The organism is Psychrobacter faecalis (assembly GCF_016107575.1).
Lineage (GTDB): Bacteria > Pseudomonadota > Gammaproteobacteria > Pseudomonadales > Moraxellaceae > Psychrobacter > Psychrobacter faecalis.
This window is the reverse complement of sequence record NZ_JABAST010000003.1, coordinates 57672-115342: the sequence shown is the minus strand read 5'-3', so window position 1 is coordinate 115342 and position 57671 is coordinate 57672. Positions and strand designations below refer to the sequence as shown.

General features: G+C 43.5%; 52 protein-coding genes, 4 tRNA genes and 1 pseudogene (2 of these 57 cut by a window edge). 28 read left to right on the top strand and 29 right to left on the bottom strand.

Annotation, left to right across the window (positions count from 1 at the left end; all coding sequences use genetic code 11):
- A protein-coding gene (locus JFC07_RS02100; protein WP_191690180.1) for an aminotransferase class V-fold PLP-dependent enzyme crosses the window boundary here: on the bottom strand, positions 1 to 236 show its 5' portion. The gene continues 907 nt to the left of window position 1, outside the view; 236 of the gene's 1143 nt are visible here — the first part of the coding sequence; the start codon lies at positions 234 to 236; its stop codon lies off the left edge, out of view.
- Between the two features lie 606 nt (positions 237 to 842).
- Positions 843 to 2225 (bottom strand): glutamyl-tRNA reductase, encoded by a 1383-nt coding sequence (gene hemA, locus JFC07_RS02095; RefSeq protein ID WP_198327987.1) that lies wholly within the window; start codon positions 2223 to 2225, stop codon positions 843 to 845.
- Between the two features lie 593 nt (positions 2226 to 2818).
- On the opposite strand from hemA, the gene JFC07_RS02090 reads away from it, so the two are divergent.
- The 10 genes from JFC07_RS02090 (at position 2819) to panD (ending at position 11144) form a co-directional block, all read left to right on the top strand.
- The gene (locus JFC07_RS02090) at positions 2819 to 4741 is read left to right on the top strand and encodes a tetratricopeptide repeat protein (RefSeq protein ID WP_198327986.1); all 1923 of its coding nucleotides are present in this window, start codon (positions 2819 to 2821) and stop codon (positions 4739 to 4741) included.
- A 227-nt stretch (positions 4742 to 4968) separates the two neighbouring features.
- Positions 4969 to 5604 (top strand): lipoprotein insertase outer membrane protein LolB, encoded by a 636-nt coding sequence (gene lolB / locus JFC07_RS02085; RefSeq protein WP_198327985.1) that lies wholly within the window; start codon positions 4969 to 4971, stop codon positions 5602 to 5604.
- Between the two features lie 61 nt (positions 5605 to 5665).
- On the top strand, positions 5666 to 6631 hold the full coding sequence (ispE, locus tag JFC07_RS02080) for a 4-(cytidine 5'-diphospho)-2-C-methyl-D-erythritol kinase (RefSeq protein WP_198327984.1): 966 nt from the start codon (positions 5666 to 5668) through the stop codon (positions 6629 to 6631).
- A 40-nt stretch (positions 6632 to 6671) separates the two neighbouring features.
- A complete protein-coding gene (locus tag JFC07_RS02075) occupies positions 6672 to 7199 on the top strand; it encodes a hypothetical protein (RefSeq protein WP_198327983.1) in 528 nt (175 codons plus the stop codon).
- A 187-nt stretch (positions 7200 to 7386) separates the two neighbouring features.
- Positions 7387 to 7462, top strand: a tRNA-Gln gene (locus JFC07_RS02070).
- 242 nt (positions 7463 to 7704) lie between these two features.
- Positions 7705 to 7780, top strand: a tRNA-Gln gene (locus tag JFC07_RS02065).
- Positions 7781 to 7890: 110 nt separating this feature from the next.
- Positions 7891 to 8838 carry a ribose-phosphate pyrophosphokinase gene (locus JFC07_RS02060; protein ID WP_068404706.1) on the top strand — a complete coding sequence of 316 codons (948 nt, stop codon included), beginning with the start codon at positions 7891 to 7893 and terminating at the stop codon, positions 8836 to 8838.
- Between the two features lie 299 nt (positions 8839 to 9137).
- Positions 9138 to 9821, top strand: a complete 684-nt coding sequence (locus tag JFC07_RS02055) for a 50S ribosomal protein L25/general stress protein Ctc (RefSeq protein WP_068404709.1) — start codon at positions 9138 to 9140, stop codon at positions 9819 to 9821.
- A 207-nt stretch (positions 9822 to 10028) separates the two neighbouring features.
- Positions 10029 to 10610: an aminoacyl-tRNA hydrolase gene (pth, locus tag JFC07_RS02050; RefSeq protein ID WP_144296768.1), complete on the top strand. Its 582-nt coding sequence runs from the start codon at positions 10029 to 10031 to the stop codon at positions 10608 to 10610.
- A 153-nt stretch (positions 10611 to 10763) separates the two neighbouring features.
- On the top strand, positions 10764 to 11144 hold the full coding sequence (gene panD, locus JFC07_RS02045) for an aspartate 1-decarboxylase (protein WP_045443274.1): 381 nt from the start codon (positions 10764 to 10766) through the stop codon (positions 11142 to 11144).
- Between the two features lie 73 nt (positions 11145 to 11217).
- Here panD and JFC07_RS02040 read toward each other — a convergent pair whose 3' ends face one another.
- The 3 genes from JFC07_RS02040 to JFC07_RS02030 all read right to left on the bottom strand — a co-directional run bounded on the left by JFC07_RS02040 (position 11218) and on the right by JFC07_RS02030 (position 12470).
- Positions 11218 to 11871, bottom strand: a complete 654-nt coding sequence (locus tag JFC07_RS02040; RefSeq protein WP_198327999.1) for an RDD family protein — start codon at positions 11869 to 11871, stop codon at positions 11218 to 11220.
- A gap of 248 nt (positions 11872 to 12119) precedes the next feature.
- Positions 12120 to 12196 (bottom strand) — tRNA-Arg (locus tag JFC07_RS02035).
- 184 nt (positions 12197 to 12380) lie between these two features.
- Positions 12381 to 12470, bottom strand: a tRNA-Ser gene (locus JFC07_RS02030).
- 402 nt (positions 12471 to 12872) lie between these two features.
- On the opposite strand from JFC07_RS02030, the gene JFC07_RS02025 reads away from it, so the two are divergent.
- A complete protein-coding gene (locus JFC07_RS02025; RefSeq protein WP_198327982.1) occupies positions 12873 to 13667 on the top strand; it encodes a hydroxymethylpyrimidine/phosphomethylpyrimidine kinase in 795 nt (264 codons plus the stop codon).
- 111 nt (positions 13668 to 13778) lie between these two features.
- Here JFC07_RS02025 and JFC07_RS02020 read toward each other — a convergent pair whose 3' ends face one another.
- The 5 genes from JFC07_RS02020 to ppx all read right to left on the bottom strand — a co-directional run bounded on the left by JFC07_RS02020 (position 13779) and on the right by ppx (position 19927).
- Positions 13779 to 14348: a YggT family protein gene (locus tag JFC07_RS02020; RefSeq protein WP_144296770.1), complete on the bottom strand. Its 570-nt coding sequence runs from the start codon at positions 14346 to 14348 to the stop codon at positions 13779 to 13781.
- A gap of 150 nt (positions 14349 to 14498) precedes the next feature.
- A complete protein-coding gene (gene proC, locus JFC07_RS02015) occupies positions 14499 to 15332 on the bottom strand; it encodes a pyrroline-5-carboxylate reductase (protein ID WP_198327981.1) in 834 nt (277 codons plus the stop codon).
- A gap of 168 nt (positions 15333 to 15500) precedes the next feature.
- A complete protein-coding gene (gene tilS, locus JFC07_RS02010) occupies positions 15501 to 17111 on the bottom strand; it encodes a tRNA lysidine(34) synthetase TilS (RefSeq protein WP_198327980.1) in 1611 nt (536 codons plus the stop codon).
- 176 nt (positions 17112 to 17287) lie between these two features.
- Positions 17288 to 18091, bottom strand: coding sequence for an acetyl-CoA carboxylase carboxyltransferase subunit alpha (locus tag JFC07_RS02005; RefSeq protein WP_068405795.1), 804 nt, complete (start codon positions 18089 to 18091; stop codon positions 17288 to 17290).
- A 294-nt stretch (positions 18092 to 18385) separates the two neighbouring features.
- Positions 18386 to 19927 (bottom strand): exopolyphosphatase, encoded by a 1542-nt coding sequence (ppx, locus tag JFC07_RS02000; RefSeq protein WP_198327979.1) that lies wholly within the window; start codon positions 19925 to 19927, stop codon positions 18386 to 18388.
- A 426-nt stretch (positions 19928 to 20353) separates the two neighbouring features.
- Here ppx and JFC07_RS01995 point away from each other — a divergent pair, with 426 nt between their 5' ends.
- The gene (locus tag JFC07_RS01995; RefSeq protein ID WP_191690206.1) at positions 20354 to 20779 is read left to right on the top strand and encodes an Mpo1-like protein; all 426 of its coding nucleotides are present in this window, start codon (positions 20354 to 20356) and stop codon (positions 20777 to 20779) included.
- Positions 20780 to 20878: 99 nt separating this feature from the next.
- On the opposite strand, the gene JFC07_RS01990 is transcribed toward JFC07_RS01995, so the two are convergent.
- The 3 genes from JFC07_RS01990 to JFC07_RS01980 all read right to left on the bottom strand — a co-directional run bounded on the left by JFC07_RS01990 (position 20879) and on the right by JFC07_RS01980 (position 24607).
- On the bottom strand, positions 20879 to 22609 hold the full coding sequence (locus tag JFC07_RS01990) for an AMP-binding protein (protein ID WP_068405801.1): 1731 nt from the start codon (positions 22607 to 22609) through the stop codon (positions 20879 to 20881).
- 266 nt (positions 22610 to 22875) lie between these two features.
- Positions 22876 to 24177, bottom strand: coding sequence for a glutamate-1-semialdehyde 2,1-aminomutase (gene hemL, locus JFC07_RS01985; RefSeq protein ID WP_191690208.1), 1302 nt, complete (start codon positions 24175 to 24177; stop codon positions 22876 to 22878).
- A gap of 76 nt (positions 24178 to 24253) precedes the next feature.
- Positions 24254 to 24607, bottom strand: a complete 354-nt coding sequence (locus JFC07_RS01980; protein ID WP_068405853.1) for a zinc ribbon domain-containing protein YjdM — start codon at positions 24605 to 24607, stop codon at positions 24254 to 24256.
- A gap of 346 nt (positions 24608 to 24953) precedes the next feature.
- Between JFC07_RS01980 and ygfZ the strand changes: the two genes are divergently transcribed.
- Both ygfZ and JFC07_RS01970 read left to right on the top strand, forming a co-directional pair.
- Positions 24954 to 25706, top strand: coding sequence for a CAF17-like 4Fe-4S cluster assembly/insertion protein YgfZ (ygfZ, locus tag JFC07_RS01975; RefSeq protein WP_087814739.1), 753 nt, complete (start codon positions 24954 to 24956; stop codon positions 25704 to 25706).
- 80 nt (positions 25707 to 25786) lie between these two features.
- Entirely contained in the window at positions 25787 to 27112 is a 1326-nt protein-coding gene (locus tag JFC07_RS01970) for a D-amino acid dehydrogenase (protein ID WP_191690210.1), read from the top strand.
- A gap of 70 nt (positions 27113 to 27182) precedes the next feature.
- Here the strand turns inward: JFC07_RS01970 and JFC07_RS01965 are convergent, their stop codons facing one another.
- Positions 27183 to 29393, bottom strand: a complete 2211-nt coding sequence (locus JFC07_RS01965; RefSeq protein ID WP_198327978.1) for a molybdopterin oxidoreductase family protein — start codon at positions 29391 to 29393, stop codon at positions 27183 to 27185.
- Positions 29394 to 29509: 116 nt separating this feature from the next.
- Positions 29510 to 30199: a TetR/AcrR family transcriptional regulator gene (locus JFC07_RS01960; protein ID WP_191690214.1), complete on the bottom strand. Its 690-nt coding sequence runs from the start codon at positions 30197 to 30199 to the stop codon at positions 29510 to 29512.
- Positions 30200 to 30692: 493 nt separating this feature from the next.
- Between JFC07_RS01960 and JFC07_RS01955 the strand changes: the two genes are divergently transcribed.
- From JFC07_RS01955 to JFC07_RS01935, 5 genes are all read left to right on the top strand, one after another.
- The gene (locus JFC07_RS01955) at positions 30693 to 30896 is read left to right on the top strand and encodes a CsbD family protein (protein WP_191690216.1); all 204 of its coding nucleotides are present in this window, start codon (positions 30693 to 30695) and stop codon (positions 30894 to 30896) included.
- Positions 30897 to 31022: 126 nt separating this feature from the next.
- The gene (locus JFC07_RS01950) at positions 31023 to 32237 is read left to right on the top strand and encodes an IS256 family transposase (protein WP_198327977.1); all 1215 of its coding nucleotides are present in this window, start codon (positions 31023 to 31025) and stop codon (positions 32235 to 32237) included.
- 818 nt (positions 32238 to 33055) lie between these two features.
- The gene (locus JFC07_RS01945; protein ID WP_191692288.1) at positions 33056 to 33694 is read left to right on the top strand and encodes a PepSY domain-containing protein; all 639 of its coding nucleotides are present in this window, start codon (positions 33056 to 33058) and stop codon (positions 33692 to 33694) included.
- A gap of 145 nt (positions 33695 to 33839) precedes the next feature.
- Positions 33840 to 34178 carry a hypothetical protein gene (locus JFC07_RS01940; protein ID WP_191692287.1) on the top strand — a complete coding sequence of 113 codons (339 nt, stop codon included), beginning with the start codon at positions 33840 to 33842 and terminating at the stop codon, positions 34176 to 34178.
- 313 nt (positions 34179 to 34491) lie between these two features.
- The gene (locus JFC07_RS01935) at positions 34492 to 34863 is read left to right on the top strand and encodes a hypothetical protein (protein ID WP_198327976.1); all 372 of its coding nucleotides are present in this window, start codon (positions 34492 to 34494) and stop codon (positions 34861 to 34863) included.
- A 26-nt stretch (positions 34864 to 34889) separates the two neighbouring features.
- Here JFC07_RS01935 and JFC07_RS01930 read toward each other — a convergent pair whose 3' ends face one another.
- Entirely contained in the window at positions 34890 to 35201 is a 312-nt protein-coding gene (locus JFC07_RS01930; RefSeq protein WP_198327975.1) for a YqfO family protein, read from the bottom strand.
- 50 nt (positions 35202 to 35251) lie between these two features.
- A complete protein-coding gene (locus tag JFC07_RS01925) occupies positions 35252 to 35899 on the bottom strand; it encodes a DNA-3-methyladenine glycosylase (RefSeq protein WP_198327974.1) in 648 nt (215 codons plus the stop codon).
- A 221-nt stretch (positions 35900 to 36120) separates the two neighbouring features.
- Between JFC07_RS01925 and JFC07_RS13145 the strand changes: the two genes are divergently transcribed.
- Complete coding sequence (locus JFC07_RS13145; RefSeq protein ID WP_227678257.1) at positions 36121 to 36720, top strand: hypothetical protein; 600 nt, start codon at positions 36121 to 36123, stop codon at positions 36718 to 36720.
- 97 nt (positions 36721 to 36817) lie between these two features.
- On the opposite strand, the gene purC is transcribed toward JFC07_RS13145, so the two are convergent.
- From purC to JFC07_RS01900, 4 genes are all read right to left on the bottom strand, one after another.
- Positions 36818 to 37531, bottom strand: a complete 714-nt coding sequence (purC, locus tag JFC07_RS01915) for a phosphoribosylaminoimidazolesuccinocarboxamide synthase (protein WP_198327973.1) — start codon at positions 37529 to 37531, stop codon at positions 36818 to 36820.
- 134 nt (positions 37532 to 37665) lie between these two features.
- Entirely contained in the window at positions 37666 to 37986 is a 321-nt protein-coding gene (locus tag JFC07_RS01910) for a hypothetical protein (protein WP_223808496.1), read from the bottom strand.
- Positions 37987 to 38131: 145 nt separating this feature from the next.
- Positions 38132 to 39037 (bottom strand): 4-hydroxy-tetrahydrodipicolinate synthase, encoded by a 906-nt coding sequence (gene dapA, locus JFC07_RS01905; protein WP_198327972.1) that lies wholly within the window; start codon positions 39035 to 39037, stop codon positions 38132 to 38134.
- Between the two features lie 511 nt (positions 39038 to 39548).
- Positions 39549 to 41003: a Do family serine endopeptidase gene (locus tag JFC07_RS01900; RefSeq protein WP_198327971.1), complete on the bottom strand. Its 1455-nt coding sequence runs from the start codon at positions 41001 to 41003 to the stop codon at positions 39549 to 39551.
- 795 nt (positions 41004 to 41798) lie between these two features.
- On the opposite strand from JFC07_RS01900, the gene JFC07_RS01895 reads away from it, so the two are divergent.
- On the top strand, positions 41799 to 44090 hold the full coding sequence (locus JFC07_RS01895; RefSeq protein ID WP_198327970.1) for a cation:proton antiporter: 2292 nt from the start codon (positions 41799 to 41801) through the stop codon (positions 44088 to 44090).
- 103 nt (positions 44091 to 44193) lie between these two features.
- Here JFC07_RS01895 and tmk read toward each other — a convergent pair whose 3' ends face one another.
- Together tmk and mltG are read right to left on the bottom strand one after the other, a co-directional pair.
- Positions 44194 to 44910: a dTMP kinase gene (gene tmk / locus JFC07_RS01890; protein WP_198327969.1), complete on the bottom strand. Its 717-nt coding sequence runs from the start codon at positions 44908 to 44910 to the stop codon at positions 44194 to 44196.
- Between the two features lie 118 nt (positions 44911 to 45028).
- Positions 45029 to 46315 carry an endolytic transglycosylase MltG gene (gene mltG, locus JFC07_RS01885; protein ID WP_198327968.1) on the bottom strand — a complete coding sequence of 429 codons (1287 nt, stop codon included), beginning with the start codon at positions 46313 to 46315 and terminating at the stop codon, positions 45029 to 45031.
- 169 nt (positions 46316 to 46484) lie between these two features.
- Here mltG and JFC07_RS13250 point away from each other — a divergent pair.
- Together JFC07_RS13250 and JFC07_RS13245 are read left to right on the top strand one after the other, a co-directional pair.
- Positions 46485 to 46963: pseudogene (locus tag JFC07_RS13250) on the top strand (DpnI domain-containing protein); the annotation flags it as partial.
- A complete protein-coding gene (locus tag JFC07_RS13245) occupies positions 46943 to 47248 on the top strand; it encodes a hypothetical protein (protein ID WP_265090556.1) in 306 nt (101 codons plus the stop codon). The pseudogene JFC07_RS13250 and the gene JFC07_RS13245, both read left to right, overlap by 21 nt.
- On the opposite strand, the gene JFC07_RS01875 is transcribed toward JFC07_RS13245, so the two are convergent.
- Positions 47240 to 47806 carry a hypothetical protein gene (locus JFC07_RS01875; protein ID WP_198327967.1) on the bottom strand — a complete coding sequence of 189 codons (567 nt, stop codon included), beginning with the start codon at positions 47804 to 47806 and terminating at the stop codon, positions 47240 to 47242. The genes JFC07_RS13245 and JFC07_RS01875 overlap by 9 nt on opposite strands.
- A 184-nt stretch (positions 47807 to 47990) precedes the next feature.
- Here JFC07_RS01875 and JFC07_RS01870 point away from each other — a divergent pair, with 184 nt between their 5' ends.
- Positions 47991 to 48176, top strand: coding sequence for a DpnD/PcfM family protein (locus JFC07_RS01870; protein WP_227678258.1), 186 nt, complete (start codon positions 47991 to 47993; stop codon positions 48174 to 48176).
- 6 nt (positions 48177 to 48182) lie between these two features.
- On the opposite strand, the gene JFC07_RS01865 is transcribed toward JFC07_RS01870, so the two are convergent.
- Both JFC07_RS01865 and JFC07_RS01860 read right to left on the bottom strand, forming a co-directional pair.
- Positions 48183 to 49136 carry an aminotransferase class IV gene (locus tag JFC07_RS01865; RefSeq protein ID WP_198327965.1) on the bottom strand — a complete coding sequence of 318 codons (954 nt, stop codon included), beginning with the start codon at positions 49134 to 49136 and terminating at the stop codon, positions 48183 to 48185.
- Positions 49137 to 49151: 15 nt separating this feature from the next.
- Complete coding sequence (locus tag JFC07_RS01860) at positions 49152 to 49841, bottom strand: hypothetical protein (RefSeq protein ID WP_306495383.1); 690 nt, start codon at positions 49839 to 49841, stop codon at positions 49152 to 49154.
- A gap of 512 nt (positions 49842 to 50353) precedes the next feature.
- Between JFC07_RS01860 and aroE the strand changes: the two genes are divergently transcribed.
- On the top strand, positions 50354 to 51205 hold the full coding sequence (gene aroE, locus JFC07_RS01855) for a shikimate dehydrogenase (protein WP_191692275.1): 852 nt from the start codon (positions 50354 to 50356) through the stop codon (positions 51203 to 51205).
- 81 nt (positions 51206 to 51286) lie between these two features.
- Here aroE and JFC07_RS01850 read toward each other — a convergent pair whose 3' ends face one another.
- A complete protein-coding gene (locus tag JFC07_RS01850) occupies positions 51287 to 52438 on the bottom strand; it encodes an FUSC family protein (RefSeq protein ID WP_198327964.1) in 1152 nt (383 codons plus the stop codon).
- A gap of 469 nt (positions 52439 to 52907) precedes the next feature.
- Between JFC07_RS01850 and JFC07_RS01845 the strand changes: the two genes are divergently transcribed.
- Positions 52908 to 54737, top strand: coding sequence for an acyl-CoA dehydrogenase C-terminal domain-containing protein (locus tag JFC07_RS01845; protein ID WP_198327963.1), 1830 nt, complete (start codon positions 52908 to 52910; stop codon positions 54735 to 54737).
- A 163-nt stretch (positions 54738 to 54900) separates the two neighbouring features.
- On the top strand, positions 54901 to 55380 hold the full coding sequence (locus JFC07_RS01840; RefSeq protein WP_227678259.1) for a hypothetical protein: 480 nt from the start codon (positions 54901 to 54903) through the stop codon (positions 55378 to 55380).
- Between the two features lie 50 nt (positions 55381 to 55430).
- Here the strand turns inward: JFC07_RS01840 and JFC07_RS01835 are convergent, their stop codons facing one another.
- Positions 55431 to 55802 (bottom strand): 5-carboxymethyl-2-hydroxymuconate Delta-isomerase, encoded by a 372-nt coding sequence (locus tag JFC07_RS01835; protein WP_198327962.1) that lies wholly within the window; start codon positions 55800 to 55802, stop codon positions 55431 to 55433.
- 111 nt (positions 55803 to 55913) lie between these two features.
- On the bottom strand, positions 55914 to 56402 hold the full coding sequence (gene ybaK, locus JFC07_RS01830) for a Cys-tRNA(Pro) deacylase (protein ID WP_198327961.1): 489 nt from the start codon (positions 56400 to 56402) through the stop codon (positions 55914 to 55916).
- A gap of 293 nt (positions 56403 to 56695) precedes the next feature.
- Between ybaK and plsB the strand changes: the two genes are divergently transcribed.
- Positions 56696 to 57671, top strand: partial view of a glycerol-3-phosphate 1-O-acyltransferase PlsB gene (plsB, locus tag JFC07_RS01825; protein ID WP_198327960.1) — the start only. It continues 1811 nt past the right edge of the window; the window shows 976 of its 2787 coding nt (coding positions 1-976); the start codon lies at positions 56696 to 56698; its stop codon lies beyond the right edge, outside the window.

Genomic DNA, 57671 nt, shown 5'->3' with positions numbered 1-57671 from the left:
ATAATCAGGCAGTCTTCATCATTGGCCAATTGACGCGCCACGGCTTCCATCCCATAAGTGCCAGAGCCCGGTACAATCGCCACCGCATCAGCGTTATAGACTGACTTTAAGTTGCTAGATAAGTCATTCATTACTTGCTGAAAGACTTTTGACATGTGGTTTAAGGCGCGGTCAGTATAGACCACCGAGTATTCTAATAAGCCGTTTGGATCAATATCTTGACGTAATGCAGTCATAGGACGCTCCTAGTTTATAGTTAGGCAATATAGGTATTTGCAAATTCTAGTAATAACGAGCCGAATACTACGATAGATAGTATTTATCGGGCCCTCATATCGAGTAATCATCGAGAGTATGACGCAGGGTTGACGATATAGCGCTTTATCCTAGCGCTATTGCCGTTGACGAGTATGTCGTGTGCGCTTTATTTTTATTTTAAACAGTTCTACTATTCTAAACAGTACTACAGACGATAGGCGCGCCATTATCAGACCGTGAATGACAGCCTATTGAATTATCTATACTGAGAATTAATGAAATGAGAAGATATTAAGAGGCAATTGATAAAATTAAGCTTTGAAAAAAAGCCAAAATCAATTAGTTAAAGGTTCATTATAAATAACCGCTGCCACATAACCAAAAATTATCGCCACTTAATATACTCATAACAACTTGATATTAGCACCGATAATGCAGGTTGACAACGCTCGGTTTGCATAAGTCGAAAGCTTAGCCAATTTATGACCTTTAAAGATAAACCGTTTCAAAAGGAAGAGTTTTAAAAGAAACGGTTTTAAGAGAAATAATAGGAAAAATAATTAGTGCATTAAAAGGAGTAATGCTTACTGACGACGACCACGATGCGCGTCTTGTAATCCCGAGACCACAAAATCTAGCAATTCATTGTCACCTTCGCGTGCCGCTTTACGCATCAGCTTCGATGGCGCATGGGTCAGCGTCTGGGTTAAACGCCGCGATAGCTCAGTGATAATAGCTTCAGGGGTGGCGTTATCTTGTTGCAGCTTAGCAATAGATTCATGCAGCAGTTTATCAACTTGGTCATGAGTGCGCGCGCGATATTGTTGAATCTCTTTACCGACTTGGCGCACTTGAAAGCGCCGATCCATCTCAACCACCAACTGACTAACGAGCAGCTCAGCATCGACCGCTGCTTGCCGGCGCTGCTCAATATTACCGGCAATCACGTGTTGCAAGTCATCAACAGAATACAGATACACATCGTCGATACGGCTAATGGTCGAGTCGATATCGCGCGGCACCGCCAAGTCAATCATCAGCATCGGCTGATAGCGCCGACTTTTAAGCGCGCGTAAGGTCATGGCCTTATCAATCAATATATCCATACTGCCGCTACAACTACTGACGATATCGGCTTCTGCCAATACTTGCGGCAACTCTTGCAGCGATTTCACTTCTACCGTACGCTCGGGTCGACGCAATTCGGCGGCCAACGCTTCGGCGCGCTCAGGATTGCGGTTACAAATAATGACCCGCCCGACCCCAAGCCCAGCGATATGCGTTGCCACCAAGCGATTCATCTCGCCTGCCGCAACAACCAATAACGTGCGATTGGGCAAATCGTCAAATATCTGCGTCACCAATTTGGCTGCAGCATAGCTCAGCGATACCGCTTGAGCGCCGACTTTGGTTTCGTTACGCACGCGTTTGGCAGCAGCAAATACTTGGTCAACAATCCAGCCGAGCTGATTGCTGAGCGCCTTTTGGTCTTGCGCCAAATGCACAGAACGTTTGATTTGACCAAGTATCTGCGGCTCACCCAATATCATCGAGTCAAGACCAGCGGCGACTCGCAGCCAATGAGTCAGCGCATGGGTATCACGATGCACATAAAGATAAGGGTCAATCTCTTCCAAAGGTAACTGCTTAAAATCCGCCAGCCACGCTTTAATTTTTAAGATATGGGCGCTGATTGCCGCGGCAGAAGGCTGCGCACTGAGGACATTATTACTCGAGACAGCAGTTTGCTGCGCTGCTAAAGCCGCGCCTGATTCTGACGATGCTGAGACTTGTGGGACGAGTGCATAAATCTCAGTACGGTTGCACGTCGAGACAATCACGCTACCATCGGTGAAGCGCTCTAGCTGCTGAAGGGCAATATTCACATCGTCACCGACAAGCGCCAAGCGCTCTCGCAGAGCGACTGGTGCGGTTTTGTGATTGACCCCAATGACCACTAATCTCATTATTGATAGACCATAAATATAACGTTTACCTGCCAGCCAAGCGCTTTTAGAATGTGAAAAAACCTATTCAATCAGCAGTGCTAAAAAACAGTTTTTCACAGACAGCACTTGCTAAACTGGCTGTGAAAAAACGTCTTTAATAAATCATTATCAATATAAACGTCTAAAAAGCGCCTATTATATCATTATTGCTGGCTTTATTTAACAAGCAGCGTTGGGCGATGGTATTTGTCTGTATCTGGGCATGGCGACGATAAATCAACTGCTGTGATGGTTTTTAAAATAAGTGCCAGTTATATTTATCTAATTTGTCAGCGCTGGTTTACTAGAGGACTTACTAGCAGATGTTTAAGCTATCAGAGTTTATTGAACGCTACTTAAAGTCATTTATCGTCATTAATTAATCGCCTAAATATTGTTAGTATTTGAGTAACATAGGCGCTATTGTTTATCGCTTTCATCTGCTCTTATAATGGTAATGACGAATACTTATTTAAAATAATGACAATAAAATCCTCCTGTTAGAATGCAAGTGGGCTAATGGGGAAATATTGCTCGCTAGATTTTTTGGGTCATCCTTTAGACTGCAACCTATGTATAATGATCAATCTCGCCTCCGCGCCTTATTGCAAGCCACCATAGAGCGCCTATGCCAGCGTTATAAGCTAACCTTGTCGTTGGCCATTTGTCTATGCCTAGGATTACCCGCCCACGCCAAGTATGTCAGCCCGGCGTTGACCGCTCCCATATTAAACACTGATTTGGCCAATTCGCCTACAACTTCACCAGCCAAGAAAAGCGATATCATTGGTCATACTGCTCATGAAATACCTTCTCAACCACCGTCTACTGAGCAGTCTCAGCTAGCAGAAACCGATACTTCTGTAAGCAATCTAGTAGCATTTAGCCCAGCACAATCTGAGCTTGGTGAGCCAAGTTTATACGCGCTGTTGGATGCCGAGTTTGCCGCAGATCGCGATAATAATAAGCGCGCGCTAACTATTTATAAGCAGCAATCTTTTAAGCAAGATGCGACCGCGGTATTTGAGCGCGCCCTAAGCTTGTCTTTACGTAATGAAAGCATTGAGGATTCATTGCGCTTTGCCAAAACTTGGCAAGACCAAAACCCCGACCACGTGCCCGCTTGGTTTTATGTGGCGCATTTGGCCCTGCGCGCGCACGACTATGAATTGGCGGGCGCCACTCTAAATCGCATTTTAAACTACGACCCACGCGCCGATCTGAGCGAAATACTGATTGGCATTTATCCCAATACCGATGAAGACAAACGCGAGTTGCTTGCCGCTTTGCAACCTATCGATAGCGAGCAGAACGCTTCGCTTTCGGTATTAAAGGCTGGTTTACTGTATCAATTTGATGAGCCTGAGGTTGCTATTGTCCATATCGATCGCGCCCTTGCGCGTCAGCCAGATTATGTGCCTTTTATCACTTTAAAAGCCGACATATTGCGCAAGACCAAGCCATCAGCAGCCGTGCTTGATTATATTAACCAAGCGCGCCTACGTAATCCTGATAGCAAGAGCTTATACTTATATGAGATTCGTTATTTACTCGATTTGCGGCAAAGCGAGCAGGCTTGGCAGCTATTACTCGATGCACACGGGCGCTTTGCTGATGATGACGAAATCACTTTGCTCGCCGCGCTGGTGAGCTTGGACGTTGAAGAATACGCCAGCGCCGATCAGCTGCTGAATATCTTGGCTAAAAATCCGGCTTATCTTGACCAAGCCTATTACTACCTTGGCATCAGTGCCGAGCGCCAACAGCGCTTTGAGCAAGCAAAATACTATCTCAATGGCGTGATGCAAGAGGACTTGGTGTTAGAAGCGCGGCGAAAAGTGGTGTCGTTTGAGCTGCTAAATGACGACGTCGATGCAGCCATTGCTACTTTAGAGAAGCTGCGTAAAGACTTTAGCATCTTCGCGCCTGACAGCTTTGTCATGCAAGCGGATATCTTATGGCAGCAAAATGAATCCGAGGAAGCGCTACGGTTATTAACGCGCGCCAGCCGCAAATATCCTAATAATGAGATGCTGCTATTTGCCCGCGCCCAGCTGCTTGACGACAAAGACGATTATATCGTCAAACGTACCTTATTGAACCATTTGCAAACGCTCGATCCAACCAACCTTGCTTATCAGCTTAGCTATGCGCAGTTATTGCTCGCCAATGAACGCAGCTCCAAGCAAGGTTTGGCGCTAGCAACAGCTATCATTCAAATCCGTTATGATGACCCGCGCTATGACAATGAGCTGCATTTGCAAGCGTTAAACGTACTCGCCGCCAATGCTTTAGCGAACGAAGATTATCAACAAGTCATCGATTATCTACAAACCCCGTACGACGTTTTTCCAACCCTGCGTTCTGGCACGCTACTGCTGCGCGCTTATCAAGGGCTAGGCGATAATGAAAAAGTTGAGGCGTTGCTTGCTGAGTTACAAGAGCGTTTTTCATTTGGGCAGCGCAACGTCAATGACCGTATACAGCTTTATTAAGCAGCTTTTTGCTCAAAGCTTATTGAATACTCATCATAAAATACGATTAAAAATAAAAACGTTTGCGATAAAAACTACAAGCCAGTTATAAGAAATGAACAGCCATGCATCAGCGCGTAACAAATCATGCTTAAGCTAAGCGTTTATTGTTTTATTTAATCTTTTAAAAAATCTATTACTTTTAAAACTTGTTACTTTTAAAACTTGTCTATTTTTGAGGATATATCATGTCAGTATTAAAAAAAAATCAGCCGAATAAACTGGCGCTATTTAGCGCTTTAACCGCCGCGCTCGTTATCACATCTGGTTGCCAATCATTAAAAACCGCTAATGCTACCAACCAGCCTATCGGCACGGTACAAGGTCAGAAACCTGAACAACCTAAAAAGCTTGAGAACTTTAATATCACGGGCAAAATCGGCGTTACCACACCTAGTAAGGACAATTCAGGAAACCAAGGCGGCAGTGCGTTTTATGCATGGGGACAACAAAATGACCGTTTTGCTATCGAATTGATTGGTGCGCTTGGCATTGGCAAAACCAATATCGAGTATAATGGTCAGTCGGCGACTTTAGTCAGTGAAAAAACCGGTACTTTAACCGCTGATGACCCTGAAACCTTGCTCAAAAAAGCCACAGGCTGGCAAGCGCCGATTTCACAAATGCCGTATTGGATATCGGGTCGCCCAGCGCCTTCAGACAGCGCGCCACAGCTTGATGACCAAAGCCGTTTGATTAGTTCGGTCAATGGTGAATGGCAAGCGAACTTTAGTTATAAAGGCAACGACAAATTGCCAAATAAAATCAGTGCCGTACAGTCACAAGGCAATAAAGTAGTGATGACTATCGATCATCAAAAATAATAGCCTTATGTAGACAGTAGAAAACACTATCTTTACTTACAACTCATAAAGACATTTATTTATGACTGAACGCACCACCGCAACATCAGTTATCACGCGCTTGTCACCGGCCAAGATTAATTTATTTTTGCATATCACTGGTAAGCGCGCTGATGGCTATCATAATCTGCAAACCGTCTTTCGCCTGCTTGACTGGGGCGATTATCTGCATTTTACGTTTGTAGACGATGCAGTATTTTCTATTATAGATAAAACCTTCGACGCTACTAAGCTTTGTCATCAGCTGCTAACGCTTGCTGGTGCCGACACCATAACCAGTAGTATCGATGACAATCTGATTTTTAAAGCCGCCCAAGCGTTACTAGCATTTGCTCTTCAAGCTGACAGACTACCTAAGCAGCTGCAATCAGTGCAAATCACCTTGGATAAGCATTTACCAATGGGTGCAGGCTTAGGCGGTGGCTCATCCAATGCCGCAACGACCTTATTAGTCTTAAATGAGATTTGGCAGCTTAACATTACTAAAAATGAGCTGATAAAAATCGCTGCTACTATCGGCGCCGATGTGCCGATATTTATCTTTGGGCAAGATGCCATTGCTATGGGTATTGGCGAGGAGCTGACCGCCATTGATTTGCCCGAGCAAGAGTACTTAGTCTTAACCCCAAACGCCCATGTGAACACGGCTAAGCTGTTCGCCCATCCAAAGCTACAACGAGATATCGACGCCCTATCCATTGACATTATCAAAAGCCAGACCAATGACTATGTGCAACGTTTAAATACACCTTATCAAAATGTGTTTAGTCATGTCGTCACCAGTATCGCCCCTGCCGTCGATGCAGCGTTACGGTATTTGCAAGGGTTAGAATCACAGGCACTTGGCACAGCTCGGATGACCGGCTCTGGTAGCGCGGTATTTTTACCATTGGATGCGAGTATTATTGATGATAAAACGCTGTTGGCAAAGTGGGTTAACAATGCGCCTTGTGCGGCGTACGTAGTGGGGAATCTACAAGTTAAATAGAATTAATAATATGATTTTCTTCGCTTAAAGGTTATTTATCATGAAAGGCAATTCTTTTACGTTATCAATAAGTATTTTGGCCCTTTCAATAGCCATGACAGCCTGCACCAACAATTCTGATACTCAAAACGTCACGTTATCTGCGCCAAAAGTATCTATCGATAATATGGCCAGTGATAGCAGTATTAACGATTTTAAGAATAAGCCCTATGCCCAGTTTTTTACTTATTCATATAAACATGGTGCGGAAATAGAACCAGCTATGGGCGGCATTTTGGTTATGAAAGACGGCTGTTTGCTTATCCAAAACAATGATAGGCTTAACGTTCCTGTGTTTCCTCATGGCATAACCACTTGGAATGAGGAGACCCAGACTCTGACCGCCAATGGCGTTGATATACCTTTGAACACTGAGCTATTTACTAACGGACCCTTAAGCGGCGGGAAATACGACCCTAGTTACGATTATAATTTCGAGCAACAAGCCAACCCTAAATGCTTGGAAAATAGATATATCGTATTTTTGGGTTCACAGTTTATGGACACCACAAATTTGCCAAAACATTAGCCTATACAAGCTCAAACTGAGGCCAAACCCTACTTATAGCGTATAAATAAAATGAGTATAAAGACCATATATAAATTTCCATTAACTCAACATCGGTTTTATTTTCGACCTATTTATAATAAAAGCCATAAAAAGGCGCAAATGACTTGCAAAATCTAAATATTTATTTATAATAGGTCGCCTCAATAGGGGTATAGCCAAGTTGGTAAGGCATCAGGTTTTGATCCTGACATCCGTTGGTTCGAGTCCAGCTACCCCTGCCATTTTTAAGTGTAAAGCGTTCGATATGTCGTCATTATAAGCCGTTTTTAAATAAACGCTTATTTTATTGACATTGACAACGTTATCCCAGTTTCGGTATAGTTCGCAATGAACACCGTTAGGGAAAAGTTATATTGTAGACAGTTTATCTGTTTATAATATAACGAACAGGTCGTGACGCTATTTTAAGCGTAATTTAGTATAAATTATGCCTAGATATCGACGTACACAGCCTAGACATTACAGGGGTATAGCCAAGTTGGTAAGGCATCAGGTTTTGATCCTGACATCCGTTGGTTCGAGTCCAGCTACCCCTGCCATTTTTTACTGTAATAGTAGTCATCAATAGTTTTCCATACTCTTTTCTAAATTTGAGCAGTTTGATACTGCTTAGCGGTCGCTGCTTGAGTTAATCAATAGGACTTCTGTCATGCCTTATTTGGCGATTTTTACGGGTAATGCCCACCCAGAATTAGCAAAAACCGTAGCCGATCATCTCCATATACCTCTTGGTAAAGCTGACATCACGCGTTTTTCTGATGGCGAAATTGCCGTGGAAATCAAAGAACACGTACGTGGCAAAGACGTGTTTATCATGCAGCCTACTTGTGCACCGACTAACGACAATTTGATGGAAATCATGATGATGGCCGATGCCTTGCGTCGTTCTAGTGCTGGCCGGATCACTGCTGTCATGCCATACTTCGGTTATGCCCGTCAAGACCGCCGTCCGCGTTCAGCACGTGTACCTATCTCGGCCAAAGTCGTCGCTGACATGCTAAACATCGTTAGTATTGACCGCGTTATGACCGTTGATTTGCACTCAGATCAGATTCAGGGCTTCTTTGATATCCCAGTTGATAACATCTATGGTACGCCTGTCTTATTGAACGATCTTAAAAAACAAGATTATGACAATATCATGGTGGTTTCACCTGACGTCGGCGGTGTGGTACGTGCGCGCGCGATGGCGAAGCAGTTGGGCGATACCGACATGGCGATTATTGATAAACGCCGTGCCCGTGCCAATGAATCACAAGTGATGCACATCATCGGTGATGTCCGTGACCGTGATTGCGTCATCGTTGATGATATGGTTGATACCGCAGGTACGTTATGCAAAGCCGCTGAAGCCTTAAAGCAAAATGGCGCTCGCCGCGTACTCGCTTATATTACCCACCCTGTCCTATCGGGTAATGCGCTAAAGAACATCAGCGAATCGGAATTGGATGAGATTGTGGTAACTGATACCATTCCATTGTCTGACGCGGCTAAAGCCTGTAGCAAAATCCGCCAAGTAAGTATCGCTCCAATGCTGGCTGAAAGCTTACGTCGTATTAATAACGAAGAATCTATCAGCGCTATGTTTGATGCCTAATTAATGCTTAAGATTTTCTTTCGCTAAAAAATATATTACTAAAAACGCTAAGTTTAATGACTTGGCGTTTTTTTATGTAAGACTGGCGTGCGCTATTTTAGCTAGGTCTTTATTATTGTTAAAGAATCACGTATAATGCGCGCCTGTATTCATCATTCGTTAACCCCTATTATTTTTGGGTATTTTATACTTAGCGACATGATTGATACTTTCTAAAGTATTGATTATCCGGTGATAGACTGGTCGCAAGTCTGTTATTGCTGGTAGATACTTCACATACTCTCTATAGGATTATATCCATGGCTATTGATCATTTTGCAATCAACGCAGTTGACCGCTCTGCTGAACAACAAGGTAAAGGTGCGAGCCGCCGCCTACGTAAGCAGAACCTAGTTCCTGCTATCATTTATGGTGGTGGTGAAGAACCAACTGCTATCTCTATCAAAATCAACGAGCTCGTAAAATCGCTTGAATATGAAGCGTTTTTCTCACAAATTTTGACCATCACTACCGATAAAGGTGATGAGCAACAAGTCGTTATCAAAGACTTGCAGCGCCATCCTGCTAAAGGTTTCCCAATGCATGCAGATTTTCAGCGCATTGTGAAAGGTCAAAAAATCAACATGCACGTACCGCTACATTTTGCTGGTCGTGAAGAAGCGCCAGGTACGAAAGCGGGTGGTATCTTATCTACGCTAGTATCTGATGTTGAAATCGTTTGCCTACCATCACAATTACCTGAGTACTTAGAAATCGACGTATCAGGCATGGAAATCGGTGATCTATTCCGTTTATCAGACATCAAATTGCCTGAAGGCGTAATTATCTTTGATCTTGACATGGAAGATGCGCACGACCGTACCGTTGTGAACATGCAGCCACCAACAGTTGAAGAAGTTGACGAAGACGCTGACGAAGTTGATGCAGCTGACGTACCTGCTACTGAGCAAGGTGCTGAGCCTGAAGACAAAGACGCTGAATAATAATCTTTATAACGCTTATATAGCAGCCTTATGGTTGCTCGGTTATAAAAGATTGGTTTAGTCAAAAAATAGCAGGTGATGAATATCTCCTGCTGTTTTTGTAACTGAGGTTTGAAAAGAAGGTTTAAAAAGTAGGATAAGCACGATCAGTTCATCTTACTTTTCAAACCTTATCTCTTATTTATTAAATTTAAGCAGGGTGTTTTTATGGCCATAAAGCTTATTGTCGGTCTTGGTAATCCTGGTCAGCAGTATATGTTTACGCGTCATAATGCCGGGTTTTGGTTCGTCCATCATTTGGCGCAGCAGTTTAATATTGCCCTCGCCCCTGACAAAAAATTCCACGGGGTGACGGGACGCGGGCAAATTCATGGTCACGATGTGCGCCTGCTCATGCCTCTGACTTTTATGAATAAATCTGGTCAATCGGTGGTGCCGATGGTCAATTTTTATGGTATTAACAATAATGAGCTGCTGATTGCCCATGATGAGCTCGATATACCCGCTGGCAGTATCAAGCTCAAAACCAACGGCGGACACGGTGGTCATAATGGTCTGCGTGATATCACCCCGCACATTGGCAACGACTTTCATCGCCTGCGTATCGGTATCGGTCATCCGGGTCACAAGTCTAAAGTCAGCGGTCACGTATTATCGAAAGCGGCGCCTGATGAGCAAATGGCTATCGATAGCGCGTTAAGTGCTGCTTTTGACGCCTTACCGTTATTATTAGATGGTGATATTGAAAAAGCGCGCTCGCAGATTAATGGCTTTAAATTACCAGAATAATCTGCCGTTGATGGCAAACATTTAAGTCATTTAAATCGCCAAAGCGTAAATTTAGCCGTGACTTTTAGGCAAATAACTTTTATTCTACTTACCCTGTCCCCATTAAGTTTTTGATTTGGTTCATTTATATCAGTTACCCTAAGGAAGCAACCTATGCTACTTAATATGCTCAAGTGCAAATTACATCGCGCCCGTGTTACCCATGCTGAACTGCACTACGAAGGCTCATGCGGTATCGATGGTGACCTACTAGACCTCGCTGGTCTGCGTGAAAACGAATCTATCGATATCTACAATGTCACCAATGGCAAGCGTTTTCGCACCTATGCGATTCGCGCTGAAGCGGGCTCTGGCATTATCTCGTTAAACGGTGCCGCCGCGCATATGGCAGACCTGGGCGATATCGTCATCATTTGTGCTTATGCCCATTTTGATGAAGTAGAAGCCGCTACCTATCAGCCAAAACTGGTGTATTGCAACGAAGACAATACCGTGAAAGACACTGCCAATATCATTCCGGTACAAGTGGCTTAATTATCCATGACTGCTATTTAAGTGATCAATAAAAAAGTTGAATCTGATTAAGATTCAGCTTTTTTTATGCTATTTATTTATCCTGCTTACGGTTTCTAATCACCCGCCATAGCCCTTCATTTTCTGTTTTCGGCATTTTTAAAGTGATGGTATTTGATAGCATGTCTTGTATTGCCAAACCGCGACGATTAAACAGACAAAAGGCATAGTTGAAAACAAAGCCCAAAAAAGCACTGGTCAATAAGATAGCGCGTGAACCACCGATGACACTACCGATGAGTCCAAATATCAGCGGCATCAGGCTCGCCGCCAAGATACGTTTGAACGACTGCCCCCACGTAAGCAGGTCACCATCATTATTGACCGTTTTTAAGCGCCACGTTTGCATACCTAGTGTTTGCCCACCGCGGCGCCAAAATAGCCCGTAGAAGCCCACCAGCGTCAGGATAAACGAAGGGGTCATAATAAAGTTTTGATACCATGTCGGTAGCGATCTGGCTTGCTGTGACTGCGTGCCCGTCTCCATCGTCAATAGCGTACCAATTACTGTCAGCACCGTACCAACCAAAAACAGTAGTGCCAAAATCAACATACCATCATAAAGGATGGCCGCCATACGCGTGCCTGGCTTGGCAATCACTGCCTCTTCGGCAACGGAGTCTTGATGCGCTGAGTTGTTGCGTGGCGATTTTGCTTTAGTAGCAGCTTTTGGTGACGATTTTGACATGATACCAGCCCATAACAAGCGAAAAATAGAGCGCTCATTGTACCGTAATTCAGGCACTTAGCGTACCTTATGATAAGACAAGACTTTTGCTATAAAGACAGGAGATTTGAATTTAGGAAAAAATAACAAGGTAAGATTGTACTGCTATAAAAACGACAGACATAAAAAAATCGCCAAATTGTCATAAGACAGGCGATTAATTTAGTTTTAGCTTAATAGTTAAATAAACAAGTAAGCTAGTATGCAAATGGTGCGCTTGGAGAGATTCGAACTCCCGACCCCTTAGTTCGTAGCCAAGTGCTCTATCCAACTGAGCTACAAGCGCGTACTTTGCACATTATCTACTGAATTATTCAAAAACAATTGCAGTAAATTAGGTTGGTTATTATATAGATAATCTCGCTTGTGTCAACTTATTTTTTAATTAAATTCAAATTATTTTTGAATGCTAAACTAAAAAATTATTAACGCTATTTTTGCGTCATTACTCTTTATAACAACTGAATAAATGGCGGTGAAGGAGGGATTCGAACCCTCGATACGCTTACACGTATGGTTCCTTAGCAGGGAACTGGTTTCAGCCACTCACCCACTTCACCGAACGATTTAAGACACTTATCAAAATATTTTTATAAAAACCATTTCTCTAAACATAGTATCGATGCTAATGATACGTCTTATGCCGTGGGCGAGTATTATAACAAAGCCGAAACGAATTGCAAGCCTTGTCTACAGATTTAATGCCGCTTTTGTCATAATTGTTAATTTAAATGGTTTTATCATTCTCTAGTCATAAGGAATATCTCATTTAGCGGTGAGTTTCCGAGTTTTTAGGTTTTATTACTTATAGTCAAAATATCCCAAAATCGCTACGGCATTGCTGATATATTGATATTACTTTCCACTGATTATATTTACCAAAATCTGCTGGCTATGGCTTTTTGGGCAATGGATGGCTATAGTATTTATCATTCATTATAGGATAAATAAAAGGAAGGGTTATGCGACCGGTAGTACTGTGTTTTTCAGGATTGGATCCGTCAGGTGGTGCTGGATTACAAGCGGATATCGAGGCAGTCGGTCAAGCAGGTGCCCATGCCGCTATCGCTTGTACGGCGATCACCATTCAAAACTCGCAGCAAGTATTTGGTTTTGAGGCTTGTGCGGCCGACTTGGTAGCAGCGCAGGCGACCACCGTGCTCGATGATTTGCCTGTGCGCGTGATTAAGTCAGGTATGCTTGGTACCACTGACAATATCGCCATGCTGACGCGTTTATTTGCCGAACAGGTTATCGCATGTGACACGCCATTTGTCCTCGACCCGGTATTGGTTGCCAATAGCGGTGGCAGCTTGGGCGATGAACAAACCTTGGTAACGGCGTTTAGAAAACTACTGCCCTATGCGACCTTAATCACCCCAAATACGCATGAGCTACGCGCCTTAAGCGGCGAGCAAGATTTGCATATTGGTGCGCAAAAACTATGCGCCCAAGGCACTCAAGCGGTATTGGTCAAAACTTCACACGACTTTACCAGCGGTGATATCAAGCAGTATCTCTATATTAAAGGCGAGATGGTGCATAAAAGCGTTTTACCGCGCCTAAAGGGTGAATTTCACGGTTCTGGTTGCTCATTAGCGAGCTTTATCGCTGGACGTTTGGCGATGGGTGACGCGCTTGTTGAGGCGGTAAAAGCGGCAGATAGTTGGATTACCCAAACGCTGCGTGCCGCTGATGCGCCGCACCCTAATAATGCCAACGCTCAATTGATACCCAATCGCTTTGTAGAATTTTAGAACAATCTATAGATGGTAAATAAAGAAAGGCGCTCTATAAAATATAGAGCGCCTTTTGTATCTTTTATAGAATCGCTAGTTTTTTAAATCTAAGAATTTTATTAAGCCAGCCTAACCCAACATCGGCATAAAGCTAGATGCTAAGCCACCGATAAAGATTTCCAGCAGATAAAAGGCAAAGAAAGCAATCATTGGCGATAAATCAATCATGCCCAAATTTGGCGTAATACGACGAAACGGCGCTAAAATTGGCTCAGCCAACATAATAATAATACCAATAATCGGATGCTGAGACTGGGTAAACACCACAATCCAGCTGACAATGATAGAACCGATGACCAGATAGCGGCACATGCGTAAAAAGTCTAATATCAAGCTGATAGTACCAGTAAAAAATAGCGGCACAGGCGCGATACCTTTATGGGTCAATGCCGCCTTGCCAGAGATATCAATCAGGCGAATTAAAAACATCAAGACAATGGCAGCAATACTGATACGACCTTGGCCGACGGTGGGGAAAATACGCCCAAATACATCAACGATATGGGTGGCTCTATAAGCAGGCGCAATCATAGGGTTGCTGGCATCCATCCCTGCAAACTGCAGCATAAAACGGATAAATACCAACATCATGGCGAAGGTGGTGATCAAATCAAAAATTTGCAATAACAGGTTGTTCATGAAGTGCTACTCAAGGTGACATTATTAACGGATTTTAGGATGACGAATGTCATTATCAGGCATTTTTATGACTTTAAGTTCTTATAATTATTAATAAGGCATCTCATCAACCGCGACATGCCCTATCAATAGCGTACTAGCTATTCAGTACTATTTACTCATCTCTTCGCTTAGCGCTTGGCTACGATCGGCGCAAGCTTGCATGGCTTCAACGATTTGACGGCTGATGTCATTGGCCTGCATGGACTCGATAGCTGCTTGGGTGGTACCATTTGGTGAAGTGACTTTACGGCGTAGCTCGCTTGGTGCATCTTCACTACCCAGCGCCATTTTCGCCGCGCCAAGCATGGTTTGCATCGCTAGCGCTGAAGCTTGCTCTTTATCCAATCCTAACGCGACTCCGCCATCGACCATCGCTTCGATAAAGTAAAACATATAAGCGGGCGCTGAGCCTGATACGGCGGTGACCGCATGCATGTGCTCTTCATTATCGACCCACATGACCAGACCTGACGCTTCCATTACCGCAGTTGCCAATTGCTTTTGTTCGGCAGAAATATTATCCGTACCGTACAGACCAGTCGCACCCATTTGAATCATGGCTGGCGTATTTGGCATCGCACGAACAATATTGCTATAGCCGCCTAGCATATTTGATAACAGCGCAGTCGATAATCCTGCTGCCACTGAAATCACCAGCTGCGTGTCTAAAACGTCAGCAAAACCACTGACCACCACTTTCATGACTTGCGGCTTGACTGCCAATACCACGATGTCAGCACCGATAACCGCCGCTTTTGCATCGGCCGTTGGATCGACCGTATTCAATCCTTTAGCAGCCAATTGCTCGCGCGCATCACTGCTCGGATCAGCAACGGTAATCAGACTCGGTTTAACGCCGCAGCTGATAAGTCCACTAATCAAAGCCTGCGCCATATTACCGCCACCGATAAAGCTGATTTTTTTATTATCTAATACTGACATACGTGTCTCCTATTCAAAAAATGCAAAGGCACTCAAACTAACATAATGATAGGTAAAATGACACTCAGTTTACCATACTGCTACTGGCGTCGTTTGATAAATTGAAAGACTCAGTAATGGCGTTGCTGTTTAAGTAATTATCACTATAGAACGCACCATATTTATTATTTAACAGGTTTTATGCAGAGTTAAATGGCTGTTGATAAATGCGACAAGCTGTTTTACATCTACACTAATATTCGCCTGCGCAGCATTCAACGCCCAACTTGCAAAAGGCGATATTAATAAAATAGGCAATTCTATTAGGTACTCACTTTCTAAAAGCCCATTTTCACTACTTTCTTTATTTATCAAAGTCACACTCACCACGATCAAATTCTCACGCAGCCATGATGGAATACCTAAAGTTTGATAGAGCTTTTTGCCCGCTTGTGAACGTGATGCTAATGCAGTTTGCACACGCTGATTGCGCTCTAATGGCGCAAAGGTAATCTTAAGCTTATCTGTATCGCTTTCTACGTTATAGCTTTCTAATAGCTGAATTACTTCATTTGGCAAAACTTTTAATTGCCAAGCAAATTTATCCTCATTACGTAAATTAATTGCAACAGGTTGTCTGCCAGTTGCCTGAACATCAGCCTTAATAAGATTAGACTCAGTAAAATTAAATAAGGTTTGAGTCTGCTTGGCAAGCGGCAACTCTAACCACTTGAGCCAATCACTACTTAAACGATAAAGCTGTTGACGATAACGGCGAACAGTATACGACTGCTTGCGACCTTGCCAAAATAGCGCCGTTTGATGGTCATTATCATCACGTTGGCTTAGGCTTAACACATCATCAACGAGCTGTTTGGCTGTCGGTAATGGCTCATCTTGACCAAGCCAATGATGCAATAATTGTCGCTGACGATAAATCGGTAGTTTTTGCAATTTATCTATATTTAGCACGCGCTGGGCAGGCGGCAGCTGTAATGAGGCAACCTCTGTGTGCTGCAAATCCTCGCTTGCTTGGGCATTGATTATTAATTGCGCGTCACTTAATAACTGCGCGCTACGGGCAATATTATCAATAACGTTGGAGTTATAGCTCGCCAATATCGGCATGATGTCTCGACGTAGGCCGCTACGCACATTATCACCAGCATCGTTGGTTGGATCGTCGATATATGGCAGCTTTAAACGCTGAGTATAGGCGCTGATAGTGGCGCGTTTGATAGTCAGCCACGGTCGCCATAATACTATGCGATGTGTGCCCTGCGTTTGAATGCGCCACGGCTGCATACCAGACAAACCATTCACCCCAGCGCCTTGAATCAGACGCATTAAAACCGTTTCCGCTTGGTCATCGGCATGATGAGCTAATAATAAAACGTCATCTTGATTAAGTTGCCTTCGCATCGCATCATAACGAGCTTGCCGTGCGGCTTGTTCATCTCGACCATTGACCTGCGCCTGTAAAATTCGACAGGGTATATTTTGCGCCTTCGCCCAATTAGCAACGTGCTGCGCCCAAGCGCCACTAGCCGCTTGCAGATGATGATTGACATGCAGTAATTGCGGCAAAAATGGCAGTTTACCGTGGCGATAAAGCTGCACACATAGCGCTGCTAATGCCAACGAATCACGCCCCCCGCTACACGCCAGCCAAATTCGCCGACCATGTAGTTGCTCGCCATATTCAGCCAAACTGCTTAACAATGCCTCTGCTAGAACAGTATCAACAGGCAGTTCTGCAATTGTTTCAATGGCGTGTGGAAGAATGGCGCTACTGGTCATAATCGTTCTTATTTACTGAGTGGTTTTATTTACGTATCAATCAATTAAAACATAAACAAGTCGGCACAAAAAAAACGCGCCATAAAATGACACGTTTTTATTTTAACATTAAGCGCAAAGCGATGTCGTTAAAAGCTAAGTCTAAGTAACTTAGCAATATACTTTCATATAAATGCTTAGCAAGGCAACATCACTTCTGAGTTAAAGGACTTCAATTTCTCATAACGCAGCTCGCAGCGCTCATCCGCATCCATATCTTTAAGCTCATCTAATTGCTCAACAATTAATGCTTTTAGCGCCGTCATGACTGGCTGCGGCTGAAGATGAGCACCCTCGCCTTCATCGATAACTGCGTCAATTAGGCCCATTTGATAAAGGTTAATGGCATTCAGTTTTAATGCTTCACTGGCATCTTGGGCTTTTTCCGCAGTTTTCCACAGAATAGACGCACAGCCTTCAGGAGAAATGACTGAATAAATACTGTTTTGCAGCATATTTACTTTGTCGCCAACGCCAATTGCCAATGCGCCACCTGAGCCGCCTTCACCAATAATAGTGACGATAACAGGTACTTTAAGGCTAGAGAACACGGCGATACTTTCAGCAATGGCTTGCGCTTGGCCGCGCTCTTCAGCACCGATTCCGGGGTAGGCACCTTGGGTATCGACAAAGGTCATCACCGGAATATTAAAGCGCTCAGCCATTTTGACCAAACGAATGACTTTGCGATAACCCTCGGGGTTTGCCATGCCAAAATTATGTGCGATACGCTCACGCGTGCTACGACCACGATGCTGACCAATTACCATTACAGGCTGACCATCTAGGCGCGCAAGACCACCAAGAATAGCCTTGTCATCTGCATAAGCACGGTCGCCATGCAACTCATCAAATTCGGTAAACAGCTGATTGACATAGTCCATAAATAATGGACGTTTGGCATGCCGTGCAAGCTGAACGCTATCCCAGACGGTACTCATAGACGCTTCCCTTTCATAATTCTATATAATGTGGTGATGGTTAATAATGGCTGTGTTAGTTAATACTGTTATTATCGACTCTCAAATAATGAAAGTACAGTTGTAAACTCAATAGAAGCTATAGTAGCACATCTTAAATCGCATGGCATTACTGACAACGCCGCTTTTGTTACGTTAATCCGTAGCACCATTATTATAATAGTAACGGCTTCGCATTAAGAATCAGTATTAAGAATCAGTATTAAGAATCAGTATTAAGAGTCGGCATTAAGAAACAGTATGAGCAATCAGCCCTTATGCCTCAACCATACTTCCATCAACAACACTCAGCTTTACGCCCCATTTAGCAAACTGCTCAATCTCCGTATGCAAGTCTGACAATAAGAAAGTATAGTGCTCACTACTTTCACCAACGGTAATTTGCCAGCGGTTATTGTCAATCACTTTTAGCGCCAGTTTTGGTAATTCATGCTCGCTACGGCTATGATGCGCGAGCACCGCTAAACGTAGCAGCAAACACAGATAAACCAGCGAATCGCCACCGATTATACAAGCCTGCTCTAACATATCCGCTTTGAGCTTACGGCGATGATTGAGCATCAGCTGCGCCATGCGTTTTTGATCGACCTGCGAAAACCCTGGAATATCAGAGTATTCAACCAAATAAGCACTGTGTTTATGATAGCCGCTATGCGCAATTGCTAAACCGATTTCATGTAATGACGCTGCTCGTCTAAGTAAATCACCATCTTCTGTACTAAGTCCGAGCTTTTCTTTGACTTGCTCAAATAAACTGCGGCTGGTTTTGACCACTTGTTTGGCTTGTTTTTTATCGCCAGAGTAGCGTTTAATCAGCGCAAGCACACTGCGGTCACGCACATCTTCGCTAGCAAAACGTCCAAGCATATCGTACATAACGCCTTCACGCAGCGCGCCATCTGAATACACCATGGTCTCAATGCCGAGCACTTTCATCACCGCTCGCAATACCGCAACGCCCGCTGGGAAAACCGCTTTACGGTGTTCTTTGACGCCTTCTAATTCAATGTCATCGACGTTGCCAATTTTAAGCAATAATTTTTCTAACTTTTTAACACCTTTATAGGTGATGCGTTCTTGTTCATCTGCCCAGCCTTTTGACACAAGGACGTTGCGCACCGCTTTAATCGTCCCACTTGAGCCAACCACACTACTCCAGCCGGTTTTTTGGTAACGACCATTAATCGCCAGCACTTCTTTGCGCGCCGCTGAGATGGCATTATTAAAAGCTTCTTTGGTAATTAAGCCGTCCGCAAAATACTTTTGGGTAAAAGCAACACAGCCCATTTGTAAGCTTTCGGTCAATAACGGATCGAACTCTTGACCGATGATAAACTCTGTCGAACCGCCGCCGATATCAATAACCAAACGCTTATCGCTACTGGCATTGGTATGCGAAACGCCCAAATAAATCAAACGTGCCTCTTCACGTCCAGCGATAATCTCAATCGGTTTGGGCAAAATTTTATTGGCCCGAGTAATAAAGTCATTGGCGTTTTTTGCTTGGCGTAGGGCGTTGGTTGCTACCACGCGAATACGCTCGGGCGGCACCGAATCCAAACGCGCCACAAAGCGGCTTAAGCATTCAAGACCGCGCTTTTCAGCCGCCGCGCCCAAGATATTATTCTCATCGAGTCCGGCAGCGAGCTGCACCTTTTCAGACATAGACACCACTTTTCGCACTTCACCGTGGTCGAGACGCGCAATCGCCAGATGAAAACTGTTGGAGCCGATATCAATAGCGGCCATCATTTCATCTTCAGCAAGTGGTGGATTTTTTAGGTAGTCTTTGGGCATAAGTGAGATTGTTACCGTATTAGATAAAGTGGTATTTAAAAGCTTTCAAGCTTTTAAAATAAAAAATATGAGCAAGTTTTGCCATTAAAGCATTTATGCCAAACGCTGGCAAGTCAGCGGCTACCATCGCTAAACACAGCTTGCAAAAACATCCAAATATCTAAGAAAACTCAATTAAATACTGGCTAAACAATGATTAAATCAGAACCTTAAAGTCAGTCTCTAACGCTTGTCTTAATACCATCGGTTTGCTACATTGAAAATGCGTTAGAATCTCATAATTAGCCGGTATATTGTAATAGATAACAGGCACTTACTTATATTATAAACATTGGTTATATAAGCTCATTACATAAAGCAGCGACCAATTTTGCGATTGAATACTCATCTTTATTTAAAACAACTAATTTGCAAGGAAGCAAAACCATGAATCAAACTACTACCCAAACCTTACAAAACAAAGCTGCCCAAACTGAAAGTGCCGATACTCATATTAATAAACAAAGTAATGGCGAGCTTATCAAGGTAGCAGACCTCGCCAAACATAAATTTTATGACTTTTATCTAAATGAGCATCAAAATATGGCTTGCCGCCGTTTGCATTTCGCGGGTAGTAGCTTTGGCTTATTAGGCTTAGCAAAGTCTGTCAAAAATCGCTCAGCCAAACCGCTGCTTAAAGGCATCGCTGCGGGATATGCTTGCGCGTGGGTCGGGCATTTTTTCTTTGAGAAAAACAAACCTGCTACTTTTAAATACCCATTACAAAGTTTTGCTGGTGATATTCGTATGTTCACCGACGTGCTCCGCGGTAATTTGAGCTTAAAAGACCGTAAGTTCGATAAAGCGCGTTAAATTTATTGATAATAAACAGAAAAAACAAAAACTGGGCCAGTTTAAGACGCTAGCCCAGTTTTTTATGTTGTTATCAAAAATCTATTATTTAGCAGCTATTTAGCGTAAAGACTTACGAAGTATTTTACCTACAGCGGTTTTTGGTAACTCATCGATAAAATCGTAAGCTTGCGGACGCTTATAACCGGTCAAACGCTCTTTGGCAAACGCCGCCAATTCCTCAGCCGTTAAGCTGGAATCTCTTTTAACCACAAACGCTTTTGGCACTTCGCCACTGTGCGCATCTTCAATGCCAACGACAGCCACCTCGAGCACTTTAGGATGTTCCGTCAGCGCCGCTTCCACTTCATTTGGATATACATTGAAACCCGAAACCAAAATCATATCCTTTTTACGATCAATCAATGTCAAAAAGCCATTTTCATCTAACATGCCGATGTCACCGGACTTAAAGTACCCATCATCGGTAAAGGTCTCTGTATTATCCAAACCCCAATAACCCTGCATCACTTGTGGCCCTTTAATCCCCACTTCGCCGGGCACGCCAACAGCGCAGGCGGCTCCTTGCTCATCAATGATTTTGATATCCATCATGGCTAAAGGTAATCCGACGCTACCATTAAAGCTATCTATCCCTGGTGGATTAAAAGAGATAACCGGCGACGTTTCTGACATGCCATAACCTTCATTAATAATCATGCCTGTAGCGCGCTGCCATCGGTCAGATACCGCTTTGATAATCGCGGTGCCGCCACCGATAGATAATGCCAAGCGACTAAAATCAAGCTCGGTAAACTTTGGATGATGGAGCATGCCGTTAAATAACGTATTGACCGAAGGAATCACATGCGGCTGATGCTGTTCAATGCTATTTACTAAGCCATCGATATCGCGCGGATTGGTGATCAATATATCTTCCCAGCCGCCATAAATACCCAGTAAACCACAAACCGTGAAGGAGAAAATATGATAGAGCGGTAAAGGGTTAAGTATCTTGATTTGCTCGCTGCGACCTGCTTCGACAACGCTGCCAAACATTGCATAACACTGGCAAATATTAGCCATCAAATTATAATGAGTAAGCATCGCGCCTTTTGGCTTACCCGTTGTGCCGCCCGTATACTGGAGTAACGCCAAGTCTTCGCGCGTGATGGTCGGTGGCTGAAACTGATCTGCATGGTACGCTTGCATAATATGAGCAAAGCTCACATAACGTTCTTGATGAGATTTTGCAACTGTAAGCTCATTTTCACCGTCATTTTCGGTTGAACAATGAATACTGTTAAGGATAGCAATATCATTATCGATAAGCTCAGCACTCGGATTGATAGAACAATGTACGACTAAAGACAGTTGCGCTTTAACCTCATCATCCAATTTATCGAAAGCTGCCGACATACCATCGAGAATCACCAATCCACACGCTTGAGAGTCTGTCAGCTGATGGGCCAACTCATACTGGGTATACATCGGATTGACATTTACCAATACTACCCCTGCGCGCAGACAACCAAGCAGCACCACCGCATATTGCAATATATTTGGCAATTGCACCGCAACACGGTCGCCCTTTTGAATGTTTTGTGCTTGTAAAAAAGCAGCAAAGCGGCGACTTGCAACATCTAACTGAGCAAAATTTAAGGTGGCAGCGCCCATGCTAAAAGCAATAGCGCTACTGTGCTGATCAATTTTTGGTTGTAATAAATCAAGCAGGTTGTCCTTACCGTTTAACACATCCAAATTATTTTCCAAGCCATATTGCTCGTAAGCTCGCTGCCATAATGGCGGAACACGGCTACTTGGCGCATTATTTTCAAAGCTATTATCCATCAAATTGCATCCTTGCTAAAACGTGATTGGTGCTCTCAGAATAGCACAACTTAGTCGTTGTATTATAGGTTCTAGAACAAGGATACTTTTAGGTTATAGATTATTTTCAAGCCTAAAAAACTTCCACCATTTATTAAAAATTCGTTTTATTAATGCGCAGGCACAAAAAAACCAGCACGATAATCCTGCTGGTTTTTATGTTGCAGATATAAATTCTAAAGAACATTAAACTTTAAATTTTAGACAAGTAATTTTAACCAAATGATTTACGCTTTTGCCATTTCAGCAAAAATCTCATCAGCGGCGTTAATAGACGCTTCAATGTCTGCATCACTATGCTTGATCGACATAAAGCCCGCTTCATAGGCAGATGGCGCAAGATAAATACCGCGCTCTAACATGCCATGAAAAAAGGTATTAAACACATCCATATCGCACTCGGTGACGTCATCGAAGTTTTGTGGTACGTTTGTCGCCTTGTCTTTAACAAAGAACATCCCAAACATGCCGCCCAGTTTATTGGTGCGCAGATTGATACCATGCTTGTCCGCCGCCGCTTGGATACCATCAATAAGCTGGTCTACTTTCGCAGATAATTCGGCGTAAAAACCATCAACGGTTAAGTCTTCAAACATCGCGATACCAGCGCGCATAGCCAGCGGGTTACCTGATAACGTACCCGCTTGATAAACGCCGCCAAGTGGCGCGATACAAGACATCACTTCTTTTTTACCACCGAAAGCACCAACGGGTAAGCCAGCACCGATAATTTTACCAAAGCAGGTCAAATCAGGGTCAATGCCAAAATGCGCTTGCGCGCCGCCAAGTCCGACGCGAAAACCGGTCATGACTTCATCAAAAATCAACACCGCACCATTGGCGGTACATTCTGCACGCAAAGTATCATGGAATTCTTGGGTCGGAATGACCATATTCATGTTGCCGGCGATTGGTTCTACAATCACGCAAGCAATCTCACTACCCCATTTTGCAAAGCACTCTTTAATCGCTTGCGGGTCATTATAAGGAATGGTAATCGTATGTTTGGCAAAGTCCGCTGGCACGCCTTTTGAGGTCGGCTCGCCAATATCTAGCATCCCTGAGCCCGCTTTTACCAATAAGCTGTCTGAATGACCATGGTAGCAGCCTTCAAATTTGACGATTTTATCACGCTCAGTAAAGCCGCGCGCCAAACGAATCGCGCTCATGGTCGCTTCTGTACCTGAGCTTGTCATGCGAATCATCTCGACACTTGGGACGATGTCGCAAATCTTATCAGCCACGGTGGTTTCAAATGGCGTTGGCGTACCAAAGCTCAAACCATCATCAGCTGCTTTTTTAACCGCATCAATGACTTTTGGATGCGCATGACCCAAAATCATCGGCCCCCAAGAGCCGACATAATCGATATAAGCATTGTCTTCAGTGTCATAGATTTTGCTGCCGCTAGCACGGTGCATAAAGATAGGCGTACCACCAACGCCAGCAAAGGCGCGAACCGGTGAGTTTACGCCGCCAGGAATATGTTTGCGGGCTTGTGCAAAGAGTTGTTCATTTTTAGTGCTCATAATTAGTCTCTACTTATTCTTTTGATGTTATTTTATTAACAATAGCTTAATTAACAATCACTTAATTAACAAAAACTTAAGCTTTTTTAACCACTGACGATTTGAGCTTCATCGGTCCAAAACCATCGAGTTTACAGTCGATATCATGACCATCAGAGGCATCTGGCAACAGACGAATCCCTTTTGCTTTGGTGCCGACTTTGATAATGGTTGATGATCCTTTGACCTTTAAGTCTTTAATCACGGTGACGGTATCGCCATCTTGCAGCTCGTTACCGACCGCATCACGAATGACCGCATCTTGCGCTTCAGCCTGCGCCGCATCGGTTTCAGCCGCGGTCCACTCATGAGCACACATCGGACATACCAGTAACGCACCATCTTCGTACGTATATTCAGCATCGCATTTTGGGCAATTGGGTAAGCTCATAATTTCCTCGTCAGCCGTGATAAATTGGGTGTATTCTAACGCTAACATTGTACCGTAACTCGCCAGCTTTCACCAATCGCTCCGCTTGTAAACACAGAACTGTGACTAATTGATACATTCGCTTATCCCTTAACGCGGACGTTTTTTATCACGTGGTTTTTTGTGGTACTCTGCTGTAACCAAATTTGATTTGATAACCATTTGTCTTTAGGTACTAAAAAGATGGTAAAAACTTAAATAACGACTTTTTCGCATTATTTTAACAGTAAGTTTTATAACGACTTTAATCACTCAGTATTAACCCTAATATCTGAGGCTATAGCGACTCATAAATAGGACAATAATAATGACTCAATCAACATTGCCACAATTTGTTCAACTAACCATTCAAGGTGAAGATGCCGCAAAGTTCTTACAAGGGCAGCTAACCTCTGATGTCACTAAGCTTGGGCTTAGCTATCAAGCAACGGCGCTTAGCAATTTAAAAGGTCGTATCGATTTTGGCCTTTGGATTAAAAAACAAGACGAAAAGCATTTTGATGTAGTCATCAGTGCCGATTGCGCTGAGGCTTTGCAAGCGCATCTTAAAAAGTTTGGCGCCTTTTCAAAGTTTGATACCAGTACACCAACGCCCATTTATCCTTGCGTACTCGATGGAGTGCCAACCTTTAGTCATAAAGACGAGCATAATACTATCGATGACACTCAAGCGTGGATGCAGGCGAGTCTTGCAGCGGGTAATTATTGGATAGTCGCGGACACACGAGGCGAGTTTCAGCCGCAAGAGCTGCGCCTACATCAGCGCGGCGGTATGGACTACGATAAAGGCTGCTACCTCGGTCAAGAAGTTATTGCCCGTATTTACTTTAAAGCCGCGCCAAAAGCGTTTTTACATTATGTCAGCGGCACAGGCGAGGTGCCAGCCGCAGGTGATAAACTAGAGAAAATTCAGGTGGTCAATGCCATTGCTGATGATGATATAAATGCTAATGGCTTTAAGGCATTGGTTGTTGCCCGCCCAGAGCATTTAGCCGATAGTGAGCTTACGATATTAGATTTACCACCAGCACTACAAGCAGATGTCGCCCGTCAAAAATAACGGGAAAGGTTTGATAGTCTATTTCGCAGTCCAACTCGTATTATAAAAAGTACTTTTACTAAAATGCAGCAGAGCAATTTATGACCCATATTGCGGTACTCGGAGCAGGTGTGGTGGGCGTGACCAGCGCTTGGTATCTTCGGCAAGCAGGCTACGATGTGACCGTCATTGAGCGCGAAACTGCTGCTGGCATGCAAACCTCATTTGCCAATGGTGGGCAGATATCCGTCTCGCACGCAACCCCGTGGGCGAATCCGAGCACGCCGATGAAAGCGCTTAAATGGTTGTTTCGTGAAGATGCACCGCTGCTCTACCGCTTGCGAGCTGATAAAGCGCAGTTGAAATGGGCAATGCAGTTCTTACAAGAATGCCGCGCAGAACGAGCCGATGCCAATTTGGTACAGATGGTGCGTTTGGGCTTGTACTCACGCGAAGCATTGCAGCAGCTGCGTGCTGATATTGGTATTGATTACGAGCAGCAAACGCGCGGTATCATGCATTTTTATACCAACCAAGTTGAGTTTGATGCTGCCATCGCGCCAACCGAGCGTATGCAAGAGCTCGGCTGTGAGCGTTATGTGATAGATATTAATAATGCTATTAGCCTTGAGCCTGCGCTTTACCCTATCGCGCATAAGCTCAAAGGCGCCACTTACACCAGCCGTGACGAATCGGGTAATGCGCATGTATTTACCCAGCGTTTGGCGCAGCGCTGCATCGATGCTGGCGTGAAATTTTTATACGATACCGACATTTTGACGTTAAATACTGACGCCCATTCTGCTCGCCCGCACGTGCATAGTATGACCATTCGCCCCAAGGGCAAAAACGCACAGACTTTTAGCGCTGACGATTATGTACTGGCACTTGGCAGCTATAGCGTATTGCTCATGAAACCGCTCAATATCCATCTGCCGATTTTCCCTGCCAAAGGGTATTCAGCTACTTATCAAGTCAATCCGCGTGCGCCACATTTAGCACCTTTCGTCAGCCTTATTGATGATGAGTTTAAATTAGTCACCTCGCGCCTTGGTGACAAATTACGCGTCGCAGGTACGGCGGAATTTAACGGCTATAATATGGATTTAAATAGCACGCGCTGTGCAGCCATTACCCGTCGCGTACAGCAGTTATTTCCCAAAGGTATCATTGCCAATTCTATGCAATATTGGACAGGACTGCGCCCAATGACGCCATCAAATGTACCATTAATAGGACGCGCGCATCATGGTCAAGTCCGTCATGGTAGTGTCAATACAAACGCCAGCTTTGATAATTTATGGCTAAATACCGGTCATGGCACGCTTGGCTGGACGCATGCTTGTGGTTCGGCAAAGGCGATCAGTTTATTGATACAAGGCGAGACACCGCAAGTAGACTTTGATTTTATAGGTTTAGGAACTTAAAATTAAAAACGTAAAGAAGGCACTTTTTTAAGTGCCTTTTTAAATTAAAGACTTTTATTTTAGAGCTATTTTATGCAGCGCTTCCTGATTTAATATCACCATTAACCTCAGTATCAACAGTTTCCAAATCAACCACCTCTAGCGCGATTGCTTCTAATTGTACAGGTACGCCATTGACTGCTGCATTACCACTTAGCTGATCGATTAAGGTATCGTCCGTCAAGTCATTAACACTGACACCAGCATGCGCTTGCGCAATCTTTTGCTGCACGCCTTTACGACCATGACCCCAACCATGAGGAATACTGACTACGCCAGGCATTAGCTCATCGGTGACTTCTGCTACGATCGTCACACTACCAACGCGCGAGGTCACTTTTACTTCCTGTCCATCCTTAATACCATATTCTTTCGCTGTTTCAGGATGCAGCATCAGCGTACAGCGTGGCTTGCCTTTGACCAAGCGATAGCTATTATGCAGCCATGAATTGTTACTGCGTACATGACGACGACCGATAAGTAAAATCTGTTTGTCATCATAATCCTGCATCATCGTTTGTACGCGCGCGAAATCGGCTTTATAAAAATCGATATTAAGATGAATTTGCTTATCTTTATGCTTTATTGCTTGCGGTAGCATTCTTTTGAGCGTGCCTAAATCCAGTCCATGCGGTTTTTTCTTGAGTTTATTTAGATTCATGCCAGCATAAGGTCCACGTCTCAAGCCTTGATCAAGCAAAAATTTTGGTCCTAAAGTCTTAACCAATCGACGCTCAATTTTGGTCGTAAGCGGCGCTTTTTTATCGAGGCGTTTTGCCAGCTCTAAGTAGATTTGCCAATCATGTTTGGCACTTTTTTTCTTAGCAAACAACGCTGGAGAGTATTTAGCGACGTTATGTACGGCAAAATTATTAAAGGTAACGTCATAATGGTCACGCTCTAGCGGCGAGACGGGTGGCAAGATAATATTGGCATGCCGGCTGGTTTCTGTGACAAAGTAATCAATTGCGACCATAAAGTCCAAATTGGCAAAGGCTTTATCTAATTTTTCACCATTTGGCGTACTGAGGACAGGGTTGCCTGCAACGGTCATAAAGCCTTTTAATTGACCCTCGCCTGTTACCAGCATCTCGTCACCCATCGCTACGACAGGATAATCACCATTGAAATCAGGCAAATTACTCACGCGGCTATGACGTTTGCCTAAATAACCTGGGCCGGAGTTATTGACCACATCAAGCGCAGGATTGGGGAACATGAGGCCGCCTACTTCATCCAAACGTCCGGTGACGATATTAATCACCATAATCAAATACTGGCTTAATAAGCCAAATTCCTGCACCGATACGCCCATGCGCCCATAGCAGACGGCGCTTTCGGCTTCGCAAAACTCTTTGACCAGTCTTTTAATCTCATTTGCGGCAATGCCAGTAATATCAGCAACTAACTCTGCGCTATAGTCTTTAGCGAAATCTGCCAAGCGCGCAATCTCTGGCGCAAGCGCCGCCGCTCTATTATTAGTCCGTGCTTTGTCCGCGTAACCTTGGTCATAGATTTCATTGAGCATAGCAAGCAAAAATAAAACATCGGTTGCTGGACGTATAAAATGATGCTCGCTTGCAATGTCAGCAGTTTCGGTACGGCGTGGATCAATCACTACTACTTTGCCATTGCGGGCTTTGATGTCTTTGAGCTTTTGGCGCATATTTGGCGCGGTCATAATACTGCCGTTAGATGCCAGCGGATTGCCACCAATGATGAGCATATATTGGGTGCGATTGACGTCAGGCACGGGGATACGCAGCATATGCCCAAACAGGTGCATGCTGACGATATGGTGCGGTAATTGATCGACCGAGGTTGCAGAAAAACGACTGCGGGTCTTGATACTGCTTAATAGATGCTTAATGGTCAGCATGCCGCCCATATTATGGACGTTGGGATTGCCTAAATAAACACCAAAAGCATTTTGGCCATGTTTCTTTTGTACTGACTGTATGCCAGCAGCTACTTTACCAAGCGCCTCATCCCAGCTGATTGTTTTCCAACCGTTAGCCGTCCTCTCGATGGGATGACGCAAGCGATCTGGGTCTTCATGCAAATCTTGCAAAGCAGTTGCTTTTGGGCAAATATAACCTTTAGAAAATGGGTCATTTTTATCGCCTTTAATCGATAATACTTTTGCTCCATCGTGCTTTACTTCAATACCGCACATCGCTTCGCACAGATTGCAGGTTCTAAAATGTGTTTGCTCATTCGTCTTGGTTTGTTTACTGCTCATGGTCACGCTCCCTGTGATCGTTACTATCGCTTTCGCTAACTAAATTCCGTTTTATGATATGAATAGATTCGTTAGTTTTAAAAATTTTGCGAGCTCAGCATTCATTAATTTGCTCACTAGCTACTTATTACTTGCTCATTATTGATAAAAAATCCACCAAAAAGCCCATCAAAGTTTTTGCACAACATCGCAATTGCTTGCTGCTGTGAATAACGTCCTTGATGACAGCCTAATATCAACTCATGAACCTGCGCGCTCGCACTATCAACGCAGAGATAAACTTCAAACGTCTCAAAAGAACACTCGGCTGACTGTAATCCTTGGATGAATATCTTTGTCCATTCCTCGCGTATGTCGGTAAACAAACTTCCCAAACCTTTATCTTCTACTCGCAAATCAAAGCGCAGACTGTCTTCGAGTAACCGTTGGAATAACCTAATATTTTGAAAGGCAGCTGTAAAAATTAGCGTCAAGCAATGCTGACAGCGCTGATTGAACGCCGCTCTAGACAGCGTTGGATAATCACCAAGCATATCTGCCCACGCCTTACGCATCAGTGATAAATAATTGTCTTTTAATTGCCTACTCAACTCACTTTGTAGCGTTTCTACGCTGTCAAAGTGATTATAAAAACTTGGCTGGGCGATTCCCGCCCCTTTAGCGATTTTGTTCATACTCATGCCGCAAGCGCCTTCCAAGCTATAAAGCTGCAGCGCACTTTTTAATAAGGCACGACGGGTTTTGGCTTTTGCCAGCTCACGCTTCGTATCTAATCTTGTCGCGTTTACGGTATTAAGTGGACTCACTGTTATTCTGTCCTAATTGTCTAAGGCTTATGATTTCAGCTATAAGCTTATAGTTAATTAAATAACAAGTCTACAATTAGATGCATAAAAGATTTTCCATTAATAGTTTTAGAATTAGGATTGATAAAGACATAAAAAAGGATAATGCACTATATAGGTAGACATTTAGCTACTGGTTTTCTTTACGTATCGCTCTGACAAAGTACTCTATATATTACACAACTATGCCCTCCATAACATAGCAAGAGCAATGACCATAATTAAGCAACACTACAAACATTGCTCATACAGACACGGCGGTCTAACATTTATATATTGGTATCACGAGTTGGCCACGGGCTAGCTGTAAAGTACTTAAAACAGTACGAGATAAATAAGAACAATCATAAATCATAAATAATAACTTGCTCCTAAAGCACTTTACGGTTTATAGCATTAGAATTTTTAAACTATTTACCGTAAAGATTTGATAACTAAAATAAGGATTATAATAATGAACGAACATACGCTAAAAGGTGATTGGAAACAAATGAAGGGTACGGTCAAGCAGAAATGGGCTGATCTTACTGATGATGATCTATTACACATCGAAGGTAGCCGTGATAAGCTCGTTGGTAAAGTCCAAGAGCGTTATGGTCACAGTAAAGATGATGCTGAGCGTGAAGTAGACGCATGGCGTACTGAAAACAAATACTAACTTTAAAGTAGATTTCTTAAATAAAAGCCGCATTGACTTTCAATGCGGCTTTTGTGTTTTCCTTATTAGCGAGCCTTTCCCAAACTTTGTGTAACTGCTTATAATCCAATAACAGGAGAATAAGCAATGACTAACCAATCTGACATTAAAAAACTGGCTGAGCAAATGGCTGGTAGCATGAAAAGCTTCGATGACATCAAAGACTTTCAGAAGCAGCTCATGCAGTCGTTTATCGATACTGCCTTAGAGGCTGAGATGGAAGACCATCTCGGCTACCCCAAGCATGAGAAAGCAGACAAGCCTAATAAGCGTAACGGGCACACTAAAAAGAGAGTCCGCAGTGACATAGGCGAGCTTGAGATCTCCACCCCCAGAGACCGCGACAGTAGCTTTGAGCCTGTACTTGTCAGTAAGCATCAAACCCGTATTAGTGGCCTTGATGATAAAATCATATTCCTTTACGCCAAGGGTCAAACCACCACTGAGATCGTAGAGAGCATTAAAGAGCTCTACAATGTCGACATCTCAAGCTCTCTTATCTCAAGAATCACCGATAACATATTAGAGGACATCACCGCTTGGCAGAACCGGCCGCTGAGCAGTGTTTATCCTATCGTCTACTTAGACTGCATTGTCGTCAAAGTTCGTCAGGACAAGCAGATCATCAACAAAGCTATCTATCTGGCCTTAGGCGTTGCTCTTGATGGTAAAAAAGAGCTGCTTGGCATGTGGCTATCAGAGAACGAGGGCGCTAAATTCTGGCTTGGTGTTCTCACTGAGCTACAAAACCGCGGGGTTCAAGATATTCTTATTGCCTGTGTAGACGGCCTAAAAGGCTTCCCTGATGCCATTAATACGGTCTACCCTAACGCTCAGGTTCAGCTGTGTATCGTGCATATGGTGCGCTATTCGATGAAGTTCGTACCTTGGACGGACAAGAAGGCCGTAGCAGCTGATTTAAAGGCCATCTACGGTGCTGATACGCTTGAGATGGCAGAGGCCAACCTTGAGCACTTTGATGAAGTATGGGGCAAAGAGTACCCGCATGTCATCAAGTCTTGGCGCAATAACTGGGAGGGCTTAACGGTGTTCTTTGGTTATCCTAAAGACATCAGAAGAGTGATCTATACCACCAATGCGATAGAGTCGCTAAACAGTGTGATTCGGACAGCGGTGAATAAGCGTAAGGTCTTCCCGTCTGATCAGGCAGCATTCAAAGTGGTGTACCTAGCAACTCAGCAGGCCTCTAAAAAGTGGTCGATGCCGATCCGTAACTGGACGTCTGCCCTTAATCGCTTTATGATTATGTTTGATGATCGCATTAGTAAGCATTTAATCTAAATGGCAGTTACACAGAATCTGGGATGGGCTCTTATTAGCTAAGGACAATTTAGTATAGGCATAAGCGCCAGATACAATAAAACCGCATAGCAATTAATTGTTATGCGGTTTTATTGTTAACCATCCATGTTACCTATCACGACTCTAATCATGCATCCTTGCAAGACATTAAGCATATTGTGACAGTCGGGCATCCTGCCCATTACTTCTTGCTATTACTGGCATTCACTGCCTGCAACACGGGTCATGTGTCCATACTTCAATTATCATTATCATCCTGATGCTAATAATTGAATTATTATCCTTAATACGGTTAACTCAATCCTTGAGTCACATTCCCTTATGCCGTGTGTGTATAGTGTCAAAATATTGACCTAGTGTTAAGTCGCGTAAGCGTCATTGCCTGTAAGCATATGCTTACAAGCGCTTATCTATAACTACAGATTAAATATAAAATATTGATTCGTAAGGCTTTATTTTCAATAATAAAAATTTAGTAAATAATATATATATAAGTGTTAGCGATGTTCGTGGTCATAAGCAACACCTTAGTCACTCAAAGTAGCGAATGCTTACGCAATTATTTGCAAAATTTACAACTTATTAACACCCACGACATGTGTTGATAAGTTTTAAGTATTACTATAGTTATGTAAGAAAATATTTCAAAAACAACGTTATTAACGAATAATAATTTATAAAATTCAAATAAATTTTTGTAATATCTCATATTTCAGCGTTGTTGTTTATTTTCTAGAAACAAAATTCCTAGCAAAAAACTATTTTTTTAGCCAGTTTATACCTTAAGAGGTTCCATCATGCGAATTCTAAAACCTTTATCATTTAAGACAGCCATATCTGCTGGTCTTGCCGTTACGTTAATAGGAGCTACAGCGAGTTGTGCAGTAGCAAGCCCAAATTATGGTCATACTCCAATTTATCAAGATGGCAAATATGGCAATAATAATTTTGGGCGTGTCAGTCAACAGCTTCGCCAAAATTTACGTAGTAAAGGCTACCAAGTAATGGATATCAAACCTGATACTCATCGTGGTAATCAATCCATTACTGCGTACGCTAAAAAGAACAATCAGCCTTATATCCTTAAATATACTTACCCTGGTCTAAAACTTATCAGCTCAAGTAAGAGTGATTGGTCAAACATTTGGCAAGATAAAAACCATAATAACAATGGCTATAATGGTAAATACAACAATGACAAACGTTATAAAAATGACGATGTTGAAGATAGAATCAAAAGAGAAGCACGTTACCCTGCGATCAAACGACGTGCTATCAGTAAAGTTGAAGGCATGGGATATCGAGTCAAAGATATCGAGCTTGATGAAAAAAACAATCGCGGCGTATTTGAGATAGAAGCCAAACGTGGCTCACAAGAATATGAGATTTTTCTTGACTATCCAAACTTGAATGTGATTAAGATTAAAAAAGACTAATCTTTAAACAGTCCATTTTTATACGTTAGCTTTTCTTATGCAACGTTATTGTGGTAGTGCAACATTAAGATCAGTAATTAAATACCAGTAATCGCCACATTACTGATAAGTAATAGGAATTAATAAGATAATAGGAATATTCATTATGAAGATATTAAGCTTCTCAACTTTAAAAACCGCTTTTTCTGCTGGTATTGTGCTTGCTTTATTGGGCACTACCTTTGGTTGTACCGTCACGCCAAGACATGATGGTCAAAGAGTTTATTACCCAAACGGTCCGTATCAGGGTAACGGCAAGTATAACAATAATGGTCGTTATAATAATGGCGGCCATAAAGTCAATCATGCTCACCACGATAGCAAAAAAGGCAAACATAAGAATAAAAACGGTCATCACAAAAATAAAAACGGTAAGCATAAAAAAGATAATAGCCGCTACAACAATAATGGTCGCTATAATAATAACCATTATCGCTACAAGTAACTTAACCTCTCAACAATTTATAGAAATAGCGCATAGCGCCTAATGGCTAGGCGTTTGGGTTTTTGGGTCTGTGCTCTCGTTATTTGACGACGTTTGACAAAATTTAGCTATTTTAGATGAGTACGATTCAATTAAGAACACGCCTTGTACGTACAGATAAGATTTTGGCATCGTTGATGACTTGATGCCCTTGGTCAAATAAGCCAGCCCTTGGTTTAGTTGACCATTTTTTTATTGTGTCGTTTTTAGCATAGAACCTTGCTTATATAGACGAGCTACCAATACCTTTAATAGCATAGCATGAGAGAATATTATGAAAAAATATACGTTATTAAAAACCACGGCGGCGAGCAGTATGATTGCCGCGTTACTGTCCATAACGACTGGCTGCGTCACCGCGCCCGGCTACAATGCTTATGGCGACCTTTATGAAGACATTTACAAAGATACTAAAATCTATAAGAAACACAAGAAAACCATCAAGTCTATTGATAAAGAACTTTATCAGCCTGCTATCGAGCAGCGCGCGGCCAATCAGGTTAGCAATATGGGTTATCGGGTCAAAGACGTCAGATATAAAAAAGGCGACAGTAAAATAAAAGTAAAAGCTCGCCGCGGCAGTAAAGACTATAAAATCGAGCTTGATTATCCAAGCTACAACGTGATTAAAATCAAAGAAGACTGATAATTTCTGATAATAAATTTAAGATCTTAAAAGTCCAATACCTCAATCACATCATAAGCAGGCGTTTCATAAGGATGCGTCTGCTTTAATGCTTCAATCACTGGCTTAATATAGGCGTCGGCTACCACCATCTCCACGCACCATTCTTCGACCGTTTCAAGTGTATCCTGCGTGCCAATATGCGGCTGACTGCCTGCTAACGGCATAAACTGCCCTGTTCCTTTAACTTGCCAGCAGCACTGCTCATAATCACCAATTTTTCCAGCACCAGCCGTAAATAAGGCAGTCTTTACTTGCTCTAGCGCTTCATTGGGAATAAAAACTGTCAATTTATACATTGCTTACCCCTTTCATGCTCTTTAAAAAATTAGTAACAACTCTAGATTGGCTATTTTTTGGACAGTGAAGGATGGTCGGTCCAAACATAGCGCAGTAACCAATCTTTCGCCGTGCCCGCATAATCAATGCCAATACGTGGGCGCAGCGATACTGGCGGCTGACAGCCGTCGTCTTCGACCCAAAGCCCTGACGCAGGCATGATAGGCGCACCATATAACTCGCGGTCAATTTGCAGCCGTTTGGTTAGCTTGCCAGGACCTGCAAATTGCTTGGGATCGGTTAGCTGTTTATCTGCGCTCAGTAATTGCTCGTCGATTAAGCGCGCGCTATCGTCTGTCAAAAACCCTGCGCGTATTAATACCGCTTCTGGCGACTCTGCCGGCCCACTGACCAAATTGAGCATATGATGGATACCATAAGTCAGATAAACGTAAAACACGCCGCCTTGGCTATACATAATCTCAGTACGCACAGTACGAGTACCGGCGTGCGCATGACAGGCGGCATCACCCTCTCCAATGTAGGCTTCAGTTTCTGAGATACGCATACGCAGGATTTTTTGCTTGCCTTCACTATCGGTTAGCTGTCGACATAAAACTTTGCCAATTAAATCTGCCGCTACCACGCAGGTCGGGCGTACAAACCAGCTAGGTTCTAAAACGGAGGGTTGTATATAAGGCAATTTGTATAATGACATCAAAGATAACCTTTTTTATAGCGGCGTTTATATTGACGATATAAATTTAGCATAAAAAACCACTCAAAGCGGCTAAGCGTTAGACCTTATTACCTATTGCAACTGTTGCTATACAGACAGTTAACTCATTCTAATAGTAAGCTTAAAACTCGCCAATCAATTTTACAGTTAAAAAACTAAAAACATCCAACACTAAAAAATACAATCAAAAGGATATAACAATGACTAACTCTAATACTAACAATGATAAGCAGCACCATAACGATAGCAATAAAAATGCTAGCGAAAAAGATACGAATAAAAACGCAGCGATGAAAGATAACAGCGACAATAGTGCTTCTCAAAACAACGTAAATCAGGATTCAAAGGACAACGCCTCAAAAGATAACGCCTCAAAAGATAGTCAGTCTAAGACAGACGATGACACTAAAAACGACAAGCAAAATAGTCAGTCACAGAATAAAGACAGCAAAGACGATAAGTCATCTAATCAAGATCATGCTAATGACAAAAAAGATGATAAAACATCGGACAAGAACGATAGTAAAGATAGCGATAATGATAAATCGTCTGATAAAAACAATAGCGGTGCCAAAAAAGACGATAATTCAGACGCCAAAACTGACCGTAAAAATGGCGATGATTCTGACAAGAAAGACAGTAAAGATGATGACTCTAAATCTAGCGACGACAAAGAATCTTCTTTAAAGGACACCGCTACCACTAAAGCTAAAGAAGTGGTTGGCACATTAGCGGACAAAGCTGCCGATGCGATGGAAATGGCTGCTAAAAAAATTAAAGAAGCGCGTAAAGACAAATAACATAGCAATCTTTAACATAACGGTTTTTAAAATGCTTATCCCCATAAAAAAACTGAGCGCATGGCTCAGTTTTTTATTTTTTAAATATTTTATATTTCTAGTTTAACGGCACACCGATACGTTTTGCTACTTCTTCATAGCCTTCAATCACATCACCCAATGATTGACGGAAACGGTCTTTATCGAGCTTTTTCTTGGTCGCTTTATCCCAGATACGGCAGCCATCAGGCGAGAACTCATCACCTAGAACGATACGATCATGGAATACGCCAAATTCAAGTTTAAAATCTACCAGTATTAAATCGCCAGCATCAAACAGCTCTTTTAGCACTTCGTTTACTTGGTGACTGAGCTCTTTCATTTTCGCCAATTGAGCTTCAGTTGCCCAACCAAGCGAGATAGAGATGGACTCATTGACCATCGGATCGCCAAGCGCATCGTCTTTATAAAACAGCTCATAAGTAGGCGGCGTTAATGCTTGACCTTCCTCTAAACCTAAGCGACGTACCAAACTGCCCGCAGCAAAATTACGCACCACGCATTCAACCGGAATCATGTCTAAACGCTTGACCAGCACTTCATCGTCTGACAACTGCTTTTCAAAATGGGTTTCGATACCAGCGTCAGCCAGTTTTTGCATGATAAAGGCGTTAAAGCGGTTATTCACCACGCCTTTACGAGCAAGCTGTTCGATACGCTTACCATCGAGTGCGGAGGTATCGTCGCGGAAGTGTAAAATCAGCAGATCATGGTCTTCTGTTTCATAAACAGACTTGGCTTTGCCTTTATAGAGCAGTTGTTGCTTTTGCATGAGGGAGTTCCTGTTCGTTCAAGCTTATGTGGTAAAAACGCGCAGTGACCGCCAAGCCATTTGTATTTAGGTATAAAACAAACCTGCTTAACCATAATAAAAGACCAGCGGTATAGATAGGGATAAAAAGGGGTTTATTCTGCTGCTTGGGTCGCAGCAACCGTACGCTGAGGTCTTGGCAGCTGATATTGTTTACCTGACTCATTTTCTAGTTTCAAGGTATTAGCACCGGCATTAGGCGTTGGGTATAACGGCACAAATGGCGCTGTTTCTTGCGCCGCTGGCAATTCTAATGGTGCCAGTTTTTTGCTTTGCTGATATTCAAGGCTACCATTATCGCGCTTACCAAACAGACCTTTTGTCGCTTGGCAGCCGCTCAACACTAACGTACTACCCAAAACCACGGTCATTAGCATCGGGAATATTTTTGCAGGGTTTGATGATACTGTCATCATATTATCTCTCTGAGTTAGCAGTTATTGCTTATTTGGTGCGTATGTAGGCAAAGCGTTTATAGTTTTACTATGTCTAACTTTTTTACTTAATAGTCGAAACCTATAGAGCCACTATAAGCGGTATGTTTATTAAATTTATAAAAACCTAAAGTAAATTTGCACGGATTAGAGCTTCATCAATGGTCGCATGGTGCTTTTTAGCCAACCATACCAACGGCAAACGAATACCGGTATCTATCATGCCCATTTTATGCAGCGCATATTTAACAGGAATAGGGCTTGATTCGATAAATAAGTCACGGTGTAAGTGCTTGACCACGTCATGAACTTTATGAGCGGCATCAAAATCTCCACGCAGGCCAGCGCTAAAAGTCTCACTCATAGCTTTTGGTGCCACGTTAGCCGTCACCGAAATATTGCCTTTACCGCCAAACTGCATCAGCTCAAGAGCTGTACTATCGTCACCAGATAACACCACCATTCTGTCGCCAACGGATCTGATCAGTTGCTCACCGCGAACAGCCGAACCTGTGGCGTCTTTAATAGCAACGATATTGTCAATATCAGCGAGGCGTTCAACGGTTTCTTGGGCGATATCTACAACGGTACGTCCCGGTACGTTATAAAGCATCTGCGGGATTTTTACCGCTTCAGCGATGGCCTTATAATGCTGAAACAAGCCTTCTTGTGGCGGCTTATTATAATAAGGGGCGACCAATAACGCACAATCAGCACCTGCTTCGGCGGCATCTTGGGTTAGTTTAATGGCTTCCATCGTATTGTTTGCACCAGTGCCTGCAATCACAGGTACGCGACCTTTGACATGCTGGACAAAGTAACGAATCACATCGCTGTGCTCTTGCATTGATAAAGTGGCCGATTCGCCAGTGGTGCCAACAGCAACCAAGCAATGCGTACCTTGCTCAATCTGCCAATCTATGAGGTCTGCCAGACGTTTATAATCGACCGTGCCGTCAGGATGCATGGGCGTTACCAAGGCTACCATTGAGCCTTGTAGTCGGGTTTTAATATCGTCGTATGCTGTGCTCATAACCGTGCCTGTATATCCTAGCTTTTATTAAAGCTATCACATGATAAGTCGTTTGCAAGTGTGCCTATCAGCTCTACGGAGCTGAACGTTTGATAAAATAACGTCAGGGCAAGACCTTGCGTGATGTTTATACTGTGTATTTATTATGCTAACGTGATTGACGCTATTTAGCTGCCGCCACTTGATTGACTGCAAGCCATAAAAACGCCTGCTAGTGTAGCATATTTTGCCTTCATCGCTATCAAACAATTCATGCTTAACACTTCTATAAAGCGAAAAATTAGCAATCTATTATAATGCTAAGCGCGACTCTATTTAGCCTAAAAAATAAGCCTGAAAACTAAATAGTTAGCGTAGTGCAATTGCTTAGTGTAGCGTAACTAGTTAGCAGCGATAAAACCTTTTTAGGTATTTTAACGAATCGTCAACATAGCAATGGTCGGACGATATGTATTACTGTCAATAAAGACAGCCGATTCATAACGCTGCTAATCACGCACGCTATCCTTTGCTATTCAATGCGCAAACCAATGATACCTGGGATGCCCTGACGCACTATCTCAATCGTCACCACGCCTTTTTCGGGCAATGATGCCACGGCGCTAGAAAAATCATTGACCGTTTTAATCGGTTTTTGGTGCAAATTGGTGATAACGTCGCCTGCCAGTATACCCGAGCGCGCCGCGAGTCCCGTCGGCTCAATAGCGGTGACCAGCACGCCGGTCTTATTATCAGCAGCCAGCTCTATTTGCTCCTCTGGCGTTAAATTGCGCAGCGCCAGTCCCAAGCTGATGCCGTTGGCTTGCTGTGCGCCGGTTTGCGATTGCATAGCATTGGAAGCATTACTAAGCTTGCCGGTTATGATAGCTTGTTTACCGTCACGCTGAATCTGAACGCGAAAGATATCGTCAGGCCGCGCTCGATTAATCAGGTTTAATAAATCAGAGGCTTCCATAATTAAGACATCATTGTATTTTAAAATAATATCGCCTGGCTTTAGCCCCGCTTTTTGCGCCGGTGAGTCTGGTGAAACGCGCGTCAATAATGCCCCTTGCGGACGCGCTAAATTATAAGCTTCGGCTAAATTACGGTCGATATCTTGCGGAAAAATACCTAGATAGGCGCGCGCAACTTCACCGTTATCTTTTAACTGCTCATAAATATCCATCGCCGCATCAATCGGGATAGAGAATGACAGACCCATATAGCCGCCCGTACCACTAAAAATACGCGAGTTGATACCAATTACTTCACCGCGCTGATTAAATAGTGGACCGCCAGAGTTACCCGGGTTTAATGCCACGTCAGTTTGAATAAAGGGCACACTGGTCTCACGGGAAAAATTACGCGATTTGGCACTAACAATACCCGCTGATGCCGAATAATCAAAACCAAAAGGCGAGCCAATCGCTAATACCGGCTCCCCTACTTTTAGCGCGTTAGAATCGCCGATTGGCAAGGCAGGGAATTGACGCCCCGTGACCTTGAGCACCGCCACGTCTGAGCGCTCATCACTGCCAACCAATTTGGCATCAAGCTCGCTTCTGTCATTGAGCGTCACAGTAATTTTGTCCGCACCTGCCACCACATGATGATTGGTCAGCATATAACCATCACGGGTGACAAAAAATGCAGTGCCATAGGCATGTTCAATCGCGGGCGTCGCTGCTTGGTCAGGAATATGCAAACGATCGCCAAAAAACTTACGCAATAGCTCAGCCGTTTGGGCTTTAGCAAGCTCCGCCTCGCTGACAGTTTTGGTGACGTTTACCCGCGCGACCGCTGGCGTGACTTGCTGTACCAAGCCCGAAAAATCTGCGGTGGTAACAGCCGCTTGGGCAGTTGGCACGGTCGCGATGTTGATACCTGCCGCCATAGTAGTGGCTACCGCTATGGCCAACGCGCTCTGCTGTAACCAACGGCTCAAATTGGCTGTATTCGACGTTTTAGACATATTTTTAGGCATGTTACCCTCCATATAATGGGTCTTTATAATTGTTATAAACGGTTTGAATAGGACCGTTATGAATAATAATTCTGGCGTCTTATTTATATATTATGCTGATAATCGCTCAGTTTACTCTTACGCTAATCTCTAAAGCTAACATTTAAAAATTGATTTTTATATTAGTCTTTGCATTGCTGGCTGAGAGATTTTACCGCTTGCTTTTGTTATCTGCGTTCATCATAAACTTTGGGAAATGCAAACTTGCAAAGAAGAATGCTTGTTAGTTTACCGTCCATTTTCGACTTATGGTATAAAACTTTATCTTTTCTATCATAAAGATAGCCTTATTGCTAACATGCCAGCACTACTCCCTTTAATAAGCGTTCTTAGCTGAGAATCAAGTGGCGCAAAGATTGCTCTAGAATACGTCAAATAAAACCATGTTATGATAACAAGCCAAATAATTTATATGGCAAACAAAAGTTAATTTTTGTAGGTCGTTATTTTAGCAAATTGGCGATCATCAGCTTATTTTTTCATCTTTTGCTTTTTAGATTCTGCTTAGGGGATCTAAAAAGCTTTTGTCTTTACGGCGATATCGTACTGATAGCCAACCTCACTTGTGCTTTGATTACTTGTGCTTTGTTTATAGTGTGGTTGATGCTTTTATTAACAAGCGCTAGATTTAGCGCTCAGCGGTGACAGATATTGCAACACTATATTTAGACGACTTTTGCTGCGGCTTACGCTAGCAGCGCTGGTAGTGCGCCTGAATAGATATAAAATATGACAAGATTATAAAAGGATTAATTTATGGATACCGCCTTATTGTTATCCGGCGTGGTTGGGCTCGGTATTGCCGCCCAATGGTTGGCTTGGTATTTAAAGCAACCGTCCATTTTGTTTTTATTACTGATTGGTATTATTGTTGGCCCGATATTGGGCGCTTTTGACCCAGATTTGGTACTCGGCGAGCTGATGTTCCCGTTTATCTCATTGGGGGTGGCGATTATTTTATTTGAAGGCTCGCTGACTTTAGAGTTTGATGAGATTAAGCAGCACGGCTCTGTGGTACAGATGCTGGTGTCAGTCGGTGTCCTTATTACCATTGTCATTGTGGCGCTATCGACTTACCTGTTGTTTGATGTCGACCCTTTGATTGCTTTGCTATTTGGTGCGCTGGTTTGTGTGACTGGCCCTACGGTCATTATGCCGTTACTGCGCAGCGTGCGTCCGAATAAAACCATTTCTAACATTTTGAAATGGGAAGGTATCATCATTGACCCTATCGGCGCGATTGCAGTGGTTTTGGTCTATGAATATATCATTTCAGGCGGCGAAGCCAGTAGTATCTTACTGTTTGCCAAAATTGTAGTATTGGCAGTGGCCATGGGCTTAGCGGGCGCGTGGTTATTGGCGTTTTTAATGCGCCGCCATATGATTCCTGAGTTTTTACGTAATGTCTTTACCTTAGCTTTTGTACTGCTCCTGTTTTCTATCTCCAACCATTTAGAGCACGAGTCCGGCTTATTAACGGTCACCGTCCTTGGCGTGGCGCTGGCTAACTGGCCAAAATTCCCGCGGGAGACGATTTTAGAGTTTAATGAATCGCTGACCATTTTATTGGTATCGGTATTATTTATCATTCTTGCGGCTCGCGTTGAGCTTGCAAGCTTGCTTAGCGTTGGTTTTGCAGGCTTGGTGTTGCTCGCGATTGTGATGTTTGTCGCGCGTCCTTTGTCTGTTTGGGCATCGTCTATCGGCTCCAATCTAAAAACCAATGAAAAGCTAATGATTAGCTGGATTGGGCCGCGCGGTATCGTTGCCGCTGCAATCTCATCGCTTTTTGCCATTCGCTTGCAAGAGTATGATATTCAAGGCGTTGAGCTGCTCGTACCTTTGGTTTTCCTCGTCATTATCGGCACAGTAATGATTCAAGGTTTGGGCGCAAAAATGGTTGGTAATTTCTTGGGCGTCCGTGAGCCTGAAACCAACGGTATCTTAGTCGTTGGCTCCAACCCTATCGCTTTATTGGTAGCGACGTCTTTAAAAGACCAAGGTTTTGATGTCATCGTCGCCCATAATAACTATACCAATATCGCCAAAGCTCGTATGAGTGGTTTGCGTACTTACTTTGGTAATCCTATCTCTGACCATGCCGACCATCACTTAGACCTTATCGGTATTGGGCGTCTGTTTGCCATGAGTACCGACAGGGAAATGAATACCTTGTCTGAAATTCATTACCGTCATGAGTTTGGCGAGCGTAAAATCTATCGCCTTAAATTCAGTGATGAAAAGGTCAAAAGTGAGCGCGATGATAAGCAGGGCAACTTCCATTCGCAGTGGTTGTTTGGTAAAGATGTGACTTATGCCAAGCTTGCCAGTATGCTGTCGAAAAAAGCGCGTATCAAAATCACTAATATCACCGACAGCTATAGCTTTGAGCAATACAAAGCCGATAATAAGCAATTTGTGCCGCTTTATACCGTCGATAAAGAAGGTAAACTGCACGTGATTACCGATAATTTCGATGGGGTGGTGCCGCGTGATCGTAAGCTGATTTCATTGGTCGTCGATGATGAAGTGCAACCAAAAGCGGTCGATGTAACGGCAAAACAAGAGCAGGCCCGCGCGGCTGCAGATGCTAGCTTTGAGTCCAGCTCAAAAGCGCCTGAAAAGCGTAAAGGTATAGAACTGACCGATGCTAGTGATGACACAACTACGTCAGAGACTGCAGCAACCACTGCTAAAGAAGCCAATGTAGCAGAAGCCTCCGAGTCAGAAAAGGCACAAGACAAACAGGCCAATAGCGTTATTGATATGCCTAATAAAACTCAGGTATCAAGCACGACTGTTAAGAAAGATAACGTGCAAACAACAGAGCCTGATGCTACTGCTCCTAATGGTTCTACCAATGCTATAAATAAAGGTGTCATGTCGGATAATTCGACCGCAACTTCGAAAACCAAAACCTCTAGCAGTACCAATGGTAATGGCAGCGCACCAAAAACCAAAAAAGGCACGCTTGACCCCAATCGTTTACCGGATTCTAGCGGTGACAGCCTTGATAACGTTGACAGCATGGATATAGATAAAGAGTAGAGTTATCTTTTTAATATTTTCCATAAACGATAAAAGCCCCAACTGCGCAGTTGGGGCTTTTTTTTGGATAATATAAAGTAGAAATGACAGCTTCAAAACAACATTACACTAATGCAAATTTTTCCTGCACCGCCTGCCAAATACGCTCGCTAACGTCTTCGGCACTGCCTGACGCATCAATACGCTGGATACGCTCCGGTTGCTCGCTGGCAAGGACACTAAACCCTTGATGTACTCGAGTAAAAAACTCCGTCGCTTGCTGCTCAAAACGGTCAGCAGCGCTGCGTTTATTGGCGCGCGCCATGCCTTCTAATACTGGCAAATCCAACCACAAGGTCAGCTCTGGCAACTCTTTGACAAACTGCTCGATAAGCATAGCAATTTTAGCACGTACAGCATTATCACCATGCGCGCGTCCAAAGCCTTGATAGGCAACGGTCGAATCGGTGAAGCGATCACATATTACCCACGTACCGCATTGCAGTGCAGGCAAAATCACTTGCTGCAAATGGTCACAGCGCGCGGCAAACATCAGTAGCAGCTCAGTATCATCATTAATTTTGGTATCCGGGTCTAATAAAATAGCACGCAGCTGCTCAGCAAACGGACTACCGCCCGGCTCCCGGGTACGCAGATAGTCAATGCCTTTTGCTTGTAGCTGATTGCAAAGCTGCTCGATAGCGGTGGTCTTGCCAACGCCTTCAGTACCTTCAAAGCTAATAAAGCGCCCTTGATTGGACGCTGTATTTATATAATGTTTAGGCGAATTTATTTGCGCTGATTTTTCTTGCACTGATTTATCTAGTAGGGATGCTGACATGATATGACCTTATGTCATTGATGAACGTTATGCAATTAGATAGATAGTTATATAAATAGCTATATAAAGACATAACGCTCAGTACACGATAGGTTTTTAGAAAAGATAAAGGATTAAATTACGGCGGCGGTGTTTGTGCTTTTTTCTGACGCATGACGCTGAGATATTCTTTGACCGCTTGGTTATGCTCATTTAAGCTATTGGTAAATTTGTGCCCGCCGTTACCGGTCGCCACAAAATATAACGCTTCGCTATCGGCGGGATGCAAAGTCGCTTCAATCGAGGCCGCAGATGGCAGCGCGATTGGCGTTGGCGGCAAACCATCGATTTGATAGGTGTTATAAGCGGTCTTTTCATCGATGTCTTGACGGCGAATATTGCCTTCATAACGGCTACCCATCCCATAAATAATGGTCGGATCGGTTTGCAAGCGCATATTTTTATTCAAACGATTGCTAAATACTGCCGAGACTAAAGGACGCTCTTCTGCCACGCTGGTTTCTTTTTCGATAATCGATGCCATCACCAGCGCTTCATACGGACTGTCATAAGGCAGATCAGGGTCGCGATTTTCCCACGCTTTGGTCAATGCTTGCTGCTGACGCTTATACAAATCGGTCAATACCTGCTTATCGGTGCTGCCTTCGCCATAATAATACGTATCAGGCGCAAACCAGCCTTCAAGATTGTGATTGACGATAGCATCATTACTATTGATCACCGAATCTGGCAAGATGCCAACCAAATCCAACGCCTGTGCGATGCTGGCATTCGTGCTATCCGCCGTCAGTACTTCTTTTTTGATGCCTTTATTATCTCGTAGCGCCTGATATAAATCTTTTGAGGTTTTGCCTTCGATAATCTGTACCTTGACCATCGCCGCTTTTACCCCTTGCCCCAATACTTCTAAGGCTTCAGCAAAGGTAGGGTTTTCTGGTAATTGATAAATACCGGCATGCAATGGGCCATCGATTTGCGTTTTCATATAAAGCTTGGCAATCGTGGCAGAAAACAGCGGTATTTGCTGCTGCCACTGCGGCAATAGCCCATAATACGTCTGACCCGATTCAATCGTCACCATCTGCTGCGGCTGCTCAATACGGCCAAACAGCGTCTGATACACCATCACCAAAAAAAACGCGGCAATCAGTCCAAGTACCAATAACACCTGATAACCACGCTGCATAAAAAACGATGGATTATCAGCTTTATAGTGGCGCGGTTTAGTGCCACCGCTAATGAGTGAGATATCCGTCGCCGGTACTTCCTCTGCGCTAACGTCGTCAATGATAGGTTTTTTATCCAGCGCCGTCGTCTCGACAGGCTGCTCCGGCGCGTCGTCATGGTCATTTTTTGGCGACTCATCAGGGCGTTTAGGTGGTATTTCAGGTGTTGGCTTGCTCATGGCAACTCGCGAGGCAGAAGTTTGCTAGAATTTAGCACTGAACTGGGCGATTTTCAATGGTATTTGCTTAGCTTATCGATTAACTTGGTGGTTAGAGTAAATTATATGGCTTAATACTCATATTGCTTATTTATCACTTTGAATTTTTCCTTTAATAAAAAAATCGGCTATGAACCTTAATTTCAATCAAAGTCTTGCCAAAAACTATTCATCTGAATCGCAAAAAATTCGTGTGCTCAGTGAAGATTGGGTCGCTAAGCAAAGTTATTGCCCCCGTTGCAATACCGAACCCTTAGTTGAATTTGCCAATAACCAACCTGTCGCTGATTTTTATTGCGCACATTGTAGCGAGGAATATGAGCTAAAAAGTAAAAAGGCAAAACTGAGCCACCTGATTAATGACGGTGCTTATGCCACTATGATTGAGCGTATCAATAGCGAGGATAATCCCAGCTTTTTCTTTTTGACCTACTCGCCAGAATATAGGGTGAATAACTTTTTAATCATCCCCAAACAGTTTTTAAACCGGACATGATTATTAAACGCAAGCCGTTATCCATCACTGCCAAACGTGCTGGTTGGGTCGGCTGCAATATTGATTTGCGTAAAGTGCCCGAATCGGGGAAAGTGTTTTTGGTCAAAGACCAGCAAGTCATACCACGCGATAATGTCACCAAGCACTTTCAAAAAACCTTGTTTTTACGTGAGCAAACTATTGCTTCGCGTGGTTGGACATTGGATATTTGGCAATGTATCGATAGACTGGATACTGACTTTTCTCTCAATCAAGTTTATGCGTTTGCCAACTTATTAAAACTCAAACATCCCGAAAATAACCATGTTAAAGATAAAATCCGTCAGCAGCTACAAGTGTTACGCGATAAAGGCATTATTGAATTTACTGGTCGTGGGCACTATCGCAAATTATATTAAGCGCTTTTCATTATAACGCTCAGCTCTCGGTTGCCCTTTCTTATCGCGATAGGCATCAGCTATCAACTCATCCTTATCGTCCCATAATGGTAAACGTGCCGTTGCAACTAAACGGTCATGAAACTTATGCGGCGGATACTCCCAATCAATTTCATCATTTATTTTAAAAAAGTGCTCTTCTCGATAATCTACATAAGCGTGCATTCTATTTTTAACATAGTTATTCCAATGCCATACTAGCTGCAAAGATGTGCGAGCAGGCTTAGTAAACTGCTTCAAATTGACCGTTAGCGCACGCCTTACTGGTTCATCGTTAGGAAAGACTTTAATACGTTGCTCGATAACTTCTTCTTGTGTTTCTGCATACTCAAACACACCGCCAAAGGCAATAAATTTTTTGAAGTCTTTTAAATACATAACGCCGAGCGATAATTGGGTATAAGGCGATAAGTAAATAATTTCATCAGGTTGTTCTTTTGCTAATTTGCAAATTTCATCAAAAACCATCAAGCGACGAATTTGTATTGGAATTCTGCTTTCTTCATAAATTGGACGCATCGATATCTCTCCCTTTAAAAGGCGCTATTGAACCTTTATGATTGAGAAAATATCATTGATCGATTTGCCTGAGCGCACAAGTCTTTGTCACAAAAGACGATCACTTCTTTTTAAACGCCTTTGCTAACCTAGTAAATATAAATCCTAAAGAAATTTTGATAAGCAGGTATTGGGAAGGGTGATGATGAAAAACGATAAGAATATGGAAAAAGTCTTTCAGATAGAGGTTGTCGAGACGCTAAGTAACCTCGTAAAAATTAGCGCAGAGGACGAACAAGGAGCACTATTAAAAGCGCAAGAACTGTATCGCAATGAAGACGTTGTTTTATACCCTGATAACTTAATTGACACCAAATTTAACATTCTTTAAATACGGTTAACTCGCTTCAAAACCCATCACTTCACCCGAGAGTAACCTCAGACTACTCATGGGCATAATACCGCGCAGCGCATTGCAAAAGAATAGCTGGCTTAAATGAGGTAAATCCTCATCTTGTAATGACCGGATAATGACGGGATTTTCACTAGTCGATAATGTATCGATAATCACTTGCCGCATCACTCCAGCAACGCCCGATTGCGCCATCGATGGCGTATACCATTGACCTTGGGTTAAATAGTTGCTGCTGCTGTTATTTTGAGAGTGTGGAGGATTGGACGATTTTGCGACTGGCGCTTCTACTAATTGATAAAACACATTACTCATCGTGCCCTCAACCCAGCGCCCGCTCATATCGCGTAGCAGACCTTCAGCGATGCTTGGCTTGATAGTGCCTGCCAATGTCTTAGCTTTGATAGCTTGCAGCTCGCCACTTGCCAGCACATTATCGAGGCGATTTAAGCTTTTAAGTCCAGCAAGTGTTGGCGGCAAACAAGCAATTTGAGAGGATAAGCAAATGGCGCTCGCGGTAGGTTGTAGCGGGAGGAATTGATTATTAGCGAGTGGCAGCGATCGTGCGGTAGTAATGGCCATTGGTGAGGATTTAAGCCAAATTTCGCACGCACTGCCGCCACCAATATTTGGTGTATAACCATAACCACGGACTTCTTGCTCGGCGCGCGTGATTATAAGTTTTAGCATACCTTGCTGTAATTGCTTGGCATGTGTTTTTAACACCGTTAATAATGAAAAACTGTCCAGCTGAAGTTGCAAGGCTACCGCATGCGAGACAAGGCGCTGCTGATGATAGTCCAACCACAGTATCTGCCCATCGATGACGCCCATAGTGGTAAAAAAACCATCACCGTATGCCAACCCGCGATTGTCTAACGATACCGTGGTCTGTGTAGCATTTGACGGATGCAAACATATCCAGCTATTGGGCGACATTCAGGCCAGCCCCGCTTATTTATCAGCAGTTTGAGCAGCAGATTTATTAATCACTAGCATACAGCTATAAAACTCGCATTTTGCCAGCTCTACTTTTTGACCGCCGATGGTTTTATTTTTGGCGATTTGACCGCCGAGCATATCAGCGACCAGCTTGCCGCCTTCATCGCCCATTAATTGACGCGCCAGTTGATAAGCTTTTTTGGCATGGTTTTGACTGATTTCTTTTTCTTTATCAGAGTCGGTTGGATTGGCAAAATACCAGCCAAGCTCGAGGTATTTTTCAGAATCAATCAGGTCCAAATACGGCGCATCATCCTGCATAAATCGATATTTGGACGCCGGATTACTGGCATAGTCCAAGCTATTTTCGTCGGTGCTGACCACTTTACCAAAGGCTGATTGTATCTTTTTAAGCTCATCGATACTTAAGGAGGTTACTTTGGCAGTGCCCCACGAGGCGATATCGTATTTTACTGGCGTCCCTTGCGCAGCTGTTGCGCCATCAAGATCAGCGTTGGCATTGGGGTTTTCTGCCTTGGAGGTCTCAGCGGCGGTCTGCTCGCTATTATCAGCGCCTGCTTCTTTGGCGGCAGTATCACTCTCTGTATTGCTATTACAGGCGCTCAAAGACACGCCAACTGTCATTATCGTACTGACCATCAAGGTCTGTAGGCTTTTATTCCACATGGGCAATGTACTCACACTTTTAAAGGGATCCAAAAACGATATTAACGAGCGGGGTTTGCTGCCGCTGATAACGAAAAATGTCTGTTAAACTTTTATAGTTATATAACTTATTGGTTATAGGCTTTGGTAGCAGTCAAATTGTTAAATATTGCCTTTTAATCATCGTAACACAAGGCCGACTGAAATCTTCATGCTCCCTAGTTTACCCAACTGCTTAACACTTGACTAGCTTTTACCTTACACTTACCGCTCCGGCAGAGTACAGATTTGTTAAAGACCTCACGAGATAAAGGCATGATTTATTTGGCTAATGAGCAGCTCCGTTTTTAGCCCTTTTATTGACTTAGCATAATTGGCTTAGCTTAGTTGGTTTAGTATAGGTTTGTGAAAGTTAACGTTATCCCCTATGATAAGTAGGATTTATTAAATGACATTGCATAAGATAATTAAACGGCCACTTTTTTATTGATAACTTCTCACCTGTTGATTTTGCCTATATTTCACCCTTTACAAGCAGCGGACCCTTTATGACCCAGCATTTTATCGTTATAGGCAATCCGATTGCCCACAGCAAATCCCCTGAAATCCATACGCAGTTCGCTGTGCAGACAGGCTTAGAGATTAGCTATCAGCGCCAGTATTGCCCTGATGATGTAGCCAGCTTTACTGCGGTGATTGAGGCATTTTTTCAGGGCGGCGGCGTTGGTGCTAACGTGACTGTGCCCTTTAAGCAAGTAGCTTATCAGTGCTGCGCGGCGCGTGGCGGCTTGTCTGAACACGCTAAGGTTGCAGGCGCTGTTAATACTTTGTTGATCAATAAAACGTTGTTAAAAAATGGCACACCGATAGCCGAGGCGATATATGGCGATAATACCGATGGCCAAGGGTTGGTCAATCACATGACAAGTTTAGATTGGCCGCTAAAGGGCGCGCGTGTGGCAATAATCGGCGCAGGCGGCGCGGCGCGCGGGGTGATATTGCCATTGATTGAAGCGGGTATCAGCGAGCTTACCCTTGCCAATCGTACATTAAATAAAGCGACAAATTTAGTTACTGATCTAAACGCTGCAAGTGAGACAATTGCTAAGCAGCAGATTAAAACCTGTAGCACTGAAACGCTAAGCGGTGAGTTTGATATCATTATCAATGCTACCTCGATTGGGCTAACGGGCGATACGCTGCCGCTTAGCGACCAACTAGACGGCCATTATGCTTACGATATGATGTATGGACGTGAGCTGCCGTTTTTGCAGCATTTTACCAAGCGCGGCGCACAAACGTCAGACGGTTATGGCATGCTTATCGGGCAGGCAGCGTTAAGTTTTGAGCGTTGGACAGAACATAAAGTCGATGTTGCGCAAGTCATCGACAGTTTATAAGTACATTGAATGAACAGCTTAAACCGCGACTAAAAAAGCCATATGAATAGAAATCATACAGCTTTTTATCTGCTAAAAAATTTAGCTAAAACGCGCTAGCAGCCAATTCTCCATCCGGCGCAGCGGCACGCGTAAATCGGTCGAATGCATCACCACCCCGCCGCTTAGCCCCACCACGCAGCCAATCATGGTATCAAACAAACGCGCTAAAATGACCTCTTGATAAGCTTGCTTAGTAAACGGCAACCCACTGCCATATTCGGCAATAAATATCGTCAGCGGCGTGATAAATATCACCGCCAAGCCATAATGGCGGTCGACCAAGGTTTCGATACACAGCATTAAGCTTAATATCGCCAGTGCCACACCCCATATCGGCAAACCCCACGCCAGCATCCATCCCGCCAGCCCAACGCCAACCATGGTGCCAAGCAAACGATGGATTTGCTTAATCCACATGGTACGCAAATGAATACCTTGGATAATCAAAAAACAGCTGACTGCTGCCCAATAGGGATTTGATAAATTTAAGCTCAGCGCGATGACTAAAGATAGACTGACAAAACCGGCGACAATCACACTCTCCGTAATGGTATCGGGCTCATAGCTATAGGTCGGCGTCGGTGTCGCTAGGCGCGTCGCTAATAGAAACAGCGAATATAGCAGCGCCATCACCAAAGCAAAACCACTACCGAGCATCACCAAGCCTGTGGCCGGCATGACATCTTCTAAAGGCAGGGGGATAAATAGCGCAATCGCCCCCGCCATCATCACAAACAAACCTGCGGGCGGCGGTTGACGATAGTAGCGCCCAAAAATTACAATACCAAACGCCATCAAGGTAAATATCGGCAATTTTAATGGCGGAATTTGCTGCGCTATCAGGCCCAGCGCAAAACACAGCGACATGGCAAACCCCCACGCCATCACCGTCACCAAACGAAACGGCAGCTTACCTGCTAACGGTGTATTTAAAATAACCATCGCTCCTAGTGACGCTTTAATACCAGACGGCAGAGCATCAAAGTACGCCCCGACAAATACCGGAAAACTAATGGTAATTGCAGCGATAATCGGCATGTGCCACGGTCGTTTGCTACGGTTTACGGTTAATAAATGGTTAAGCTCACCATCGATGAGTTTTTTTAACCGCCCAACTACTGCCATTAGCCAAAATACTGGCGTCTTTTTCTGCTCTGTTTGGTATGCTAAATTGCGCTTTGGTGCGCTCATAAATTGTGTTCCTTTATTCTGTTTGGGCACGCAACTCATACACTTAACGGTTGTTTTGCGTCTATCCCGCTGTCTATACTAAAACTTACGCTGCAACCTGTACTAAAACTATGGTTGTTTATAAAACTGGACTTATTGATGCCTGTTTATAAATAAATAACCATTTATATTTATAACTTAAATTTTTATGTTTTTTAATATATTATGAATATTAGTTATCGGTTGTATATTTGTGGCTATAGAAGATTTATACTGACCTCAATGCTACGACAGCTGTTTTTTATCAAGGATGCCTTAACGGTTATCAAAATGGACAAGCTGTTCTTAATAAACCTAGATAACGACCTGTAATATTGTCTGCCTTTATCTCAAATAATTAAACTCCCGTTTACATGAACCATGGCTCAATTAATGAGCCGACAGTCTATGCTAACGAACTATCCTAGCCAAATAATCAAAGAGAGCGACTATGTTAACTTACAAAGCACCTTTGCGTGATATCAAGTTTTTGATAAATGATGTTTTTGACTATCAAACGCATTATAAAAGCCTAGACAATGGCGAAAACGCCGATCCTGAAACCGTCGATATGATTTTGCAAGGCTTTGCTGACTTTGCTGACTTTGCTGAAAATATCTTAGCGCCTTTGTACCAGCCAGCGGATGAAGAAGGCTGTCATTTTGAAAATGGTGTGGTCACTACGCCTAAAGGTTTTAAAGAAGCTTATGACCAGTTCGTCGAAGGCGGCTGGCAAGGTATTTCGTACCCTGAAGAGTACGGCGGTATGAACTTACCGATGTCAATCAACCTTATTAAGTCTGAAATGATGGGTACGGCTAACTGGCCTTGGGCGATGTATCCTGGCCTATCAACTGGTTGTATCAACACCTTACTACAGTACGGTACCGACGAGCAAAAAGCGATTTATTTACCTAAATTGGTTGAAGGTACGTGGTCGGGCACCATGTGTTTGACTGAGCCGCAGTGTGGTACTGACTTGGGTCAGGTTAAATCAAAAGCCATCCCGCAAGATGACGGTACTTATAAAATCAGCGGTACCAAGATTTTTATCTCAAGTGGCGAGCATGACTTAACCGACAATATCGTCCATATCGTTTTAGCTCGTCTACCAAATGCGCCAGAAGGCACACGCGGTATCTCATTGTTCATCGTACCAAAATTCTTGCCAAATGCTGAAGGTGAATCTGGCGAGCGTAATGGCGTGGTTTGTGGCTCTATCGAGCACAAAATGGGTATCAGCTCATCGTCAACTTGTGTTTTAAACTTCGATGACGCAGTTGGTTACTTAATTGGTGAGCCAAATAAAGGCTTGAAAGCGATGTTCACCTTTATGAACACTGCTCGTATCGGTACTGGTATTCAAGGTTTGGCGCACACTGAATTGTCTTTCCAAAACGCCCTACCATACGCTAAAGACCGTCGCTCTATGCGTACGCTATCAGGCACGAAAGACCCTGAAAAAGTGGCTGATGCGATTATTCATCATGCCGACGTACGCCGTATGCTATTGACCCAAAAAGCCTTTGCTGAAGGCGGTCGCTCAATGATTTATCACTCAGCGCGCTATGCCGACAAAATGTCTCAAGGCGTTGCCAATGGTGATGACGCTGAGTTTGAAAAATGGGATGACAAATTGGGCTTTTATACGCCTATCCTAAAAGGCTTTTTAACGGAGCTTGGTATTGAAGCGGCCAAACACGGTCAGCAAATCTACGGTGGTCACGGCTATATCAAAGAATGGGGCATGGAGCTTATCGCTCGTGATGCCCGTATTGCGACGATGTACGAAGGTACCACTGGCGTACAGGCGCTTGACTTACTCGGTCGTAAAGTTATCTTGCAGTCTAAAGGTAAAATTATCCGTGATTACACCTCAAGCATTATGAAATGGTGCGGCGAGTATGCGCTTGATAAAGACATGCGTAAATTCGTTTGGGCACTGACCAAACTATGTGCTGAGTGGAACACCTTGACCGTACGCTTGATGCTGATGGCGCGTAAAGACCGTGAAATCATCTCTGCGGCATCAGATGACTTTTTGATGTACTCAGGCTATGTGATGATGGGTTATCACTGGGCGCGCATGGCGGCGGTCGCTTATGACAAGCTTGAAAAAGGCGGCACTGAGTCACCAGAATTCTACAAAGCTAAGATTCAAACTGCAGAGTTTTACTTTGATAAAATCTTACCGCGTACCTCAGGCCATGCTGAAAGTATGGTTGCTCCAAGCGAGAGCATGACGGCAATGAAAATCGATAACTTTGCTTTCCTAGACTAAGATTGCCTCTCAATTGAGCAAATAATTAACAAGAAAAGCGCCTATTCATTAGGCGCTTTTTTATGTTTAATATAAAGTCAGAGAAGATACTAAAACCATAGTTATCAAGTAATAGACATGCAAATAATAGACAGCTGATAAAATATAATTTAATAAGGAAGTAATGATGTTGTCGATTAATAACAGAACCACTTTATCAAGTACACGAGCGCTAAAAACGCTATTATTGAGTGCCGCATTAATCAGCGTTGGCGCCCATAGCGCGATGGCTAAAACCAGCGATACCCCCATCCATTTTGCCAAAGGCGCTATTAGTAGCGTGGTTACGGGTAAATTAAAACCTAACGAACAGGAGCGCTGGTACCGCTTTAATGCCGCCGCTGCGCAATATGCCATCATTAATATTGCGCCGCTTACTGGCACGTCTGAGACCGCCAATGTCGGCGTCCTGCACATGCCAAATGGTAAATATGATGGCACCAAAGGCGGGTTTATTTATCAAGGCTGCTTACCGGAAAATGGCGAATATCGCTTACGTATCGCCCGCAATTTGATGGCGACTCACGGTAAAACCGCTGGTTATAAAGCTGAGGTGATGGTACTGCCTAAGTTTGCCAGTAAGTCGCTATGTGCAGATAAATAGCTGGTCTGTCATTTTTATAAATCACTCTTATAAACAATTGAGCCTAGCGTTTAGCTCAGCATTTTTTTATGATAAATCGCGCTGATTTCCTCTACTTCGACACAGATTTGAATGTCGGCGCGTCCCGATTGCTGTGCATTCAAGCTTTCCTCTATAGCAGCTGTTAATAATTCAGCGAGTTGATGGCGTATGACTTCGTCACGGCCGCTCATAATTTTTAGATACGCATAAACAAAGCCGTTGCGCTGCTCGTCATCTTCCACGCCAACCAAAAACGTCTCAATCGGTACGATGCGCGCTTTGATATCGGTAGGTTTACCAAAGTGTCCACTGTCCCACAGCACTTGATTTAATGCTTTTAGAAATGATTCTTCATGAGTAATCGTGACGTTTGGCGTCACTTGAATGGTTAAATGCGGCATGGGTAACATCCTTATTTAAAAATAGCAATTCTACTAATAAGCAGCGCAAACACTATTGAGAGCAAATGACAAAGGCGCAGAATAAAGGGCGTGTAAAATTCTTCTTAAATACTAATCATCGATGATATCTACAAAGCGCGCGTTAAGCGTGGTCGCTAATTGCTCAGGTGGCAACTCAATCTCTAGACCTCGGCGACCGCCACTCACATAGATAGTAGCTTGCTGTTGCGCGGCGGCATGGATAAGTGTCGGTAGGCGCTTTTTTTGCCCCAATGGGCTAACGCCACCGAGCACATAACCCGTCGACCGTTCGACCAATTTAGGCTCAGCCATTTGTACTTTTTTACAAGCCAGCATTTTAGTGCTCGATAAAGCCTTCGCCACTTTTTTAAAATTTAGCGTTTGATCGACCGGCAAAATCGCTACGGCCAGCGCGCCTGCGTCGGTTGTCACCACCAAAGTTTTAAACACACGCTCGGCAGTAATACCCAGTTTTTCTACTGCTTCTAGTCCGAAAGAGGCGGCGGTGCTGTCGTGAGTATATTCATGCAACTTATAATCAAGGCTTTGCTGTTTGGCAAGTTTGATAGCAGGGGTCATAATGTTCTGGCTTAGAATAATGAAGTTAAAAGATAAAATTCTACATAGATTTGAATGTAAATGTTTTGATTTAATGCCATACAGTATTGCGCGAAATCGCAGATTTTTCTACCTCTTACTTTAAATAATTTCGCATTTTAACGGTTGGCTCGTTAAGTATTCTCGGGCATTTAAACCAGTATTCTATGCCGTTATGCTGTTAATATTGGCAGTATATACAGACACTATATATCGCTTTGATGGCTTTTATGGCATCATAAGCTCACCACATTTGACTAATTTTGATACTGATTATGATACCGAAGTTCTTAAAAAAACGGATTTTTAAAGCGCCCGTCGCAACTGACCATACAGCCTCGACCCCAGAATTCGAGGCTGAGATGTTGCCGGTTGCCTCAACCCTTTATGCTAATGCGCCTATTAACCAGCTTTATCGCAAGCTGTCGGGTCAGCTGCTTGATGTGGCTGTGAAGCCAAAGCTTTTGGGTGAGTTGCCAAAATTTGACGATGACGACAATATCCTTAGGTTTTATGTGCTGCAAGATTATTCGCGCTCCAACAGTATTTTGATTGACCTACAAACACAAGAGCACAATCTGCCGCCCGCCTTGGTCGGTGTGCAAGATATTACTCATGATGTTAAAGAAAATGCCGCCATTATCTTTTTACATCATCCACATGCCAAAGACAGCCAGTTATCACCTCGCCTATCGCGTCTGGTTGCCGCGGTCTTACAACATCCAGAATTACAAGTGCGTTTGGTGCCAGTGTCGATCCTATGGGGACGCGCGCCAGAAAAAGAAGACTCGCTATTTAAACTGTTGACTGCCGATAACTGGGAAGATCCTAGCATCACCAAGCAGCTATTTAATATCGGCGTGATGGGACGTGATACCTTTGTCCAGTTCCATCCGCCGCAGGATTTACGCACCCTTATCCATGACAGCTTAAAAGGTGATGGCGAAGGATTCTCTGTCTTTGATTCTGTTGCTAGCGAAACCAATACCGTACAAAACACCGCGCAAGCTGATACGGCAAACGATGCTAATAAGGTAAATGATATAGCGCCTAGCTTTGCCATGGTTGCGTCAGCCGATGGCAATCGTGAGCTGGTGCGCTCATTACAACAGCAGCTTAATATTTATTTGGATAAACAGCGAGCCAGCATGCTCGGCCCCGACTTGTCAGACAGACGTAATTTGGTCGACAAATTGGTTTATTCGCCCGCTATCAAACATGCAATAGAAGCAGAAGCGGCGGCGTCAGGCA

Excerpts from the sequence above, each read along its gene's own strand:
- hemA (WP_198327987.1), bottom strand. The coding sequence starts at position 2,225 with ATGAGATTAGTGGTCATTGGGGTCAATCACAAAACCGCACCAGTCGCT.
- JFC07_RS02090 (WP_198327986.1), top strand. The coding sequence starts at position 2,819 with ATGTATAATGATCAATCTCGCCTCCGCGCCTTATTGCAAGCCACCATA.
- lolB (WP_198327985.1), top strand. The coding sequence starts at position 4,969 with ATGTCAGTATTAAAAAAAAATCAGCCGAATAAACTGGCGCTATTTAGC.
- ispE (WP_198327984.1), top strand. The coding sequence starts at position 5,666 with ATGACTGAACGCACCACCGCAACATCAGTTATCACGCGCTTGTCACCG.
- JFC07_RS02075 (WP_198327983.1), top strand. The coding sequence starts at position 6,672 with ATGAAAGGCAATTCTTTTACGTTATCAATAAGTATTTTGGCCCTTTCA.
- JFC07_RS02060 (WP_068404706.1), top strand. The coding sequence starts at position 7,891 with ATGCCTTATTTGGCGATTTTTACGGGTAATGCCCACCCAGAATTAGCA.
- JFC07_RS02055 (WP_068404709.1), top strand. The coding sequence starts at position 9,138 with ATGGCTATTGATCATTTTGCAATCAACGCAGTTGACCGCTCTGCTGAA.
- pth (WP_144296768.1), top strand. The coding sequence starts at position 10,029 with ATGGCCATAAAGCTTATTGTCGGTCTTGGTAATCCTGGTCAGCAGTAT.
- panD (WP_045443274.1), top strand. The coding sequence starts at position 10,764 with ATGCTACTTAATATGCTCAAGTGCAAATTACATCGCGCCCGTGTTACC.
- JFC07_RS02040 (WP_198327999.1), bottom strand. The coding sequence starts at position 11,871 with ATGTCAAAATCGTCACCAAAAGCTGCTACTAAAGCAAAATCGCCACGC.
- JFC07_RS02025 (WP_198327982.1), top strand. The coding sequence starts at position 12,873 with ATGCGACCGGTAGTACTGTGTTTTTCAGGATTGGATCCGTCAGGTGGT.
- JFC07_RS02020 (WP_144296770.1), bottom strand. The coding sequence starts at position 14,348 with ATGAACAACCTGTTATTGCAAATTTTTGATTTGATCACCACCTTCGCC.
- proC (WP_198327981.1), bottom strand. The coding sequence starts at position 15,332 with ATGTCAGTATTAGATAATAAAAAAATCAGCTTTATCGGTGGCGGTAAT.
- tilS (WP_198327980.1), bottom strand. The coding sequence starts at position 17,111 with ATGACCAGTAGCGCCATTCTTCCACACGCCATTGAAACAATTGCAGAA.
- JFC07_RS02005 (WP_068405795.1), bottom strand. The coding sequence starts at position 18,091 with ATGAGTACCGTCTGGGATAGCGTTCAGCTTGCACGGCATGCCAAACGT.
- ppx (WP_198327979.1), bottom strand. The coding sequence starts at position 19,927 with ATGCCCAAAGACTACCTAAAAAATCCACCACTTGCTGAAGATGAAATG.
- JFC07_RS01995 (WP_191690206.1), top strand. The coding sequence starts at position 20,354 with ATGAATCAAACTACTACCCAAACCTTACAAAACAAAGCTGCCCAAACT.
- JFC07_RS01990 (WP_068405801.1), bottom strand. The coding sequence starts at position 22,609 with ATGGATAATAGCTTTGAAAATAATGCGCCAAGTAGCCGTGTTCCGCCA.
- hemL (WP_191690208.1), bottom strand. The coding sequence starts at position 24,177 with ATGAGCACTAAAAATGAACAACTCTTTGCACAAGCCCGCAAACATATT.
- JFC07_RS01980 (WP_068405853.1), bottom strand. The coding sequence starts at position 24,607 with ATGAGCTTACCCAATTGCCCAAAATGCGATGCTGAATATACGTACGAA.
- ygfZ (WP_087814739.1), top strand. The coding sequence starts at position 24,954 with ATGACTCAATCAACATTGCCACAATTTGTTCAACTAACCATTCAAGGT.
- JFC07_RS01970 (WP_191690210.1), top strand. The coding sequence starts at position 25,787 with ATGACCCATATTGCGGTACTCGGAGCAGGTGTGGTGGGCGTGACCAGC.
- JFC07_RS01965 (WP_198327978.1), bottom strand. The coding sequence starts at position 29,393 with ATGAGCAGTAAACAAACCAAGACGAATGAGCAAACACATTTTAGAACC.
- JFC07_RS01955 (WP_191690216.1), top strand. The coding sequence starts at position 30,693 with ATGAACGAACATACGCTAAAAGGTGATTGGAAACAAATGAAGGGTACG.
- JFC07_RS01950 (WP_198327977.1), top strand. The coding sequence starts at position 31,023 with ATGACTAACCAATCTGACATTAAAAAACTGGCTGAGCAAATGGCTGGT.
- JFC07_RS01945 (WP_191692288.1), top strand. The coding sequence starts at position 33,056 with ATGCGAATTCTAAAACCTTTATCATTTAAGACAGCCATATCTGCTGGT.
- JFC07_RS01940 (WP_191692287.1), top strand. The coding sequence starts at position 33,840 with ATGAAGATATTAAGCTTCTCAACTTTAAAAACCGCTTTTTCTGCTGGT.
- JFC07_RS01935 (WP_198327976.1), top strand. The coding sequence starts at position 34,492 with ATGAAAAAATATACGTTATTAAAAACCACGGCGGCGAGCAGTATGATT.
- JFC07_RS01930 (WP_198327975.1), bottom strand. The coding sequence starts at position 35,201 with ATGTATAAATTGACAGTTTTTATTCCCAATGAAGCGCTAGAGCAAGTA.
- JFC07_RS01925 (WP_198327974.1), bottom strand. The coding sequence starts at position 35,899 with ATGTCATTATACAAATTGCCTTATATACAACCCTCCGTTTTAGAACCT.
- JFC07_RS13145 (WP_227678257.1), top strand. The coding sequence starts at position 36,121 with ATGACTAACTCTAATACTAACAATGATAAGCAGCACCATAACGATAGC.
- purC (WP_198327973.1), bottom strand. The coding sequence starts at position 37,531 with ATGCAAAAGCAACAACTGCTCTATAAAGGCAAAGCCAAGTCTGTTTAT.
- JFC07_RS01910 (WP_223808496.1), bottom strand. The coding sequence starts at position 37,986 with ATGATGACAGTATCATCAAACCCTGCAAAAATATTCCCGATGCTAATG.
- dapA (WP_198327972.1), bottom strand. The coding sequence starts at position 39,037 with ATGAGCACAGCATACGACGATATTAAAACCCGACTACAAGGCTCAATG.
- JFC07_RS01900 (WP_198327971.1), bottom strand. The coding sequence starts at position 41,003 with ATGCCTAAAAATATGTCTAAAACGTCGAATACAGCCAATTTGAGCCGT.
- JFC07_RS01895 (WP_198327970.1), top strand. The coding sequence starts at position 41,799 with ATGGATACCGCCTTATTGTTATCCGGCGTGGTTGGGCTCGGTATTGCC.
- tmk (WP_198327969.1), bottom strand. The coding sequence starts at position 44,910 with ATGTCAGCATCCCTACTAGATAAATCAGTGCAAGAAAAATCAGCGCAA.
- mltG (WP_198327968.1), bottom strand. The coding sequence starts at position 46,315 with ATGAGCAAGCCAACACCTGAAATACCACCTAAACGCCCTGATGAGTCG.
- JFC07_RS01875 (WP_198327967.1), bottom strand. The coding sequence starts at position 47,806 with ATGCGTCCAATTTATGAAGAAAGCAGAATTCCAATACAAATTCGTCGC.
- JFC07_RS01870 (WP_227678258.1), top strand. The coding sequence starts at position 47,991 with ATGAAAAACGATAAGAATATGGAAAAAGTCTTTCAGATAGAGGTTGTC.
- JFC07_RS01865 (WP_198327965.1), bottom strand. The coding sequence starts at position 49,136 with ATGTCGCCCAATAGCTGGATATGTTTGCATCCGTCAAATGCTACACAG.
- aroE (WP_191692275.1), top strand. The coding sequence starts at position 50,354 with ATGACCCAGCATTTTATCGTTATAGGCAATCCGATTGCCCACAGCAAA.
- JFC07_RS01850 (WP_198327964.1), bottom strand. The coding sequence starts at position 52,438 with ATGAGCGCACCAAAGCGCAATTTAGCATACCAAACAGAGCAGAAAAAG.
- JFC07_RS01845 (WP_198327963.1), top strand. The coding sequence starts at position 52,908 with ATGTTAACTTACAAAGCACCTTTGCGTGATATCAAGTTTTTGATAAAT.
- JFC07_RS01840 (WP_227678259.1), top strand. The coding sequence starts at position 54,901 with ATGATGTTGTCGATTAATAACAGAACCACTTTATCAAGTACACGAGCG.
- JFC07_RS01835 (WP_198327962.1), bottom strand. The coding sequence starts at position 55,802 with ATGCCGCATTTAACCATTCAAGTGACGCCAAACGTCACGATTACTCAT.
- ybaK (WP_198327961.1), bottom strand. The coding sequence starts at position 56,402 with ATGACCCCTGCTATCAAACTTGCCAAACAGCAAAGCCTTGATTATAAG.